The 54,659-nt window shown below is 67.5% G+C and carries 56 protein-coding genes (2 of these 56 cut by a window edge); 40 read left to right on the top strand and 16 right to left on the bottom strand.

Annotation, left to right across the window (positions count from 1 at the left end; translation table 11 throughout):
• Both I7S92_RS04265 and I7S92_RS04260 read right to left on the bottom strand, forming a co-directional pair.
• Positions 1 to 852, bottom strand: the 5' portion of a protein-coding gene (locus I7S92_RS04265) for a sugar-transfer associated ATP-grasp domain-containing protein (RefSeq protein WP_197642238.1). Its footprint begins 303 nt before the window's first position; the window shows 852 of its 1,155 coding nt (coding positions 1–852); it begins with the start codon at positions 850 to 852; the stop codon falls past the left edge of the window.
• A gap of 3 nt (positions 853 to 855) precedes the next feature.
• Positions 856 to 2,133 (bottom strand): 4-aminobutyrate--2-oxoglutarate transaminase, encoded by a 1,278-nt coding sequence (locus tag I7S92_RS04260; protein ID WP_197642237.1) that lies wholly within the window; start codon positions 2,131 to 2,133, stop codon positions 856 to 858.
• A gap of 145 nt (positions 2,134 to 2,278) precedes the next feature.
• Between I7S92_RS04260 and dprA the strand changes: the two genes are divergently transcribed.
• The 8 genes from dprA to I7S92_RS04225 all read left to right on the top strand — a co-directional run bounded on the left by dprA (position 2,279) and on the right by I7S92_RS04225 (position 11,837).
• Positions 2,279 to 3,433: a DNA-processing protein DprA gene (gene dprA / locus I7S92_RS04255; RefSeq protein WP_197642236.1), complete on the top strand. Its 1,155-nt coding sequence runs from the start codon at positions 2,279 to 2,281 to the stop codon at positions 3,431 to 3,433.
• 135 nt (positions 3,434 to 3,568) lie between these two features.
• The gene (topA, locus tag I7S92_RS04250) at positions 3,569 to 6,166 is read left to right on the top strand and encodes a type I DNA topoisomerase (protein WP_197642235.1); all 2,598 of its coding nucleotides are present in this window, start codon (positions 3,569 to 3,571) and stop codon (positions 6,164 to 6,166) included.
• A 359-nt stretch (positions 6,167 to 6,525) separates the two neighbouring features.
• Positions 6,526 to 8,058, top strand: a complete 1,533-nt coding sequence (locus I7S92_RS04245) for an acyl-CoA carboxylase subunit beta (protein WP_197642234.1) — start codon at positions 6,526 to 6,528, stop codon at positions 8,056 to 8,058.
• 4 nt (positions 8,059 to 8,062) lie between these two features.
• Positions 8,063 to 8,461 (top strand): DUF6497 family protein, encoded by a 399-nt coding sequence (locus I7S92_RS04240; protein WP_197642233.1) that lies wholly within the window; start codon positions 8,063 to 8,065, stop codon positions 8,459 to 8,461.
• A gap of 208 nt (positions 8,462 to 8,669) precedes the next feature.
• Positions 8,670 to 8,801: a hypothetical protein gene (locus I7S92_RS23315; RefSeq protein WP_277922945.1), complete on the top strand. Its 132-nt coding sequence runs from the start codon at positions 8,670 to 8,672 to the stop codon at positions 8,799 to 8,801.
• A 174-nt stretch (positions 8,802 to 8,975) separates the two neighbouring features.
• Entirely contained in the window at positions 8,976 to 9,374 is a 399-nt protein-coding gene (locus I7S92_RS04235) for a hypothetical protein (RefSeq protein WP_197642232.1), read from the top strand.
• 145 nt (positions 9,375 to 9,519) lie between these two features.
• Positions 9,520 to 9,738 carry a hypothetical protein gene (locus tag I7S92_RS04230; protein WP_197642231.1) on the top strand — a complete coding sequence of 73 codons (219 nt, stop codon included), beginning with the start codon at positions 9,520 to 9,522 and terminating at the stop codon, positions 9,736 to 9,738.
• Between the two features lie 95 nt (positions 9,739 to 9,833).
• Entirely contained in the window at positions 9,834 to 11,837 is a 2,004-nt protein-coding gene (locus I7S92_RS04225) for an acetyl-CoA carboxylase biotin carboxylase subunit (protein WP_197642230.1), read from the top strand.
• Positions 11,838 to 11,899: 62 nt separating this feature from the next.
• Here the strand turns inward: I7S92_RS04225 and I7S92_RS04220 are convergent, their stop codons facing one another.
• Positions 11,900 to 12,337 (bottom strand): DUF4174 domain-containing protein, encoded by a 438-nt coding sequence (locus tag I7S92_RS04220; RefSeq protein ID WP_197642229.1) that lies wholly within the window; start codon positions 12,335 to 12,337, stop codon positions 11,900 to 11,902.
• Positions 12,338 to 12,402: 65 nt separating this feature from the next.
• Here I7S92_RS04220 and scpA point away from each other — a divergent pair, with 65 nt between their 5' ends.
• The gene (gene scpA, locus I7S92_RS04215) at positions 12,403 to 14,532 is read left to right on the top strand and encodes a methylmalonyl-CoA mutase (protein WP_197642228.1); all 2,130 of its coding nucleotides are present in this window, start codon (positions 12,403 to 12,405) and stop codon (positions 14,530 to 14,532) included.
• Positions 14,533 to 14,675: 143 nt separating this feature from the next.
• Entirely contained in the window at positions 14,676 to 14,864 is a 189-nt protein-coding gene (locus I7S92_RS04210) for a hypothetical protein (RefSeq protein WP_197642227.1), read from the top strand.
• 15 nt (positions 14,865 to 14,879) lie between these two features.
• Here I7S92_RS04210 and I7S92_RS04205 read toward each other — a convergent pair whose 3' ends face one another.
• The 9 genes from I7S92_RS04205 to I7S92_RS04165 form a co-directional block, all read right to left on the bottom strand.
• Positions 14,880 to 15,269 carry a hypothetical protein gene (locus I7S92_RS04205; protein ID WP_197642226.1) on the bottom strand — a complete coding sequence of 130 codons (390 nt, stop codon included), beginning with the start codon at positions 15,267 to 15,269 and terminating at the stop codon, positions 14,880 to 14,882.
• Between the two features lie 31 nt (positions 15,270 to 15,300).
• The gene (locus I7S92_RS04200) at positions 15,301 to 16,347 is read right to left on the bottom strand and encodes an endonuclease/exonuclease/phosphatase family protein (RefSeq protein ID WP_197642225.1); all 1,047 of its coding nucleotides are present in this window, start codon (positions 16,345 to 16,347) and stop codon (positions 15,301 to 15,303) included.
• The gene (locus I7S92_RS04195; protein ID WP_197642224.1) at positions 16,344 to 17,057 is read right to left on the bottom strand and encodes a molecular chaperone DjiA; all 714 of its coding nucleotides are present in this window, start codon (positions 17,055 to 17,057) and stop codon (positions 16,344 to 16,346) included. Before I7S92_RS04195 ends, I7S92_RS04200 begins: the two co-directional genes overlap by 4 nt.
• A 31-nt stretch (positions 17,058 to 17,088) precedes the next feature.
• Complete coding sequence (locus I7S92_RS04190; protein WP_197642223.1) at positions 17,089 to 17,571, bottom strand: GNAT family N-acetyltransferase; 483 nt, start codon at positions 17,569 to 17,571, stop codon at positions 17,089 to 17,091.
• Positions 17,568 to 18,173, bottom strand: a complete 606-nt coding sequence (locus I7S92_RS04185; protein ID WP_197642222.1) for a VOC family protein — start codon at positions 18,171 to 18,173, stop codon at positions 17,568 to 17,570. The genes I7S92_RS04190 and I7S92_RS04185 overlap by 4 nt, the downstream gene beginning before the upstream one ends.
• On the bottom strand, positions 18,173 to 19,726 hold the full coding sequence (locus I7S92_RS04180; protein WP_197642221.1) for a Ppx/GppA family phosphatase: 1,554 nt from the start codon (positions 19,724 to 19,726) through the stop codon (positions 18,173 to 18,175). Before I7S92_RS04180 ends, I7S92_RS04185 begins: the two co-directional genes overlap by 1 nt.
• 147 nt (positions 19,727 to 19,873) lie before the next feature.
• On the bottom strand, positions 19,874 to 22,078 hold the full coding sequence (locus I7S92_RS04175) for an RNA degradosome polyphosphate kinase (RefSeq protein ID WP_197642220.1): 2,205 nt from the start codon (positions 22,076 to 22,078) through the stop codon (positions 19,874 to 19,876).
• Positions 22,079 to 22,124: 46 nt separating this feature from the next.
• Positions 22,125 to 22,748 carry a P-loop NTPase family protein gene (locus I7S92_RS04170; protein WP_206760998.1) on the bottom strand — a complete coding sequence of 208 codons (624 nt, stop codon included), beginning with the start codon at positions 22,746 to 22,748 and terminating at the stop codon, positions 22,125 to 22,127.
• A gap of 38 nt (positions 22,749 to 22,786) precedes the next feature.
• Complete coding sequence (locus I7S92_RS04165; RefSeq protein WP_197642218.1) at positions 22,787 to 23,929, bottom strand: AI-2E family transporter; 1,143 nt, start codon at positions 23,927 to 23,929, stop codon at positions 22,787 to 22,789.
• Positions 23,930 to 24,209: 280 nt separating this feature from the next.
• Here I7S92_RS04165 and I7S92_RS04160 point away from each other — a divergent pair, with 280 nt between their 5' ends.
• From I7S92_RS04160 to I7S92_RS04150, 3 genes are read left to right on the top strand one after another with little or no spacing between them, the layout of a single operon-like run.
• The gene (locus I7S92_RS04160) at positions 24,210 to 24,476 is read left to right on the top strand and encodes a PepSY domain-containing protein (protein ID WP_197642217.1); all 267 of its coding nucleotides are present in this window, start codon (positions 24,210 to 24,212) and stop codon (positions 24,474 to 24,476) included.
• Positions 24,477 to 24,478: 2 nt separating this feature from the next.
• Positions 24,479 to 25,117, top strand: coding sequence for a cytochrome b/b6 domain-containing protein (locus I7S92_RS04155; RefSeq protein WP_197642216.1), 639 nt, complete (start codon positions 24,479 to 24,481; stop codon positions 25,115 to 25,117).
• Positions 25,114 to 25,638, top strand: a complete 525-nt coding sequence (locus I7S92_RS04150; protein WP_197642215.1) for a helix-turn-helix transcriptional regulator — start codon at positions 25,114 to 25,116, stop codon at positions 25,636 to 25,638. The genes I7S92_RS04155 and I7S92_RS04150 overlap by 4 nt, the downstream gene beginning before the upstream one ends.
• 44 nt (positions 25,639 to 25,682) lie before the next feature.
• On the opposite strand, the gene trhA is transcribed toward I7S92_RS04150, so the two are convergent.
• From trhA to glmU, 4 genes are all read right to left on the bottom strand, one after another.
• The gene (gene trhA, locus I7S92_RS04145) at positions 25,683 to 26,345 is read right to left on the bottom strand and encodes a PAQR family membrane homeostasis protein TrhA (RefSeq protein ID WP_197642214.1); all 663 of its coding nucleotides are present in this window, start codon (positions 26,343 to 26,345) and stop codon (positions 25,683 to 25,685) included.
• 116 nt (positions 26,346 to 26,461) lie between these two features.
• The gene (gene proS / locus I7S92_RS04140) at positions 26,462 to 27,802 is read right to left on the bottom strand and encodes a proline--tRNA ligase (protein WP_197642213.1); all 1,341 of its coding nucleotides are present in this window, start codon (positions 27,800 to 27,802) and stop codon (positions 26,462 to 26,464) included.
• A gap of 93 nt (positions 27,803 to 27,895) precedes the next feature.
• Positions 27,896 to 29,713: a glutamine--fructose-6-phosphate transaminase (isomerizing) gene (gene glmS / locus I7S92_RS04135; RefSeq protein ID WP_197642212.1), complete on the bottom strand. Its 1,818-nt coding sequence runs from the start codon at positions 29,711 to 29,713 to the stop codon at positions 27,896 to 27,898.
• The gene (gene glmU, locus I7S92_RS04130; RefSeq protein WP_197642211.1) at positions 29,713 to 31,068 is read right to left on the bottom strand and encodes a bifunctional UDP-N-acetylglucosamine diphosphorylase/glucosamine-1-phosphate N-acetyltransferase GlmU; all 1,356 of its coding nucleotides are present in this window, start codon (positions 31,066 to 31,068) and stop codon (positions 29,713 to 29,715) included. The genes glmS and glmU overlap by 1 nt, the downstream gene beginning before the upstream one ends.
• 93 nt (positions 31,069 to 31,161) lie before the next feature.
• Between glmU and I7S92_RS04125 the strand changes: the two genes are divergently transcribed.
• From I7S92_RS04125 to I7S92_RS03995, 27 genes are all read left to right on the top strand, one after another.
• Positions 31,162 to 31,812, top strand: coding sequence for an HAD family hydrolase (locus tag I7S92_RS04125; protein WP_197642210.1), 651 nt, complete (start codon positions 31,162 to 31,164; stop codon positions 31,810 to 31,812).
• A gap of 222 nt (positions 31,813 to 32,034) precedes the next feature.
• The gene (locus tag I7S92_RS04120; protein WP_197642209.1) at positions 32,035 to 33,270 is read left to right on the top strand and encodes a TCR/Tet family MFS transporter; all 1,236 of its coding nucleotides are present in this window, start codon (positions 32,035 to 32,037) and stop codon (positions 33,268 to 33,270) included.
• Entirely contained in the window at positions 33,267 to 34,499 is a 1,233-nt protein-coding gene (locus I7S92_RS04115; RefSeq protein WP_197642208.1) for a DegT/DnrJ/EryC1/StrS family aminotransferase, read from the top strand. Before I7S92_RS04120 ends, I7S92_RS04115 begins: the two co-directional genes overlap by 4 nt.
• The gene (locus I7S92_RS04110; RefSeq protein WP_197642207.1) at positions 34,500 to 35,012 is read left to right on the top strand and encodes a thermonuclease family protein; all 513 of its coding nucleotides are present in this window, start codon (positions 34,500 to 34,502) and stop codon (positions 35,010 to 35,012) included.
• A complete protein-coding gene (locus I7S92_RS04105) occupies positions 35,012 to 35,803 on the top strand; it encodes an MBL fold metallo-hydrolase (protein WP_197642206.1) in 792 nt (263 codons plus the stop codon). The genes I7S92_RS04110 and I7S92_RS04105 overlap by 1 nt, the downstream gene beginning before the upstream one ends.
• Positions 35,804 to 36,294: 491 nt before the next feature.
• The gene (locus I7S92_RS04100) at positions 36,295 to 36,660 is read left to right on the top strand and encodes an NADH-quinone oxidoreductase subunit A (protein WP_197642205.1); all 366 of its coding nucleotides are present in this window, start codon (positions 36,295 to 36,297) and stop codon (positions 36,658 to 36,660) included.
• Positions 36,651 to 37,184 (top strand): NuoB/complex I 20 kDa subunit family protein, encoded by a 534-nt coding sequence (locus tag I7S92_RS04095; protein ID WP_197642204.1) that lies wholly within the window; start codon positions 36,651 to 36,653, stop codon positions 37,182 to 37,184. Before I7S92_RS04100 ends, I7S92_RS04095 begins: the two co-directional genes overlap by 10 nt.
• A gap of 4 nt (positions 37,185 to 37,188) precedes the next feature.
• On the top strand, positions 37,189 to 37,794 hold the full coding sequence (locus tag I7S92_RS04090; RefSeq protein WP_197642203.1) for an NADH-quinone oxidoreductase subunit C: 606 nt from the start codon (positions 37,189 to 37,191) through the stop codon (positions 37,792 to 37,794).
• A 31-nt stretch (positions 37,795 to 37,825) separates the two neighbouring features.
• Positions 37,826 to 39,061 carry an NADH-quinone oxidoreductase subunit D gene (locus tag I7S92_RS04085; RefSeq protein ID WP_197642202.1) on the top strand — a complete coding sequence of 412 codons (1,236 nt, stop codon included), beginning with the start codon at positions 37,826 to 37,828 and terminating at the stop codon, positions 39,059 to 39,061.
• Entirely contained in the window at positions 39,061 to 39,219 is a 159-nt protein-coding gene (locus tag I7S92_RS04080; protein WP_197642201.1) for a hypothetical protein, read from the top strand. The genes I7S92_RS04085 and I7S92_RS04080 overlap by 1 nt, the downstream gene beginning before the upstream one ends.
• A 3-nt stretch (positions 39,220 to 39,222) precedes the next feature.
• On the top strand, positions 39,223 to 40,398 hold the full coding sequence (locus tag I7S92_RS04075) for an NADH-quinone oxidoreductase subunit E (protein ID WP_197642200.1): 1,176 nt from the start codon (positions 39,223 to 39,225) through the stop codon (positions 40,396 to 40,398).
• A gap of 12 nt (positions 40,399 to 40,410) precedes the next feature.
• A complete protein-coding gene (locus I7S92_RS04070) occupies positions 40,411 to 40,638 on the top strand; it encodes a DUF5337 domain-containing protein (protein ID WP_197642199.1) in 228 nt (75 codons plus the stop codon).
• 10 nt (positions 40,639 to 40,648) lie between these two features.
• A complete protein-coding gene (gene nuoF, locus I7S92_RS04065; RefSeq protein ID WP_197642198.1) occupies positions 40,649 to 41,944 on the top strand; it encodes an NADH-quinone oxidoreductase subunit NuoF in 1,296 nt (431 codons plus the stop codon).
• 5 nt (positions 41,945 to 41,949) lie between these two features.
• Positions 41,950 to 42,192, top strand: coding sequence for a hypothetical protein (locus tag I7S92_RS04060; RefSeq protein ID WP_197642197.1), 243 nt, complete (start codon positions 41,950 to 41,952; stop codon positions 42,190 to 42,192).
• Positions 42,193 to 42,299: 107 nt separating this feature from the next.
• Positions 42,300 to 42,704 carry a DUF5333 domain-containing protein gene (locus I7S92_RS04055; RefSeq protein WP_197642196.1) on the top strand — a complete coding sequence of 135 codons (405 nt, stop codon included), beginning with the start codon at positions 42,300 to 42,302 and terminating at the stop codon, positions 42,702 to 42,704.
• A 78-nt stretch (positions 42,705 to 42,782) separates the two neighbouring features.
• Positions 42,783 to 44,816, top strand: coding sequence for an NADH-quinone oxidoreductase subunit NuoG (nuoG, locus tag I7S92_RS04050; protein WP_197642195.1), 2,034 nt, complete (start codon positions 42,783 to 42,785; stop codon positions 44,814 to 44,816).
• 2 nt (positions 44,817 to 44,818) lie between these two features.
• A complete protein-coding gene (locus I7S92_RS04045; RefSeq protein ID WP_197642194.1) occupies positions 44,819 to 45,223 on the top strand; it encodes a YNQ4 family lipoprotein in 405 nt (134 codons plus the stop codon).
• A gap of 15 nt (positions 45,224 to 45,238) precedes the next feature.
• Positions 45,239 to 46,276, top strand: a complete 1,038-nt coding sequence (gene nuoH / locus I7S92_RS04040) for an NADH-quinone oxidoreductase subunit NuoH (RefSeq protein WP_197642193.1) — start codon at positions 45,239 to 45,241, stop codon at positions 46,274 to 46,276.
• A gap of 2 nt (positions 46,277 to 46,278) precedes the next feature.
• Positions 46,279 to 46,773, top strand: coding sequence for an NADH-quinone oxidoreductase subunit NuoI (nuoI, locus tag I7S92_RS04035; RefSeq protein WP_197642192.1), 495 nt, complete (start codon positions 46,279 to 46,281; stop codon positions 46,771 to 46,773).
• On the top strand, positions 46,773 to 47,186 hold the full coding sequence (locus I7S92_RS04030; RefSeq protein WP_197642191.1) for a carboxymuconolactone decarboxylase family protein: 414 nt from the start codon (positions 46,773 to 46,775) through the stop codon (positions 47,184 to 47,186). Before nuoI ends, I7S92_RS04030 begins: the two co-directional genes overlap by 1 nt.
• Positions 47,183 to 47,791, top strand: a complete 609-nt coding sequence (locus I7S92_RS04025) for an NADH-quinone oxidoreductase subunit J (protein ID WP_197642190.1) — start codon at positions 47,183 to 47,185, stop codon at positions 47,789 to 47,791. Before I7S92_RS04030 ends, I7S92_RS04025 begins: the two co-directional genes overlap by 4 nt.
• Before the next feature lie 2 nt (positions 47,792 to 47,793).
• Positions 47,794 to 48,324, top strand: coding sequence for a hypothetical protein (locus I7S92_RS04020; RefSeq protein ID WP_197642189.1), 531 nt, complete (start codon positions 47,794 to 47,796; stop codon positions 48,322 to 48,324).
• 83 nt (positions 48,325 to 48,407) lie between these two features.
• Complete coding sequence (gene nuoK / locus I7S92_RS04015; RefSeq protein WP_197642188.1) at positions 48,408 to 48,713, top strand: NADH-quinone oxidoreductase subunit NuoK; 306 nt, start codon at positions 48,408 to 48,410, stop codon at positions 48,711 to 48,713.
• Positions 48,714 to 48,718: 5 nt separating this feature from the next.
• Entirely contained in the window at positions 48,719 to 50,983 is a 2,265-nt protein-coding gene (gene nuoL, locus I7S92_RS04010; protein ID WP_197642187.1) for an NADH-quinone oxidoreductase subunit L, read from the top strand.
• A gap of 12 nt (positions 50,984 to 50,995) precedes the next feature.
• Positions 50,996 to 52,534, top strand: coding sequence for an NADH-quinone oxidoreductase subunit M (locus I7S92_RS04005; protein WP_197642186.1), 1,539 nt, complete (start codon positions 50,996 to 50,998; stop codon positions 52,532 to 52,534).
• Between the two features lie 11 nt (positions 52,535 to 52,545).
• A complete protein-coding gene (nuoN, locus tag I7S92_RS04000) occupies positions 52,546 to 53,982 on the top strand; it encodes an NADH-quinone oxidoreductase subunit NuoN (protein WP_197642185.1) in 1,437 nt (478 codons plus the stop codon).
• On the top strand, positions 53,972 to 54,659 hold the 5' portion of the coding sequence (locus I7S92_RS03995; protein ID WP_197642184.1) for a biotin--[acetyl-CoA-carboxylase] ligase. Its footprint extends 68 nt past the window's final position; 688 of the gene's 756 nt are visible here — the first part of the coding sequence; its start codon is at positions 53,972 to 53,974; its stop codon lies beyond the right edge, outside the window. Before nuoN ends, I7S92_RS03995 begins: the two co-directional genes overlap by 11 nt.

Raw genomic sequence — 54,659 nt, 5'->3', positions numbered from 1 at the left:
CAGCGGGTCGCGCAGGTTGCGCAGCCTGGCGATCCGGCCGGTTTCCAGCTCGATCAGCCCCCAGATCCGCAGGTCGAGGGCGTCGCCGTCATGCATCGCCGTCCGCGCGGGCAGGCGGATCACGGCATACCAGGGTTCGATCCCGCGCTCGGTCCAGAGGGTCACGATCCGCACCGAGGCCATGGCCTGCCCGGTGTGGCTGCGGATCGAACCGGCGCATTGGTAGAAATCCTGGAACAGATAGCCCGCGCCCCAGTCCTGCGCGATCTCGGCCGCCAGCGCCCGCACCGGCGCGGTTGCCCCGGTCAGGAAGCGCAGGGTGCCGGGCGCAGCCAGCCCCGCGATCACGGCCGCGCCCCGGGCAAAGCTCTCGGCGCGCGGCTTGCCGAAGGTGGGCAGGTTGGCCGCGTCGGAGAGAAAGCCCTCCAATGCGGCCGGGCTTTCCAGCACCTTAAGCCCCGGCAATTCGGGCAGCGCCGCCGCGCCCGGCGGTTGCCAGACCGCGCGGCTGCGCGAGACCGGCAGGCCACGCGCCAGAAGCAGCGTCTCGGTCGCCAGCTTGTCGTTCATCACCGCCTCGGCCAGCCCCCGGTCGGGCATCAGGAACGAGGCGTTGAACTCCCGCTTGCGGTGGTTCGGCAGGAAACCCCTGAGGAAGGCCCGCCCGCGATCCTTCCGCCACAGGGCATAGGTGAAATATTCCTCGGGCCGGACGCCGCTGCGGGACAGGGCAAGCCAGAGGAGATGAAGCGCCTGGCGCCAGGGGGACGGTCCGCCCCTCGCCGCCAGATCATTGATCGCTGCCATGGTGTCATGGCCGCCCGCCCTGGCCGTCTCGCCAAGGTATTTCATCCATCACCCCTGGCGGGCAGCGGCGACCGAGGCCTCGAGAATCTCCATCGCCTCGGCGAAATGCGCGTCGGGAATGGTGATCGGGGCCAGGAAGCGCACGACGTTGCCGTAGACGCCGCAGGTCAGCAGGATCAGCCCGCGCTTCTGCGCCTCAAGCCGGACCCGGCCGGTGAAGCCCGCGTCGGGCTCCTTGGTGGCGGCATTGCCGAACTCGACCGCGACCATGAAGCCGGGGCCGCGGATGTCGATGATTTCCGGCGTCGTGGCGCGCAGCGCCTCGAGCCGCTGCTTCAGCCGGCTGCCCAGCTCGTTCGCGCGGGCGCAGAGGTCTTCCTCCTCGATCACGTCCAACACGGCATTGGCCGCCGCGATGCCCAGCGGGTTGCCCGCATAGGTCCCGCCCAGCCCGCCGGGATTGGCGGCATCCATCAACTCGGCCCGCCCGGTGACGGCGGCCAGCGGCAGCCCCCCGGCAAGGCCCTTGGCCATGGTGGTCAGGTCCGCCGCGACGCCATGCATCTCCATCGCGAAGAGGTTGCCGGTCCGGGCAAAGCCGGTCTGCACCTCATCCGCGATCATCACGATGCCATGCTTGTCGCAAAGCGCGCGGATCGCCTTCACCAGATCGGTGGGCGCCGGGTAGAAGCCGCCCTCGCCCTGCACGGGCTCGAAGATGATCGCGGCGACGCGGGCCGGGTCGAGGTCGGCCTTGAACAGCTTCTCGATCCCCGCCATCGCGTCCTTGGTCGAGATGCCGTGCGGCTCCATCGGGAAGGGGACGTGGAAGACGTCGGGCATCATCGCGCCGAAGCCCTTCTTGTAGGGCTCGACCTTGCCGGTGAGGCTCATCCCCATGAAGGTCCGGCCGTGGAAGCCGCCGCCGAAGGCGATGACGGCGTTGCGGCCCGTGGCGATGCGGGCGATCTTGATGGCGTTCTCGCAGGCTTCGGCGCCGGTGGTGACGAAGATCGTCTTCTTCCTGAAGTCGCCCGGCACCTTCTCGTTCAGGCGCTCGGCCAGGCGGATGTAGTTCTCGTAGGGCATCACCTGGTGGCAGGTATGGGTGAACTTCGACATCTGGTTCGCCACTGCGGCCATCACCTTCGGATGGCAGTGCCCGGTGTTCACCACCGCGATCCCGGCGGCGAAGTCGATGTAGCGGTTGCCCTCGATATCCCAGATTTCCGAGTTCAAAGCCCGGTCGGCGTAGATCTGGGTCATCATCCCCACCCCGCGCGAGATCGCTTCGTCGCGGCGCTTGGCTACTTCGGCATTCAGCATGGTCTTGCTCCCTGTGCGGCCCCGCCCGGAGCCCTCGGCGCATTTGATCAAAAAACCGCTCCGGGTTCAATGCCGATCAGTGTGATTCAACAATCGTTAACCTTCCCGGTGCAATCTGCGACTCGCGAACGAGGCGAGGCGCCGGATGGACGGGCAGATTTCCAACCCCACACACCCCACACCCCCCAGGACGGAGGATGACCGGCTGGGCCGGCTCCGCCTCGTTCGCTCCCGCCGCGTGGGGGCGGTCACCTTCCACCGGCTGATGGCCGAACATGGCACGGCCCGCGCCGCGCTGGCGGCCCTGCCGGGCATCGCGCTGGCTGCCGGGGTCGAAAACTACGAAATCTGTCCCCTGGGCGTGGTTCAGGCCGAGGCGAAACAGGGCCGCGCGCTCGGCGCCCGGCTTCTGGTGCATGGCGAGGCCGGTTATCCCGCCGCGCTGACGGACCTGCCGGACGCGCCCCCGGTCCTCTGGGCGCTTGGCGACCTGGCGCTTCTCGACCGCCCTTCGGTCGCGATGGTCGGCGCGCGCAATGCCTCGTCGCTGGGCCTGCGCATGGCGCGCCGCCTGGGGCAGGGCCTTTCCGAGGCCGGATTCACAGTGGTTTCGGGCCTTGCGCGCGGCATCGACGCCGCCGCGCATGAGGCGGCACTCGAGGGCGAGGGGCGCACGATCGCCGTCATGGCCGGCGGGATCGACGTGATCTATCCGCCCGAGAATGCCGCGCTGGCCGCCCGGATCGCCGCGCTGGGCTGCCGGATCAGCGAGCATCCCCCCGGCCTTGTCCCCCAGGCCCGGCATTTCCCGCTGCGCAACCGCATCGTCGCAGGACTTGGCCGCGCCGTGGTGGTGGTCGAGGCGGCGGCCAGATCCGGCAGCCTGATCACCGCGAAAGCCGCGCTGGACTATGGGCGCGAGGTGATGGCGGTCCCCGGCCACCCCTTCGATGCCCGCGCCTCGGGCTGCAACATGCTGATCCGCGACGGCGCGCTTCTGGTCCGCGGCCCGGCCGATGTGGCAGAGGCGCTGGGGGCCCCCACTCTGGCCGAGCCGGACCTGCGCCTGCCGGTCCAGCCGCCGCTTCCCGGCCCCCAGGCCCCGCGGCGCCCGCTGAAGGATGTGGCGCTCCTCCATTCGATGATCCTTTCGCGCCTCGGGCCCAGCCCCCTGGCCGAGGATCAACTGGTGCGTGACCTGAAGCTCAGCCCCGCCGAACTCGCGCCCGAACTTCTCAACCTCGAGCTGGATGGCCGCATCGCGCGCCAGCCGGGCGGCCTGCTCTCGCGGATCGACTGACGGGTCCGGGAGTCCACGCCGAAAATGGGTCTGGCCGAAGTGTGACCGCGACAATCCGCGCCGCCGGTTGACATTGCCGCCGCTTCTCCCACATGTTGCCGCGCCATTCGCAAGGCCGTCGGAGTTCGGGAAATCATGCCAGTCGTAGTCGTCGAATCCCCGGCCAAGGCCAAGACGATCAACAAATATCTCGGCCCGGACTTCACCGTGCTGGCTTCCTACGGCCATGTCCGCGACCTGCCCGCCAAGGACGGCTCCGTCGATCCCGAGCACGGGTTCGAGATGCTTTGGGAAGTCGCGCCCGAGTCGAAGAAGCATATCCGCGCCATAGCCGAGGCGCTGAAATCCGACGACACGCTGATCCTCGCCACCGACCCCGACCGCGAGGGCGAGGCGATCAGCTGGCATTTGAAGGAAGCCCTGCAAAGCTCGCTGAAGAAAGGGAAGAACGTCGCTCGTGTGACCTTCAATGCGATCACGAAGGATGCCGTGACCAAGGCGATGAAGGAACCACGCGAGGTCGACCAGGCGCTCGTCGAAGCCTACCTCGCCCGCCGCGCCCTGGACTATCTGGTGGGCTTCACCCTCTCGCCGGTGCTCTGGCGCAAGCTCCCCGGCGCCAAGTCGGCCGGCCGCGTGCAATCGGTCTGCCTGCGGCTCATCGTCGAGCGGGAAATGGAGATCGAGGCTTTCAAGGCCCAGGAATACTGGACGGTGAAAGCCGTCTTCCGCACCCCCCGCGGCCAGGAGTTCGAGGCCGGGATGGTCACGCTCGGCGGCAGGAAGCTCGCGAAATTCGACATCCCCACCGCCACGGCGGCCGAACTGGCGGTGCAGGCAGCAAAACACCGCGATTTCAAGGTGGCGGCGGTAGAATCGAAGCCCGCGACCCGCAACCCCTGGCCGCCCTTCATGACCTCCACCCTCCAGCAGGAGGCCAGCCGCAAATACGGCATGGGCGCGAAACAGTGCATGAACGCCGCGCAGCGCCTCTATGAGGCGGGGTATATCACCTACATGCGGACCGACGGCATCGACATGGCCCCTGAGGCCGTGATGGCCGCGCGCGACGAGATCAAGCGCCGCTTCGGGGCCGAGTACGTTCCGGAGTCTCCCCGCATGTACAAGAACAAGGCCAAGAATGCCCAGGAAGCGCATGAATGCATCCGGCCGACGGACATGGGCCTGGGGCCGGAGAAGATCCGTGTCGAGGACGACCAGCGCAAGCTCTACGACCTGATCTGGAAGCGGACGATCTCCTCCCAGATGGCCGCCGCGCGGCTGGAGCGGACGGCGGTCGACGTCGTCTCGCCGGATGGGGAAGTGGGCTTCCGGGCCAACGGGCAGGTGGTGCTGTTCGATGGCTACCTCAAGGTCTACGACCAGGGCCGCGACGACGAGGATGACGAGGAAGGTCGCCTGCCGCAGGTCATGCAGGGCGAGGCTCTGGCCAAGGGCGCGATTACGCCGGACCAGCATTTCACCCAGCCGCCGCCGCGCTATACCGAGGCGACCTTGGTCAAGCGGATGGAGGAATTGGGGATCGGCCGCCCCTCGACCTATGCCTCGATCCTGACCACGATCGTCGACCGCGAATATGTGCGAAAGGACAAGAACCGCCTCTTCCCCGAGGACAAGGGGCGGCTGGTGACGGCTTTCCTGGCGAACTTCTTCAAGCGGTATGTGGAATATGATTTCACCGCCGACCTCGAGGCTGAACTGGACGACGTCTCGGCCGGGGACCGCGATTACAAGGACGTGCTGGCCCGCTTCTGGCGCGACTTCTCGGCCGCGATTGCCGAGACGGCGGACCTCAGGATCGGCGAGGTGCTGGAAAAGCTGGACGAGTTCCTCGCCCCCCACCTCTACCCGCCCCGCGCCGATGGCGGCGACCCGCGCGCCTGCCCGACCTGCGGGACGGGGCGGCTGCACCTGAAGACGGCGCGCTCGGGCGGGGCCTTCATCGGCTGCGGCAACTATCCGGAGTGCCGCTATACAAGGCCCTTGGCGGGAGACGCGGAGAGCGTCGCCTCGGACGGGCGGGTGCTGGGGCAGGACGAGAACGGGCTGGAGATCAGCCTGCGGGCGGGGCGGTTCGGGCCCTACGTCCAGCGGGGCGAGGCGAGCGAGGCGCAGCCGAAACCGGACCGGGCTAGCCTGCCGAAGGGCTGGACGCCGGACAGCCTGACCCTGGAGCGGGCGCTGGCGCTCCTGTCGCTGCCGCGCGAGGTGGGGATGCACCCGGAGGACGGCGTGCTGGTCGAGGCCGGGATCGGGCGGTTCGGGCCCTATGTGAAGCATGGCCCGGTCTATGCGAACCTGCCGGAGGTCGAGGAGGTCTTCTCGATCGGGATGAACCGGGCGGTCGAGGTGCTGGCCCAGAAGGCGGCGCGGGGGCGGGGCCGGGGGGCGGCGGTGGGGCCGCTCAAGGTGCTGGGGGCGCATCCCGACGGGGGCGAGGTCCAGGTGATGCCGGGGAAATACGGGCCCTATGTGAAGTGGGAAAAGGTCAACGCGACCCTGCCGAAGGGGGTGGAACCGGAGGCGGTCACACTGGAGGAGGCACTGGTCCTGATCGCCGAGAAGGCGGGGAAGTCGGGGGCGAAGAAGAAGGCTCCGGCAAAGAAGGCGGCGGCTCCGAAGAAGGCCCCGGCGAAGAAGGCTGCGGCGGGCGAGAAGAAGGCCCCGGCGAAAAAGGCCGCCCCGAAGAAGAAGGCTGCGGCGGGGGAGTGAGTGTCCACGCGTGGACAGAGTTGCGGAACCAGCGGAATCAATGGGTTGGCTGCGGGCATTAACCTGGGGTTAAGGTTTCGGCCGTGCCGCCTGCGTTTGTGCGGACCCCATCGCCAAAGCCACGGTGCGACGGTCGCGGCGGCGACCTGACGGAGGCCGCTGACCGCAGGGGGCTTACGATCCGGAGGGGCTTTGTCGTGCGGCAGGGCTGTGGATGCGACTGCGGGCAAAGCGGATCAATTCGCAACTTTGCGATTTGATGCGACATCCTTCAAATCGCTTTGCAAATTTTCGCATTCGCGCTTTCGCAATGCCCGGCCTCATGTAGATTGGCGCTGCCATCGGGCCGGGGGGAAGAGATGAAGGATATCCTTGACGAGTTGGAAGCGCGGCGCGCCGTGGCCCGTGCGGGCGGCGGCGAGAAGCGGGTCGCGGCGCAGCATGCCAAGGGCAAGCTGACCGCGCGCGAGCGGATCGAGCTTCTGCTGGACGAAGGCTCGTTCGAGGAATTCGACATGTTCGTCGCCCATCGCTGCAACGACTTCGGCATGGACGGCGAGCGGCCGCCGGGTGATGGGGTGGTCACCGGCTGGGGCACCGTCAATGGCCGCATGGTCTATGTCTTTGCCCAGGATTTCACGGTCTTCGGCGGCTCGGTCTCGGAGACGCATGGCGCGAAGATCTGCAAGATCATGGACATGGCGATCCAGAACGGCGCGCCGGTGATCGGGATCAACGATTCGGGCGGGGCGCGGATCCAGGAGGGCGTGGGATCGCTCGCGGCCTATGGCGAGGTTTTCCAGCGCAACGTGCTGGCCTCCGGCGTGGTGCCGCAGATTTCCCTGATCATGGGGCCCTGTGCGGGCGGCGCGGTCTATTCCCCGGCGATGACCGACTTCATCTTCATGGTGAAGGATTCGAGCTACATGTTCGTGACCGGCCCGGATGTGGTCAAGACGGTGACCAACGAGCAGGTTACCGCCGAGGAACTGGGCGGGGCGGGGACGCATACCAAGAAGTCCAGCGTCGCCGACGGGGCCTATGAGAACGACGTCGAGGCGCTGGCCGAGACGCGACGGCTGATCGACTTCCTGCCGCTCAACAATCGCGAGAAGGCGCCGGTGCGGCCCTTCTTCGACGATCCGGCCCGCGTCGAGATGAGTCTCGACAGCCTGGTCCCGGACAACCCGAACCAGCCCTACGACATGAAGGAACTGATCCTGAAGATCGCCGACGAGGGCGATTTCTTCGAGCTGCAGAAGGATTTCGCGGCCAACATCATCACCGGATTCATCCGGATCGAGGGGCAGTCGGTCGGCGTGGTGGCGAACCAGCCGATGGTGCTGGCAGGGTGCCTGGATATCGACAGCAGCCGCAAGGCCGCGCGGTTCGTGCGCTTCTGCGACGCGTTCGAGATCCCGCTCTTGACGCTGGTGGACGTGCCGGGCTTCCTGCCGGGGACGGGGCAGGAATATGGCGGCGTGATCAAGCACGGCGCGAAGCTTCTGTTCGCCTATGCCGAGGCGACGGTGCCCAAGGTCACGGTGCTGACCCGCAAGACCTATGGCGGGGCCTATGTGGTCATGTCGTCGAAGCACCTGCGCGGCGATTTCAACTATGCCTGGCCCACGGCCGAGGTCGCGGTGATGGGCGCCAAGGGTGCGGTCGAGATCCTGTATCGGTCCGAACTGGGCGAGCCCGAGAAGATCGCGCAGCGCGTGAAGGACTACGAGGATCGCTTCGCCAACCCCTTCGTGGCGGCGGAAAAGGGCTTCATCGACGAGGTGATCATGCCCCATTCCACCCGCCGCCGGGTGGCCCGCGCCTTCGCCGCCTTGCGGACGAAGAAGCTGGCCAACCCGTGGAAGAAGCACGACAATATCCCGCTGTAAGCCCATGGCCCGCCGCACTTTCCCCCTGCTTGCGCTGCCGGTCCTGGCGGTGCTCTCCGCCTGCCGGGAGGACGGCGAGGGGATTCCGGTCCCCTCGGGGCGCGCGCTGTCGCTGATCGAGGTGGTGACCAACGCGCCGGGGACCGAGGGCGCGGCGGCGCGCTTCCGCTTCCTTGCGCCGGGCCTGATCCCGGACGAGGCCGAGGCGGCGGCGGTGGATATGCAGGCGCTCTGCGACGACTATGCGCTGCCGCGGACCGAGGGGATGGTGCCTGCGCCGCAGCACATCATCATCTCGTTTTCCGGCGAAAACCTGCCTTTCGGCCAGACCGCGCCGGATGTGGTGCAGTTCTTCGAGAGCTATGCGATCGGCACGGGCACCTGCATCTGGGAGCAATTCTGATGCGGGCGCAAAATCTTGTAATTCCTGCTGGTCTTGCCCACGGGGCTGATGTAGGAACGCCACAGGCCGGGAACTTGGTTCGGCTGGCGTGTCATTCCTCTACCCGTTCGGGTATGGTGCCGCCAGGCCGCGCCAAATCGGCCGAAGTCAACAAACTGATGCCGGGTGCAGATCGCCCTCGTGCATCTCAAAAAGGATGGAGTAGAGGATGTCGAAGAGCGGACGTATCGTTCTGGTCGTTGCCATGTTTGCCGCTATGGCTGCTTGCGCGAAGAAAGAAGAAGTCGCAGTGGTCGAGCCGGTCACCGTCGAGCCGACCTACACCGGCAAGTACAAGTGACTTTCCGGAGCGGGCCCGTCGGCATCCGCTGACCGGGCCTGCTCGCCCCCGGGTCCCCGACCCGCGCGCCGGCTGGCGCACCTCCCCCGACATCGCCGCACCATTGCGCCTATGGGCGACCGCTTCGCTTTCGACTATCCGTGCCGCTGCAATCGCAGACAGGAGTGAAGTCAGATGCTGAAGCACCGCGGTTTTCCTGGCCGGATGCCGGGAACGGATTTCCAGTTCACCATCCGCCGTGCCAATGTGAAGGAAGGCGCGACCCGGCTGATCCGGCGTGAGCGGTTCAAGGACCGCAAGAACCTGGACCGGGCGGCCGACAGCGCCTTCATGGCGGCACTCTGGCAGTATTTCGGCGAGGAACCTTTCGAACGTGGCAATCTGGACGCGGGGCGGCTGTCGTGGCTGTTCGGGCGCGAGGTGGTGGCGGTCGAGGATCCGTTCGATCCCTGCTCGTACGAGGCGCTGCTGAAGATCGACGCGAAGCGGGCCGAGGCGGCTTTCCCCGAGGTCTTTGCCCCGGACGCCCCCGCCGCGCTGGACGACGACTGGGACGAGGACGACGAGGCGTGATGGTCCGGGGTCCATTCCAGGCGCGGCTTGTCCCGGCGGGGCGGTCTTTTGCCGACGGTGCCGGATGGGCCAGAAACCGCTTTGCATTCCGTGGCGTTGCGGTAGAATCCCGCGCAACAACAACACGCAAACGAGGCAGTTCCACATGCGCAAGTCCCTTGTCCTTTTCGCCATGCTCTCCATGCCGCTGGCCGGCTGCATGCAGGATCCCGCATCGCGCGGTCTTGCCGGCGCCGCTGCGGGCGCCTTGGTCGCCGATGCCCTGGACGAGAACATGGTCGCGGGCGCGGCCCTTGGCGGTCTGGCCGGCGTCGCAACCTGCGGCATCGAACTGGGCCTGCCGCCCTGCAACTCGGGCTACTGATCTAGCCGCCTCCGGGCGGGCACACCAACCACGCAGGACCATCCGGGCCGACCGCCCGGGTGGTCCTTTGCTTTTCGCGTCTCAAGGGGGAGCCGATGTTTGACAAGATCCTGATCGCCAACCGGGGCGAGATCGCCTGCCGCGTGATCAAGACCGCGCGCAGGATGGGGATCAAGACGGTGGCGGTCTATTCCGACGCCGACCGCAATGCGCTGCATGTGCGGATGGCTGACGAGGCGGTGCATATCGGCCCTTCGCCCGCGGCGCAGTCCTACATCGTGATCGACCGGATCATGGAGGCCATCCGCCAGACCGGCGCGCAGGCGGTGCATCCGGGCTATGGTTTCCTGTCGGAGAACCGCAACTTCGCCGCTGCGCTGGAGGTGGAGGGGGTGGTGTTCATCGGCCCGCCCAGCCCGGCCATCGAGGCGATGGGGGACAAGATCACCTCGAAGAAGATCGCGATGGAGGCGGGCGTTTCGACGGTGCCGGGCTACATGGGCCTGATCGCCGACGCCGAGGAGGCGGTCAGGATCAGCCGCGAGATCGGCTATCCGGTGATGATCAAGGCCAGTGCCGGCGGCGGCGGCAAGGGGATGCGGATCGCATGGACCGATGCCGAGGCGGCGGAGGGGTTCCAGTCCTCGAAGAACGAGGCGGCGGCGAGTTTCGGCGACGACCGCATCTTCATCGAGAAGTTCGTCACCCAGCCGCGCCATATCGAGATCCAGGTGCTGGCCGACAAGCACGGCAACTGCGTCTACCTGCATGAGCGGGAATGCAGCATCCAGCGCCGGAACCAGAAGGTGATCGAGGAGGCGCCCTCGCCCTTCCTGGACGAGGCGACGCGCAAGGCGATGGGCGAACAGGCCTGCGCGCTGGCCAAGGCGGTGGGCTATACCAGCGCGGGCACGGTGGAGTTCATCGTCGACGGCAGCCGCAACTTCTATTTCCTTGAAATGAATACCCGGCTGCAGGTGGAACACCCGGTGACGGAGCTGATCACCGGCGTCGATCTGGTGGAGCAGATGATCCGTGTCGCCGCCGGTCAGCCGCTGCCGTTCCGGCAGGAGGATCTGAAGATCCACGGCTGGGCGATGGAAAGCCGGCTGTACGCCGAGGACCCGTATCGCAACTTCCTGCCCTCGATCGGCCGGCTCACCCGCTACCGGCCGCCGGTCGAGGGCAAGACCGAGCGCGGCGGGATCGTGCGCAACGATACCGGCGTCTACGAGGGCGGCGAGATCAGCATGTTCTACGACCCGATGATCGCCAAGCTCTGCACCTGGGGCCCGACGCGGGCGGACGCCATCGAGGAGATGCGGCTGGCGCTGGACACGTTCGAGGTCGAAGGCATCGGCCACAACCTGCCCTTCGTCGGCGCGGTGATGGACCATCCGCGCTTCGTTTCGGGCAATATCACCACGGCCTTCATCGCCGAGGAATATCCCGAGGGCTTCCAGGGGGCCAGGCTGGACCAGCCCACCCTGCGCCGGGTTGCGGCGGCGGCGGCGGCGATGAACCGGGTGGCGGAGATCCGGCGCACCCGGATCTCCGGCACGATGGACAACCATACGCGCCGGGTCGGCGACGACTGGGTGGTGACGGCGCAGGGCGTGTCCTTCCCGGTCAAGGTGGCGGCCGATCCCGAAGGCTCCACGGTGGTCTTCGACGACGGGACCGAGCTGCGCGTGACCAGCGACTGGACGCCGGGCCAGCCGCTTGCCCGGCTGCATGTCGGCGACGAGCCGGTGGTGATCAAGGTGGCGAAGATCCCGATGGGTTTCCGGATGCGCCTGCGCGGGGCCGAGCTGAAGGTGCATGTCCGCACCCCGCGCCAGCATGCCCTGGCCGGGCTGATGCTGGAGAAGGCGCCGCCGGATACGTCGAAATACCTCCTCTGCCCGATGCCGGGGCTGGTGGTGAAGATCAACGTCGGCGTCGGCGACGAGGTGCAGGAGGGCCAGGCGCTGGCGACGGTCGAGGCGATGAAGATGGAGAACATCCTCAAGGCCGAGAAGAAGGGCGTGGTCAAGGCGGTGAAGGCGGCCCCGGGCGCGAGCCTGAAGGTCGATGACGTGATCCTGGAGTTCGAATGATGGCACGACGGCGGAATTCGAACGAATTCCGTGACGATTTCCGTTCGGAAATCGGTTCCGCCTCAGCGCCCGGCCGGATTCCTTTCCAGCATTTCCTGCCGGCGCAGGGGCAGCTTGTCGATGGCATGGGTGATCTCCCGCACGTCCCAGGGCAGGGGCTTGCGGATCACCGGGCGCAGGTCCTTGTCCATGATCACCAGCGAGAAGCCGCGCGGTCGCAATTTCTGGCGCCATTCGCTGCGCGCCTCCGGGTCGGTGTCGGTGACGAGGATCACGTCCCGCTCCTCGAGTTCAGGGTAGGAGCGGGCGAGAAGCTCCATCTGGCGGCTGTAGCTGGGATCGTTGGGGCTGTCGGCGAAGACCACGATGGGCCGTTTCAGATACAGCTGTTCGGCGAAGACCACCTCGGCCGCGGGCAGCGGGCCGAAGGACGGGGCCTCCTGGGCCGGGGCGGCCAGCGGCAGAAGGGCAGCAAATACAGCAATGTGCAGGGGTCGCATGGGGCCTCTCTTTGTCCCCGATATAGGGGCTATGCACGCGATTTCCAAAGGCTTTGGAGTGAGAGATGACGGATGATCTGAAGGCCTGGACGGCCCTGGCATCGAAGGAGCTGAAGGGGGTATCGCCCGACAGCCTGAACTGGCAGACGCTGGAGGGGATCACGGTCAAGCCGTTGTATACGGCGGCGGACGTGACGGGCCTGCCGCAACTGGGGGAACTGCCGGGCGTAGCCCCGTTCACGCGGGGCGTCCGGGCGACGATGTATGCCGGGCGGCCCTGGACGATCCGGCAATATGCCGGCTTCTCGACCGCCGAGGAGTCGAACGCCTTCTACCGCAAGGCGCTGGCGGCGGGGCAGCAGGGCGTCTCGGTCGCCTTCGACCTGGCGACGCACCGGGGCTATGACAGCGACCATCCCCGCGTGGTTGGGGATGTGGGCAAGGCCGGGGTCGCCATCGACAGCGTAGAGGACATGAAGATCCTGTTCGACGGGATCCCGCTGGAAAAGATCAGCGTTTCCATGACGATGAACGGGGCGGTCATTCCGATCCTCGCGAGTTTCATCGTGGCCGGCGAGGAGCAGGGGGTGCCGCGCTCGGCCCTGTCGGGGACGATCCAGAACGACATCCTGAAGGAATTCATGGTGCGGAACACCTATGTCTATCCGCCCGAGCCTTCGATGCGGATCGTGGCCGACATCATCGAATACACGTCCGCCGAGATGCCGAAGTTCAACTCGATCTCGATTTCCGGCTATCACATGCAGGAGGCCGGGGCGAACCTGGTGCAGGAACTGGCCTTTACCCTGGCGGACGGCAAGGAGTATGTGAAGACTGCCGTGGCGCGGGGGATGGACGTCGACGACTTCGCCGGGCGGCTGTCGTTCTTCTTCGCCATCGGGATGAATTTCTTCATGGAGGTTGCCAAGCTGCGCGCCGCGCGGATGCTCTGGCACCGGATCATGGACGGGTTCGGGGCGAAGAAGACCTCGAGCCTGATGCTGCGGACGCATTGCCAGACCTCGGGCGTCAGCTTGCAGGAACAGGATCCCTACAACAACGTGATCCGCACCGCCTATGAGGCGATGGCGGCGGTGCTGGGGGGGACGCAGAGCCTGCACACCAACGCGCTGGACGAGGCGATCGCCCTGCCGACCGAATTCGCGGCGCGGATCGCGCGGAACACGCAACTGGTGTTGCAGGAGGAGACCGGGATCACCCATGTCGTCGATCCGCTGGCGGGGTCCTATTATGTGGAGAGCCTGACCAACGAACTGGCCGAGGCGGCCTGGAAGCTGATCGAGGAGGTCGAGGCGATGGGCGGCATGACCAAGGCGGTGGCCTCGGGGATGCCGAAGCTTCGGATCGAGGAAAGCGCGGCCAGGCGGCAGGCGATGATCGACCGCGGCGAGGAGGTGATCGTCGGCGTCAACAAGTACCGCAAGGCCAAGGAAGACCCGATCGACATTCTGGACATCGACAACATGGCGGTGCGCGAGGCGCAGGTCGCGCGGCTGAAGTCGGTGCGAGCCGGCCGGGACGAGGGCCGGTGCCGGGCGGCGCTGGCGGAAGTGACGCGGCGGGCGGGCGAAGGCGGCAACCTTCTGGAAGCGGCGGTGGAGGCAGCCCGGGCACGGGCCTCGGTCGGGGAGATTTCTGACGCGATGGAAAAGGTGTTCGGGCGGCATCGGGCCGAGGTGAAGACGCTGGCCGGGGTCTATGGCGCGGCCTATGAGGGCGACCAGGGCTTCCAGCAGATCCAGAAGGATGTGGAGGCCTTTGCCGAGGCCGAGGGGCGGCGGCCGCGGATGCTGGTCGTCAAGATGGGGCAGGACGGGCACGACCGGGGGGCGAAGGTGATCGCCACGGCCTTTGCCGACATCGGCTTCGACGTCGATGTGGGGCCGCTGTTCCAGACGCCCGAGGAGGCGGCGCAGGATGCGATCGACAACGACGTGCATGTGATCGGGATTTCTTCGCAGGCCGCCGGGCACAAGACGCTGGCCCCGAAGCTGATCGAGGTGCTGAACGCGCGCGGCGCGGGGGATATCCTGGTGATCTGCGGCGGGGTGATCCCGCAGCAGGACTATGATTTCCTGAAGGCGGCCGGGGTCAAGGCGATCTTCGGGCCCGGCACCAACATCCCGGCGGCGGCGAAGGAGATCCTGGACCTGATCCGCGCGGCGCGGGTCTAGCGGGCAGTAGACGCGGGCGGGGAAATGTTGCAGCGTCACCAGAAATCCACAAAGCCCCGCTGCATGAGGATTCCACCGCCGCCGAGCTTTTCTGGCCGGGGGCGACGCTGGACTTCGATCGGATCGACCTTGGTTCCAACGTCGTGCAACTGGCCGACGCGGTCGCGGGCTGGACGCCGGAGATGGCCGCAAGGAACCATCGGCAGGCGCTGACCCGGCTGGACTGGCGCTGGCGCTTTGCCGCCCTGGCCGAGCGTCTGGGTTTCCGGACCCCGGCGCTGGAACGGGAGATGGCCGGTCTGAAGGCGGCAATCGCCAGGGCCGCGGCCTGAGGCATCAGGCGTCCGCTAAAGCTCGATCTCGCCGTTGGGGCCGGGGAGGGGTTCGGTCGGCGTCACCAGGGGGGCGTTGCGGCGGATCAGGATGTCCCCGTTCGGCAGCATCACCGGCGCGTCGTAATTGCTGAAATCGTCGATCAGGGCAATGAGCTGGCGCAGTTTCGGCCCGACCTCGGCCCCGAAGGCCTCGATCGCGGGGCCGATCTGGTCCATCGCCTGGTCCATATCGTCGAGCGCGGGCTGCATCTCGGACAGAAGGCCGCGCAGGACCAGCTTCGCGCCTTCCTCGATCAGGCTGAAACCATCCTCCTCGGGCGTCGGGGCGGGCGAGGCGTCCTGCGCGAAGGCGGGCGCGGTGGCGAGGGCGGCGAGAAGGAGGGGGGGCAGGGCAAGTCTCATGCCGGCAATATGCGCGCCCGGGGCCTGCATTTCAAATCACATCCGGCAGATCGACCGTCACCGGGAAATGGTCCGAGGCCTGCAGCACGGCCTCGCGCAGTTCGGGGACCGAGGCCACGCCGGGGTCGTTGAACGGATGCCAGATCCGCCAGTCCGGGCCGCGCGCGGCAAGGTCGGACGAGACCATGACGAAATCGAGAAGCGCCTCGAAATAGCATTTCCGGGGCGCCATGTAGAAGCGCGCGGTGCTGGGCGCCAGGCCGACGCGGCTTTGCAGGGCCAGGGCGGCATGGGGATCGGTGAGGCGGAACTTCGGATCCTGCGTGGTGCCGAGCACGATCTCGACCCCGGAATGGCCGAAAAGCTTTTCGAATTCGTCGATGCCGGGGCCGTCGTTGAAATCGCCCATCACCACCAGGCTCTCCCCCGCCGTGAGATGGCTTTCCACCCGCTGCCGGATCCAGAGGCACTGCGCCAGTTGCTTGCGGCGGTTCTCGATCGAGAGCCGCATCTGCGCCTCGCGGCCGATGGCGCCATAGGGGTTCTTCGACTTGGCATGGACCCCGATCAGCCGCAGTTCCGCCCCGCCCGAGGTGGTCAGCCGCAACTCCAGCGGCGGTTTCGAGAAGCGGATGGTCTCGGAGATGTTGTCGGCGTCGAGGTCGTAGCGGAAGGTGGTGTCGAAGCGCGGAGCGTCGTGCGAGCCATGGCTGTTCGACGGCGCGCCCTTCGGGTCGTGCTGGACGGTCAGCCGGTCGGGATCGTAGAGGAAGGCGATTTCCTGCTCGGTCTCGGAGGGAAAGCCGATCAGCGCCTTGCGGGCGCGCAGGCCATAGGCCTGGGCGAAGTTCTCCAGCGCGCGGGTGGTGGAACGCTTGCCGTTGGTGTCCGGGGCCTCGATGACGACGATTCCGTCGGCGTTCAGCGCGTTGAATACGATTCCCAGCGCGCCAAGCTGTTCGGCCCGGCTGGTCTTGTAGCGGGCCGAGGGTTCGCCATCCTCGAGCAGGCGGCCGCGGTCGTCGAAGAGCGCGTTGAACCATTCGACATTGTAGGTGGCGAGGCGCAGGCCGGTCATGCGGCCTCCTTCGCCGAGATCTCGCGCCAGGCCTCGTTGATCAGCTGCAGGCGGCGTTCGGCCAGTTTCATCGCCTCGGGCGGGACGCCGCGGGATTGCATGACGTCGGGATGGGTATCGCGCACCAGCTCGCGCCAGGCCTTGCGCGCCTGCTCCTTGCTGGCGTGGCGCGGCAGGCCGAGGACGTCATAGGGATCGCGCGGCGCGCCTTCGACCAGACGCGAGCGGACGATGCGGAAGCAGGCGTCGTCCAGGCCGAATTCGTCGGCGACATGGGCCAGGAAGGCATCCTCGCCGTCGTGATAGGAGCCGTCGGCCACGGCGATCTGGAACAGGGCCTCCAGTATGTCGACGAGGACATGGTGGTCGTCGGCGCAGATCCTGTGGCCGTCGGGATTGAACAGCCGCGCGATCTTGCGCGCATAGGCGTCGAAGCCAGCCACGTCCTGCCGGGCAAGGTTGTAGACGCGCGCGGCGTGTTCCTCCTCGCCCGCGGGGAAGGAGAAGATGCGGCGGAAGGCGGTGACCTCGTCGCGGGTCACGGTGCCGTCGGCCTTGGCCATTTTGGCGCCGAGGGCGAGGACGGCGATGGTGAAGCCGACCGATCGCTCGGGTGCCGGGGCGCCGCGCAGGCGGTCGAAGACGACGGAGAGCGGCTCTCCCTTGGCGAGGGCGGCAAGGGCGTCGGCGATGCGGGTCCAGATCGACATGGGGCCAGTCTATCCGGCGGCGCGGCGCTTGTCAGAGGAATTTCTGCATCAGCACAAGGTCCATGAACCGGCCGAACTTGCGCCCGGCCTCGCGGATGCGGGCGATCTCGGCAAAACCGATGCGGGCGTGGAAGGCGATGCCTTCGGGGTTCTCGGCCGAGACGCCGGCGATCAGCTGATGCGCCCCGGCGGCGCGGGCATGGTCCTGGACCGCCTGCATCAGCGCGCGGCCGGTGCCCTGGCCGCGTGCCTGTGGCGCAAGGATGACCGAATGTTCCATGCAGGTCGCATAGCCCGGCCCGCCGCGGAACTGGGCGTAGCTGGCAAAGCCGAGGAGTTCCGGCCCGAGGGCGACGAAGGTGGCATGTCCCAGGGCGTCGCGGTCGGCGATCAGCTTCGCGACCTCTGCCGGGGTCTTTTCGGAAGGGTTGAAGGTGACGGCCGTGTCGCGGATCCAGGGGTTCCAGAGGGCGGCGATGGCGGCGGCGTCCCCGGCCGTGGCGCGGCGGATCATGGCAGAGCCACCGGCCCGCCGGGCGTGTCGATCACGGCGGCGAGGCCGGGCGGGCCGACGGCGAAGTGGAGGCGGGGGTCGTCCAGCCGCAGGCGGGCGCAGAGGGCAGGGGCCTCGGGATGGGTCACGGTCAGGCGGTTCAGCCGCAGGCCGCGGTCGGGCAGGGCGGCGGCGGGGTGGAGGCTTCCATGCCACTGGATGAGCGCGGGGCAGGTTCCGTCGAAGGGCAGGCGGCCATCCTCCGGGACGGCCATCTGCCAGCGGTAGTCGCCCCGCGCCAGCGCCATGGGCGCGCCCCAGCCGGGCGGGCCTGCGGCCAGCGCGGCCTCCATGTCGTCGGTGGCGATGATCCAGGTCGTCAGCCGGGGCGGGCCGGCGAAGCGGTCGAGGTCGAACCAGCGTGGCCGGCCGGGGGCGGGGGCGAGGGGGTCCACGGCGATGACCTCGAGATAGAGGTCGCCCAGCGACAGCAGCCGGTTGTGCGTTCCCATCGCGGGATGCTGGCCGCCCCCCGCCATGGTCACGCCAAGCGCCGCCTCGATCCGGGCCACGCCTTCCTCCAGGCTGCGGGCCGAAACGGCAAGATGATCCAGCCGCAGCATCAGCGCGCCTCGGTCAGGGTGGTGACGCGGGTTCCGGCCTTCAGCGACACGGCGAGCGACTGGAAGCGCGCGCGCGCGACCTCGCCGAACAGGGCCTCGCCGGCCGGGGTCAGCTCCAGTTCGAGAAGGCGTTTCTTCGGCTGCCAGCTCAGCCGCCCGGCCCGGGCCGGATCGCCGATCGAGAACATCGCGCCGAAGCGCATCGCCTTGCCCAGCACCTCGGCCGCCTGGACCTGGTCTTCGGCCAGGAGGCGGAACATCGGCTCCAGCCGCGAGCCGGAGCGGCTGTTCTTGTAGCGGTGCAGCAACGCGAGGCCGAGAAACACCCTTCCGGCATGGTCCAGCCCGCCGAGGTTGGCGCGCGTCACGTTGTCGAAACAGGCCTCGGCGCGGAAATCGGGATGCGCACGCCAGGTGGTGTCGTGCAGGAGGCAGGCCGCCTTGACCAGCCGCAGCCGGTCCACCGTCGCGCCGGAGAAGAGCGGCAGCAGGAAATCGTAAAGCTTGCGGCCGAAGCCAGGGATGCGGGCCTGGCCCTTCTCGGCCATGCGGGCGGCCTCGATCAGCGGGTCGCGGGCGCGGAGCTTTTCCGGCATGTGCTCGTAAAGCGTGCCCTCGCGGATGCCATAGGCCGAGACGTCGATCTCGGTGGGCTTGAACACGGCGAGGATCTCGCGCAGCACCTCGCAGGCGAGGGGGACAAGCTCCATCCGCTCCTGGCTGGTGCCGGTGCGGCCGCGCAGGGCGGCAAGATCGGCGGCGGCCAGCCAGTCCAGCGTGTCGCCAAGCCCTTGCGGCGTCATGCGGTATTCGTGCAGGACCGTCAGCGGGTAGTTCCGCCGCTCCATGTCCAGCCGCGCGATCACCCGCCAGCTGCCGCCGACCAGATAGATCCGCTCGCCGGTGGATTTCAGGCTGGTCCGGGCCGCTTTCAGCAGTTTGGCGACATGCGCCCGGCGCGCCTTGGGGTCGGAGATCTGCTGCAGGCGGAAGGGGCCGAGCGGGGTCGAGACGCGCTTGCCGACCCGGCCCTCGCCGATGCGGGCCAGTTCCATCGAGTTGCCGCCGATGTCGCAGACGATGCCCTGGGCCTCGGGCCAGCCGAGAAGCACGCCCTGGGCGGACAGCCGGGCCTCCTCGTCGCCATCGACGACATGCAGCTTGAGGCCGGTCTCGCGCAGGACCTCGGCCTGGAATTCGGGGCCGTCCTCGGCCTCGCGCGTGGCGGCGGTGGCGACGACGGTGAGGGGCTGGACCTGCATCCCCTCGGCCAGAAGCGCGAAGCGGCGCAGCGCGGAAAGCGCGCGGGCGCGGCCCTGGGGATTGAGGCGGCCGGTTTCGGCCAGGCTCTTGCCGAGGCCGCACATGATCTTTTCGTTGTAGAAATAGGCCGGGCTGCGCGCGGCGCCGTCGAAGACCACCAGGCGGACCGAGTTCGAGCCGACGTCGATCACGCCGACGCGCGAGAGGGCGCGGGCGGAAGGATCGTCGAACAGGGGCTTGCCGAAGGGGCCGTCATCGTCGTCCTCGGTCAAGGGCGCGTTGTCAGCCATGTCAGAATCCCCCGGGTCTTGCCGGCGGATAGTGCCGGTCCCCCGGCGCGGGGTCAACGGTTCGGCCGCCGTTTCCTTCGCAGGAAACGGGACGGAGTTTCTGAAAACTCCGGCAAAATTCCGGTGCCGGAATTTTTCGCCCCGTCCCTATCGTGCCGCGCTGGCCCCCGCCGTCTCGTCGTCGCGCGCCATGATCAAGCGCGGCGCATCCTTCGCCCCGGCGGTGCCCCGGCCGGAAAGCGAGGGGTTTTCCATGAAGAACTGGTGGCAGGAGAAGAGCCTTGCCCCCTCGGGGCCGAGGTCGCGGGAATAGGTTCCGTCGGGTGCAAGGATCCAGCTTTGCGCCTCGTCCGCCAGGTTCGCGGCCATGATCTGGCTGAGGATCTGGTTCTTGACCGTGGGGTTCATCGCCTCGACCAGGGTTTCCACCCGGCGCGAGAGGTTGCGGCCCATCCAGTCGGCCGAGGAGAAGAACACCCGGGCCTTCCTCGCGGGCAGGCCGTGGCCGTTGCCGAAGCAGACGATGCGGGAATGTTCCAGGAAACGGCCGACGATCGACTTGACGCGGATGTTCTCGGACAGGCCCTTCACGCCGGGGCGCAGGCCGCAGATGCCGCGCACGACGAGGCTGATCTTCACCCCGGCCTGGGAGGCGGCATAGAGCGCGTCGATCACGTCGGCCTCGATGATCGAGTTCATCTTGGCCCAGATCTCGGCCGGTCGTCCGGCGCGGGCATGTTCGGCCTCGGCCGCGATCAGTTCCAGAAGCCGCGGCTTCAGCGTGATCGGGCTGATCGCCAGGTTCTCCAGCCCCTCGGGCTGAACGTAGCCGGAGAGGTAGTTGAACACCTTGGTCGCATCGCGGCCGAGCGCGCCGTCGCAGGTGAAGAACGAAAGATCGGTGTAGATGCGCGCGGTGATCGGGTGGTAGTTGCCGGTGCCGTAATGGGTGTAGGTGACCAGATGGTCGCCTTCGCGCCGGACGACCGTGCTGATCTTGGCATGGGTCTTGTAGTTGACGAAACCGTAGACGACATGCGCCCCCGCCCGTTCCAGCCGCCGCGACTGGCGGATGTTCGCCGCCTCGTCGAACCGCGCCTTCAGTTCCACCAGCGCGGTGACCGATTTTCCCGCCTCGGCCGCTTCGCAGAGCGCGGTGACGACCGGGCTGTCCCAGGAGGTGCGGTAGAGCGTCTGCTTGATCGCCAGCACGTTCGGATCCCGCGCCGCCTGCTCCAGGAAGCGGATCACCATGTCGAAGGTCTCGTAGGGATGATGCAGCAGCATGTCCTTCTGCCGGATCGCCGCGAACATGTCGCCTTCGTGGTCCTGCACCCGTTCGGGGACCCGGGGCGTGAAGGGCGGCCACATCAGGTCCTTGCGCGAGGAGAGGAGCAGTTCCTTCAGGTCGGCGACGCCAAGGAGGCCCTTGACCTCGACCACCTCGTCCTCGGAGACGGCGAGTTCTTCCATGATCAGCGCGCGCAATTCCTCGGGTGCGCCGGCGGAGAGCTTGAGGCGGATCACCTCGCCCCGCCGGCGCCGCTTGAGCGCGGTCTCGAATTCGCGGACCAGGTCCTCGGCCTCGTCCTCGACCTCGAGATCGCTGTCGCGCAGGACGCGAAAGGTGCAATGGCCGCGGTTGCTGTAGCCGGGAAACAGCATCCCCAGATGCAGCAGCAGGAGTTCCTCGAGCGGGAGGAAGCGGTTCTCGCCCTCCTTGCCCGGCAGGGGCACGAAGCGGGTGATCTGCTGCGGGATCGGCAGAAGCGCCTTGAGCGGGCGGCGGTCGGTGATGCGTTCGAGTTCCAGCGCCAGCGAGAAGCCGGTGTTGGGGATGAAGGGGAAGGGGTGGGCCGGGTCGATGGCGAGCGGCGAGAGGACCGGGAAGACGTTGTTCAGGAAATGCGCTTCCAGGTGCTTCAGGTCGCGGGCGGTCAGTTTGCCGCGCTGGACAAGGGTGATCCCCTCGGCCTCCATCTCCTTGCGCAGGCGGTTGAACGTGGTCTGCTGCGTCTGCATCAGGCGGCGGGCGTCGGCGTTGATCAGCTGCAGTTGCTCGGCCGGGCTGCGGCCGTCCTCGGAGAGGGTGGCGTTGCCGGTGCGCACCAGCGCGCGCAGGCCCGCGACGCGGACGGTGTAGAATTCGTCCAGGTTGGTGGCGGAGATCGACAGGAAGCGCAGCCGCTCCAGAAGCGGCACGGCGGGGTTCGCGGCCTCTTCCAGGACGCGCCAGTTAAAGGCCAGCCAGGAAAGCTCGCGGTTGAAGAAGCGGCCGGGGCCGGCGGTCTCGGCAAAGGACAGCTCGGCCGGGGCGGGGAACGGGGAACGCAGGAAATCGGACTGGGTCATGGGGGAGGGGATTAGGCCGGCATCGTGACGGAACGGTGACAGTGTTTCACCCCGGCGGCAGGCTGTCCAGCACCTCGGCCGCAAGGGCGCGGGTGATCGGGCGCCCCCCGGCGAGCGCGGCGGCGTCCAGCGCCGCGACCAGCGCCCGCGCCGCCCCGATCGAGCGTGGCATCCGGCTGACGAGGTAGGGGATCAGGTTCGCCGGCACCGCCACCTGGCGGTCGGCGAAGAGCTTGACCAGCACCGCCGACAGAAGCGCGTCGTCGGGCGCATCCAGCCGGGCAATCGGTGCGGCCTGCAACCGGCTGATCAGGTCCGGCAGCCGCAGGCCCCAGTCGCGCGGCGGGCGCTGGGCGGTCATGAGGAGGCTTGCCCCCTGGGTCACCAGGTTGTGCAGGTGGAATAGCTCGGCCTCGGCCCCGTCCAGCCGGTCGGCATCCTCGACCGCGACGGGGGTGGCGGCGAGGTCGGTGGGATCAAGCGTCCGCAGCGCGGCGGCGGGAAGGATCAGGGCGCCCGCCATCTCGGCCCAGACCCGGGCGAGATGGGTCTTGCCCGATCCCTCGGGCCCGATCAGGAGAAGCTTGCGGCCGGGCCAGTTGCGCCAGTCCTCGACCGTATGCAGCGCAAGCGCGTTCGAGGGGGCGACGAAGAAATCCGCCCGCGTCATCGCTTCGGCGCTGGGCAGGTCGAAGGCAAGCTGGCGGATCACGGGTCCGAATCCGCCTTGGGGTCGGCCTTGGTCGCTGCCTTGCGGCTGCGCCGGGGGGCGGGCGGGGTGTCGGCAGGCCGCGCCAGCCCCTCGGCCCCGCGATAAAGCAGGCTCGCGCGGTATTGCTCGACCGCGAAACGGGTCAGGACGCCGATGGAGGCGGCCACGGGCACGGCGATCAGCATCCCGACGAAGCCGAAGACCGAGCCGAAGGCCGAAAGCGCGAAGAGGAGCCAGACCGGATGCAGGCCCACCGACTTGCCCACCAGCTTGGGCGTCAGGATGTTGCCCTCGATGAACTGGCCGACGGCGAAGATCGCGGCGATGATGCCGATCTGCACCCAGTCGCCCCAGAACTGGACCAGCGCCAGGCCCACCGCCAGCGTGCCGCCGATGATCGAGCCGACATAGGGGATGAAGGTGATCGCCCCGGCGATGGCCCCCACCACCAGGCCGAACTGCAGCCCGGCCGCCATCAGCGCCACCGCATAGAAGGTGCCAAGCGCCAGGCAGACCGAGACCTGGCCCCGGACGAAGCCGGCCAGCACCGTGTCGATCTCGCCGGCAAGGCGGCGGATCGTCGGCGCATGATCGCGCGGCAGCATGGCGTCGATCCGGGCGATCATCTCGTCCCAGTCGAGCAGAAGGTAGAAGGCGACGACCGGCACCACGACGATGAACAGGACGATCGAGATCACCCCCAGCGCCGAGCTCAGCACGCCCTGGGCCAGCTGCGCCGCGCGGGACTGGATCGCAAGCCCGATCTCGGCCAGGGTCTGGCGGATGGTCGAGGTGCTGTCGGCCAGATCGGGGAATCGGTCGAGGAGGAAGCCCTGCAGTCGCTTGGCGATGTCGGGGGTCGCGTCGATCAGCGCGGTAAGCTGGTTGACCAGCGTCGGGATCACCGCAAGCACGAGGAGGATCACCAGCACCAGTGCGACCAGCGAGATCAGCGTGGTCGCCGCGACGCGGGAGAGTCCCGCCCGCTCCAGCCGGTCCGCGAGGGGGTCGAGGAAATAGGCGATCGCCCCGCCCATCAGGAAGGGCAGGAGGATGTCGCCCAGGAACCAGAACAGGACCAGGAACACCAGCGCGGCGACGCCCCAGTAACGGATCTGTTCTCTGATCGGCAGCGCCATCGCGGGTTCCTTCCTGGCTGGCCTCACATATCGCCGCAGTGGCGATGCGGCGCAAGCCTTGCCGGAGGTATGGAATCAGGCCGCAAGACGGGGCGGATTCCCGCCGTCAGCAGCCGCTTACCGGCCGGGACCTAAGCATCGGGGCCATGGACCACCACCGGCGGTTGCGGGCAGGTCCGGCGCAACCGGGGCCCTCGTCCCGGCCCGGCCCTGTCCGCCCCCAGGCGGCGGGACCGACCCCTAACAGCCCGCAGCTGTGGGCGCATCGAAAGGTGACGCAATGACGTCGAAGTTCCTCCTCCCTCTCACCCTGGCTGCCTTCACGCCGCTGGCCGCCCTGGCGATGCCCGCTGTCGGCGACATGGTCGGCACCAACCCCGACGACGCCAAGGCCGCGCTGGAAAAGGCCGGCTGCGTGGTTGACACGTTCGATTCCGAGGACGGCAAGATCGAGGCCAAGTGCAAGGACAGCGCCACCGGCGCCGCCATGGAGGTCTACATCGACCCCGCCACCGGCGCGGTCACCGAGATCAAGACCGGGGATTGATCATGGCCGCCCCCCGGACCGCAACCGCCGAAGCCGTCCCGCCGCCCCGCCTGTGGGACCCGCTTGTCCGCCTGACCCATTGGGGGATCGCCTTCGTGGTCCTTGCCAACGGGCTGGTGAACAAGGGGGGCAGCCTTGTACACGTCTCGCTGGGCTGGGCGGTGATGGCGCTTTTGCTGTCGCGGCTGGTCTGGGGGGTGCTTGGTCCCTATGAGGCGCGGTTCTCCGCCTTCCCGCCGAATCCGGTCGCGGCAGCGCGCCATCTTGGCCAGCTGATCTCGGGCCGGGTCCGGCGTTACCCCTCGCACAACCCGGCCGGGGCGCTGGCGATCTATGCCTTCTGGACGCTGCTGGCCGCCGTGATCGTCACCGGCCTGGTCCTGACCGGCGGAGCGACACCGATGCAGGTGGCTGCCGACAAGGCAGCGGTTGCATCCGGCGACTGGTCTGCTTTGATCCGCGAAGACGAGGGGGACGAGGGCGACTCACCCCTGCGCGAGGTGGCCGAGGAGGCGCACGAGGTGGCATCGAACCTGCTTCTGGTCCTGGCGGCCCTGCATGTCGCAGGCGTCTTCGTCGAGGGCCGCGCCATGCGTCGGAACCTGGTCGCCCCGATGCTGTTTGGCGAAAGGCGCAGATGACGGCCACGATCGAGCCTCGGGCTCCGGATATTCGCAGCGCCGGGCGCCGCCAGACAGCGGCGCTTTCGGCATTCCTGCTGGTGCAGACCCTTGGCACGGTTTTCTTCGTCGGCGATGTGATCGGCGATCTGCGCAAGGACCCGACCTCGGTGCATTTCCTGTTCGAGGCCTTCGTGACCATGGCTCTGGTGCTGGGGATCCTGTTCGGCGCCTTCGCGCTGCGCCGGACGGTGGAACTTTTGCGCGCACAGGAACAGGCGCTGGACGTGGCGCGGGGGGCCCTGTCCGAGGTGATCGACCGGCAGTTCCGCAGCTGGGGGCTGACCCCGGCCGAGCGCGATGTGGCCTTCCTGGCGCTGAAGGGCCTCGACGTGGCCGAGATCGCCGAGCTGCGCGGCGCGGCCCAGGGCACGGTGCGGGCGCAGCTGACCCGGATCTACGCCAAGGCCGGCGTCTCGGGCCGGGCCCAGTTCGCGGCCTATTTCGTCGAGGACCTGCTTGGTCAGGGCGTGGCCGCCTGAACCCCTTGCCGGCAGGGTGGACAATATTGCCCACCTTCCGCCCGTCAGGCCAGCGCCACCGCCACCGCGGCAAAGTGCAGTCCCGCCGCCACGGCGACGAAAAGGTGCCAGATCGCGTTCTGGAACCGCAGCCTTTCCCAGACATAGAAGCCCACGCCGGCGACATAGGTCACCCCGCCCGCCACCAGCAGCCAGAGCGAGAGCGCAGGCAGCGCCGCCGTGACCGGCCCGATCGCGATGATCCCCACCCAGCCCAGCAGCACATAGGCCAGGATCGAGAGCCGGTCATAGCGCCCCGGCAGGACAACCTTGACCAGGATCCCCAGCGCCGCGCCGGTCCAGACCACAAGGCCCAGTCCCCAGGACCAGGCCGCACTTTCCAGATGCGGGATCACCGCCGTATAGGTGCCCGCGATCATCACATAGATCATCGAATGGTCGAAGCGCCTGAGCAGCCATTTCAGCGCGCCGGGCGGCGTCATGTTGTAGGCCAGCGAAAAGCCCCACATCAGGAAGAAGCCGGCCGCATAGACCGCAAGCGCCGCGAAGGTGCCGATCCCGGCCGAGGTCAGCGCGTGAAAGAGGAGGAGCGGGAAGGCGATCACTCCCGCCAGCAGCGCCAGGGCATGCACGATTCCGTCGGCCAGCAACTCGTGCAGCGAGAACTGGCGCTTCTTCAGGCGGTAATGATCGGCGGGCAGGGTCATGGCGTAGGTCTGGCGGGGCGCGGCGTCACGGAAGGATGACTGCCCCTGTGCAGAAATCAACCCGCCTTCGCCCCCGGTGACGCCAGGTCAGCCAGGCCCGGCGGCCCGGCCAGGCCTTACTTGTGGGCCGCGTAGATCTGGGTGATGCGGTCGACGGCGGCTTCGGGGCTCATCTCCTCGCTGGTCCCGCTCCGGCGCGAGGTCAACTCGACCACGCCCTTCTCCAGCCCGCGCGGTCCGACGGTGATCCGCCAGGGCAGGCCGATCAGGTCCATCGTGGCGAACTTCGCCCCCGCGCGTTCGTCCCGGTCGTCGTAGAGCGGTTCCAGCCCGCGGGCGAGCAGCGCCTTCTCCAGCCCGGCGCAGGCGGCATCGGCGGCGGCATCGCCCTGCTTGAGGTTCACGATCCCGACCGGGAAGGGGGTCACCCCCTCGGGCCAGATGATCCCCTTGTCGTCGTGGGAGGCCTCGATGATCGCGCCCAGAAGGCGGCTGACCCCGATCCCGTGGCTGCCCATCTCGACCGGGACCTTGGTGCCCTCCTTGGTCACCACCTCGGCCCCCATCGCCTCGGAATACTTGGTGCCGAAATAGAAGATCTGCCCGACCTCGATGCCGCGGCCGACCTTGCGGTGCGCCTCGGGGACCTGGTTGAACACCGCTTCGTCATGGGTCTCGTCGGTGCGGGCGTAGAGGGTGGTGAACTCCTCGCAGACCTTGGCGACCTGGTCGCGGTCGTCGTAATCGATCTCGCGCTGGCCAAGCTTCAGCCCGGTCACGCGGTCGTCATAGAAGACCTCGCTCTCGCCGGTATTCGCCAGCACCAGGAATTCATGCGTGTTGTCGCCGCCGATCGGACCCGAGGCCGCACGCATCGGGATCGCGGTCAGGCCCATGCGCTCGTAGGTGCGCAGGTAGCTGACCATGTGGCGGTTGTAGGCGTGCAGCGCCGCGTCGCGGTCGACGTCGAAGTTGTAGCCGTCCTTCATCAGGAATTCGCGTCCCCGCATCACGCCGAAGCGCGGCCGCATCTCGTCGCGGAACTTCCACTGGATGTGGTAGAGCGTCAGCGGCAGGTCCTTGTAGCTGTTGACATGGGACCGGAAGATGTCGGTGATCATCTCCTCGTTGGTCGGGCCGTAGAGCATGTCGCGGTCCTGGCGGTCCTTGATCCGCAGCATCTCCTGCCCGTAGTCGTCGTAGCGGCCCGACTCGCGCCAGAGGTCGGCGGGCTGCAGCGTCGGCATCAGCAGCGGGATGTGCCCGGCGCGGATCTGTTCCTGGTGGACGATCTCCTCGATCCGGCGAAGGACGCGGTAGCCGAGCGGCAGCCAGGAATAGATCCCGGCGGCCTGCTGCTTGATCATCCCGGCCCGCAGCATGTAGCGGTGGCTGACGATCTGGGCCTCGGCAGGGTTTTCCTTGAGGACGGGCAGGAAGTAGCGGGACAGACGCATGGCGGGCCTTTGCTGAAGGGTCCCGCGTTTCCTAGCCGGTCGGGGCGGGGCAGGCAAGCGCGAGGGGCAGCTGGCGCAGGCCCCGACCTGAGGTTACTCCACCGTCACCGATTTTGCCAGATTGCGGGGCTGGTCCACGTCGGTGCCCTTGGCGATGGCCGTGTGATAGGCCAGAAGCTGCGCCGGGACGGCGTAGAGGATCGGGGCCCAGAGGGGATCGACGGCGGGAAGGGTCAGGGTCTTCCAGCTGCCTTGGCCCGCGGCCTGGATCCCGGCGGCGTCGGAGAGGAGAAGGACCTTGCCGTTGCGGGCCATGACCTCCTGCATGTTCGAGACGGTCTTGTCGAACAGCGCGTCCTTGGGGGCCAGCACGATGACCGGGACCTGGGCGTCGATCAGGGCGATGGGGCCGTGCTTGAGCTCGCCCGACGCATAACCTTCGGCATGGATGTAGCTGATTTCCTTGAGCTTCAGCGCCCCCTCAAGCGCCAGCGGGAACATGGCGCCCCGGCCGAGGAACAGGATGTCCTGCGCCTTGGCCAGCTCGGCCGCGATGGTGGCGATCGGGTCGGAAAGGCCGAGGGCGGCGTTCAGGATGCCGGGCAGGGCGCGCAGCGACTGGAGCCGCTGGCGCAGGTCCCCGGCGTCGATCCGGCCGCGGTCGGCGGCGGCCTTCAGGGCCATCAGGGCAAGCGTGACAAGCTGGCAGGTGAAAGCCTTGGTCGAGGCGACGCCGACCTCCACCCCCGCCATGATCGGCAGCGCGAGGTCGCTTTCGCGTGCGATCGAGGAGGTGGGGACGTTCACCACGGCGACGACTTTGGCCACCTTCTCGCGGGTGTGGCGGAGTGCGGCGAGCGTGTCGGCGGTCTCGCCCGACTGGCTGACGAAGACGGCCATCGAGGCGGGCGAGAGGACCGGGTCGCGGTAGCGGAACTCGGAGGCGATGTCGATGTCGGCGGGCAACTGGGCAAGCTGCTCGAACCAGTATTTCGCGACGTGGCAGGCATAGGAGGCAGTGCCGCAGGCGACCAGGGTGATCCGGTCTATGGCTTTGAAATCAAGCTCTTCCGGCAGGTGCAGCGTGCCTTCCGGCGAGGTGTAGTGCTTCAGCGCCCCGGCGATGACGACCGGCTGCTCGGCGATCTCCTTGGCCATGAAATGCTTGTAGCCGGCCTTTTCCACCCTTGCGGCGTCGATCTGGATCAGGGCCTCCGCTCGGTTGGCGCGGCGGTTCTCGGCGTCGAAGATCTCGGCCCCGGCGCGGGTGACGACGGCCCAGTCGCCCTCTTCCAGATAGGTGATCCGGTCGGTCATCGGCGCCAGCGCGATGGCGTCGGAGCCGACGAACATCTCGCCCTTGCCCCAGCCGATCGCGAGGGGCGAGCCCTTGCGGGCGGCGATCATCAGGTCGTCCTGGCCGTCGAACAGGAACAGGAGCGCGAAGGCCCCCTGCAGCCGGGACAGCGTGTCGCGCGCGGCCTCGACCGGGGAGGCGCCGTGGTCCATGGCGCGGCGGGTCAGGAGGGCGACGGTCTCGGTGTCGGTCTGGGATTCGGGAGTGTAGCCCTCGGCGGCGAGCTCGTCGCGCAGTTCGCGGAAATTCTCGATGATGCCGTTGTGCACGACCGCGACCCCGCCCGAGCGATGCGGATGGGCGTTGGTCACGGTGGCCGCGCCATGGGTGGCCCAGCGGGTGTGGCCAATGCCGGACTTGCCGGCGAGGGGCTCGTGGACCAGCAGGTCGGAGAGGTTCACCAGCTTGCCCACCGCCCGGCGGCGGTCGAGCTTGCCGCCGTTGACAGTGGCGATGCCGGCCGAGTCGTAGCCGCGATATTCCAGCCGCTTCAGCGCCTCGACCAGCAGGGGGGCGGCTTCATGGTTCCCCAGAACCCCGACAATACCACACATTATGACTGTCCTTTGGCCTTGGCGGCCTTGATGGATTTCAACTTTTCGAACATCCGTGTCGCCAGCCCCGGTCTGGTGACCTGCCGCGCCCGGCCGATGGCGACGGCCTCGGGAGGCACGTCCTCGGTAATGACCGAGCCCGAGCCGGTGAGCGCACCGTCGCCCACGGTCACAGGGGCGACCAGCATCGTGTCCGAGCCGATGAAGGCCCGCTTGCCGATCACGGTGCGGTGCTTCATCACGCCGTCATAGTTGCAGGTCACGGTGCCCGCGCCGATGTTGCTGTGCTCTCCGACATGGGCGTCGCCGAGATAGGTCAGGTGGCCGACCTTCACGCCCTCGTCGAGGATGGCGTTCTTGATCTCGACGAAGTTGCCGACATGGACCTCCTCGGCCAGTTCGGTGCCGGGGCGGAGGCGGGCGAAGGGGCCGACGGTGGCGCCACGGCTGATGTGGCAGCCTTCGAGATGGCAGAAGCCCTTGATCTCGGCGCCGGATTCCACGGTGACGCCGGGACCGAAGAGGACATTCGGCCCGATCACCGCGTCGCGGCCGACCCAGGTGTCGAGGGCGAAGAACACGGTCTCGGGCGCGGTGAGGGTGACGCCGTTCTCCAGCGCCGCGGCGCGGGCGCGGGACTGGAAGGCGGCCTCGGCTTCGGCCAGTTGGGCGCGGGTGTTGACGCCCAGCGTCTCGGCCTCGTCGCAGAGGACCACGCCGGCGGAGAGGCCGCGGGCGCGGGCAAGCTCCACGATGTCGGTCAGGTAGTATTCCTGCGCCGCATTGGCGTTGCCGACTTCGGCCACGAGCGAGAGCAGGGTTGCGGCTTCGGCGCAGATCACGCCGGAGTTGCAGAGGGTTACGGCGCGCTCCTCGGGCGAGGCGTCCTTGAACTCGCGGATGGCGAGAAGCGTGTCGCCTTGCGTCAGGAGACGGCCGTAACGTCCCGGTTCCCTAGCGTGAAAGCCGAGGACGACGACGCCATGGCGCCTGCGCGCCTCCAGCATCGCGCGGAGCGTCTCCTCGCGGATGAGGGGGGTGTCGGCGTACAGCACGATGGCCTCGCCCTCGACCCCATCGAGGAGGGGGGCGGCCTGGGCGACGGCATGGGCGGTGCCGAGCTGGGGGTCCTGAACGACTGTCTCGACCGCTTCGGACCAGTCGCGCGCGGCGGCGGCGACCGCCTCGCCGCCATGGCCTGTGACGGTGACGATGCGCGCGGGATCGAGGCTTTGCGCCGTGGCGAGCGCATGGTGCAGGAGCGGCGCCGCGGCCATCCGGTGCAGGACCTTGGGCAGGTCCGAATTCATCCGCGTGCCCTGACCGGCTGCCAGAACGATCACTGAAACCTGCATTCTGCCCCTTTCCTTATCGTTGCCGCCGTTTTACCCCCATGGCGCAGGGTGGCAAGGGGGCGGGTCCTCACGCCATGTTACAGGATTTCGGGCATGCGCGCGGTGGTATTCGATCTGGACGGGACGCTGGCCGACACCTCGGCCGATCTCCTGGCGGCGGCGAACGCCTGCCTGCCGAGGGCGGTGCTGGGGCCGGAAGATGCGCTGACCGCCTTCCATGGCGGGCGGGCGATGCTGCGGCTGGGCTTCACCCGGCTGGGGCATGACTGGGGCGAGGCGGATGTGGACGCGGCCTATCCGCGGCTGCTGGAGGCCTATGGCGCGGCGATCGCGGTGCATACGCGGCTTTATCCCGGGGCGATGGAGGCGGTCGAGGCGCTGCGCCGCCGGGGCTTCGCGGTCTCGATCTGCACCAACAAGCCCGAGGCTCTGGCCGAGGGCCTGTTGCGGGCGCTGGGCGTGCGGGACGCCTTCGGTGCGCTGGTGGGGGCGGATACGCTGCCGGTGCGCAAGCCCGATGCCGCGCCCTATCGCGCGGCGGTGGAGCGGGCGGGGGGCCTCGTCGGCCGGTCGATGCTGGTGGGCGATACCGAAACCGACGCGAAGACGGGCGTCGCGGCCGGGGTGCCGGTGGCGCTGGTGACCTTCGGGCCGGAGGGGCGCGGGGTGGAACGGTTCGCCCCGGCCGCGCTGCTGGAGCGGTTCGAGGACCTGCCGGGGCTGGCGCAACAGCTGCTGGCGTAGCGCGGGGCGACCAGCGGCGATTTGAGTATTTGCACCAAGAGGAAGCACAATTTTAGTCAAATGCGACCGGACGCGGGTCGATCCTGCGACCCCGGAGCGTCCGGGGACGGGGCGATTTGCGCGATCCTGCCGAGAGGACGCGCAATCCGCCCCACCGGGGGGACGCGCCGCGGATCCTGCGACGGTTTGACAGGGCCCTGCGCCGCTCCTAGGGTCCGCGCCATGAGCCTTGCCGCTGCCCCCCCTGCGCCCCTGAGCCGCCATGCGGTGAGCTTCGTGCTGATCACCGTGTTCCTGGACATGGTGGGCTTCGGATTGATCATGCCGGTCCTGCCCAAGCTGATCGAGGACGTGGGCCATGTCACCATCGACCGGGCGGCGATCATCGGCGGCTGGATGTTCGCGGCCTTCTCCCTTGCGCAGTTCGTCTTCGCGCCGCTGATGGGCAACCTCGCCGACCGTTTCGGACGGCGGCCGCTGCTCTTGCTGGCGATCTTCGGGCTGGGGCTGGACTTCATCCTGATGGCGCTGGCCCCGACGCTGGAATGGCTGTTCGCGGGGCGGATCATCGCGGGGATCTGTGGGTCGAGCTGGATCATCGCCTCGGCCTATATCGCGGATGTGACCGCGCCGGACGACCGGGCCAGGGCCTTCGGCATGATGGGCGCGGCCTTCGGTGTGGGTTTCGTGATCGGCCCGGCCATCGGGGGCCTTCTGGGCGAACTGGGGCCGCGCGTGCCGTTCTGGGTGGCGGCGGGGATCTCGCTGCTGAATTTCGCCTATGGCTGGTTCGTCCTGCCCGAGTCGCTCGCGGCCGCAAGCCGCCGGAGGTTCGAGCTCTGGCGCGCCAATCCCTTCGGTGCCTTCCGGGTCTTCGCGACCTATCGCGGCGTCCTGCCCATGGTCATGGTCCTGGGACTGTTCTTCTTCTCGACCTCGGTCTATCCCGCGATCTGGACTTTCTGGGGCATTGCCAAGTTCGGCTGGTCCGAGGCGATGGTGGGCGGCACGCTGGCGATCTTCGGGCTGATCGCGGGCGGCTTCCAGGGGATGCTGACCGGGCCCGCGACGAAACGCTTCGGCGAGTGGCGGGTGGCGCTGTTCGGCCTGGTCTGCGCCACGCTGGTGGTTCTGGGCTATGGGTTCGTGGGCAGCCTTGGCGCGGTCATCGCGCTGATGATCCTGCACGGGCCCGAGGGCTTTGTGCATCCGCTGTTGACCTCGCTTCTGACGCAGCGGGTGCCCGAGGATGCCCAGGGTGAGTTGCAGGGCGGGATTTCCGCCGTCACCAATGTGGCGATGCTGTTCGGCACGGTGTTCTTCGCCTGGATCTTCGGGCATTTCTGGGCCGGGGAGCGTGTCTGGCGGTCGACCGACGTGGCCTATTGGGTGGCGGCGGGCTTCCTGGCGCTGACCACGCTTCTGTTCCTGATGTTGAAGAGGTCTGAAAAGGCATGAGCGAACGCTTTGGCGGCAGTTTCACCCAGCAGGAGCCGATCCCCGAGGCCGGGATCGATGCGGCGATGGCGGTGCTGCGGCATGGACGGCTGCACCGCTATAATACCGCCGGCGAGGAGATCGCCGAGACCGCGCTGCTGGAGGAGGAGTTCGCCGCCCATGTCGGGGCGAAGTATTGCCTGGCGCTGGCCTCGGGCGGGGCGGCGATGGCCTGCGCTTTGCGGGCGTTGCAGGTGAGACCGGGGGATCCGGTGTTGTCGAACGCCTTCACGCTGGCGCCGGTGCCGGGGGCGATCGCCTCTCTGGGCGCGCGGCCGGTCTTTGTCGAGGTGACCGAGGACCTGACCATCGACCTCGGCCATCTGGAGCGGCAGGCCGTGGCGAGCGGGGCGAAGGTGCTGCTGCTGAGCCACATGCGCGGCCATGTCGGCGACATGGAGGCGATCATGGCGCTCTGCGATCGGCTGGGGCTGCAGGTGGTCGAGGATTGCGCGCATACGATGGGGGCGAAGTGGAAGGGCGTGCCCTCGGGGCGGCATGGCGCCATCGGCTGCTATTCGACCCAGACCTACAAGCACATGAACTCTGGCGAGGGGGGGCTTCTGGTCACCGATGACGCGGAACTGGCGGCGCGGGCGGTGCTTCTGTCGGGGTCCTACATGCTTTATGCCCGCCACCGGGCGGCGCCGGGGCCGGAGGTGTTCGAAGGGCTGCGGCTGGAGGTGCCGAACGTCTCCAGCCGGATGGACAACCTGCGGGCGGCGATCCTGCGGCCGCAGATCGGGATGCTGGACGACCGCCGGGCGCGCTGGCGCGAGCTTTACCAGGCGATGGAGCGGGGACTGGCCGGCGTGGCGGGCGTGCAGCTGATCCCGCGGCCGCAGGTCGAGGATTATGTCGGCTCGAGCTTCCAGTTCCTGCTGCCGGGCTGGGAGCCTGCGCGCGTGGCCGCATTCGTCGCGGCGGCGGCGGCGCGGGGGGTGGAGCTGAAATGGTTCGGCGCGGAGGAGCCGCAGGGCTTTACCAGCCGCTATGCTCATTGGCGCTATGCCGCGCCCGAGCCCTTGCCCGGGACCGACCGGGTGCTGGCCGGGCTGATCGACATGCGCCTGCCCTTGACCTTCCTGCCGGGCGACGTGGACCTGATCGCCCGGATCCTCGCCGAGGAGGTGGCGCGTGCCGCGGAAGCGACGGAGCTGGCCCCGGTCGCCGCGCCGGTGGCGGACTAGATGCGCCTTCTCGGCCCGGCGCGGCGGCCGGGGCCGGTCGTGCGGGGGCTGCGGCGACTGGTCGACCTGCGGCTCTGGCTCAAGCTGGGCCTTGGCGGGGGAGTCCTTCTGCTGGTCCTGCTGCCGATGCTGGCCGACCTGGCCAATGCCGCCCTGAAACGGGTCGAGGGCGCGGACGGCGCGTGCCGGATCCTGCGGGTGATCGACGGCGATACGGTGACGCTGATGTGCCCCGGCGACGGGATGCAGAGCGCGCGGATCCTGGGCTATGACACGCCCGAGAAGTTCTCGCCGCAATGCCTGGCCGAACTGGTGGCGGCCGAGCGGGCAAGCTGGGCGCTTCGCACGCTGATCCAGAAGGCCGGCCGGCTGGCGGTGGTGCGCGAGGGCGTGGACCGCTACGGCCGGCTTCTGGTGCGGCTGGAACTGGACGGGCTCGACGTCGCCCGCGCGATGATCCGGGCCGGCCATGCGCGGCAATATTCCGGCCGGCTGCGCGGGAGCTGGTGCTGATGCGGATCCTGCGCCAGACCGGGCTGACCCTGACCGTGGAACTGGACGCGCTGACGGTGACCATGCTGTCGGACGGCGAGACGCGGATGCCGGCCGATTGCCTGCGCGCGCCTGACGGCTCGGCGCTGGGGGCGGATCCGGTGGCCGGAGAGCTGCGGTTGCCGGTGCGGGCCTTCCTGGTCCGGGGGCCGGGCGGCGCGCTGCTGATCGATGCGGGCGCGGCGGGGGCCTGGCGACCCGGCCTCGGCCGGTTGCCCGAGGCGCTGGCCGAGGCGGGTGTGGGGGCAGGTGAGGTCACGGCGATCGCGCTGACCCATCCGCATGTGGACCATGTCGCGGGTCTGGTGGATGCAGAGGGCGGGGCGGCCTTTCCGAACGCCGCGCGCGTCTTCGTCGCGGTCGAGGACCTGATGGCCGTGCGGGCCGATCCCCGGCTGTTGCCGATCCTGTCCCTGCTGGTGCCGCTGGAACAGGGCGACGGTCCGTTGCCGGGCGTCACCGCGATCGGCGCACCGGGGCATACGGCCGGGCACATGGCCTATCTGGTCGAGGGGCGGCTCATGATCTGGGGCGATCTGGTGCATAATGTCGCAGTGCAGTTCCCCCGGCCCGAGATCGGCTGGAGCCATGACGACGACCCGGCCAGCGCACGTGCCTCGCGGTTGGCGCTGATGGAGCAGGCGGTCGAGGCCGGATGGCTGGTTGCTGGCGCGCATCTGCCGGACCCCGGCATCGGCCGGATCGAGCGGCAGGGCCGGGGCTATGCCTTCCACCCGGTCACCCGGGCCTGACCGGCGGGACCTGAATGGCGCGCCTTGCGGCGTATTCCATATGTCTCGTCGCCGGGCCTCGCCGCCTCATCCTCGGACGTGCCTCCGGCGGATTTGCCCCAATGTGAAAGGCATTTTCCGCTTCATGCCGGAACAAGTATCCGGGGGGTCAGGCGGTGATACCCCCCGCGCCGAGGAGGAGGCGAAGCCCGGCGACGGGACAGGGACTTGCGCGGCAGCGCGCCGCAAGGCGGCAGGGCGGCGCGATTCGGACCCGAGGTGTCGGCGGCGCGGAAAACGGGTGCGGGCCGGTGGCGTTCCGCCGTGGCGGGGCGGGGACAGCCGTCGGACGGCCCGGCCCGGCGCCTCCGATTTTCTCGCCGCGCAAGCATCTGATTCCGCCCTGCCTTCGGTTGACCCCGCCGGGGGGCCGGAGTAAACGGGCGGGTGAGACAGGCGGGCCCGAGACGGCCCGCGAAGCTCGCACGTCGCCAGCTGCAAGGAGCCCACGCGTGGACCTCATCCTCCGAGAGTATCTTCCCATACTCATCCTCCTGGCCGTTGCCGTGGGTCTGGGCCTGGTCCTGATCCTGGCGGCCGCGGTGCTGGCCGTGCGCAATCCCGACCCGGAAAAGGTCAGCGCCTATGAATGCGGCTTCAACGCCTTCGACGATGCGCGGATGAAGTTCGACGTGCGCTTCTACCTGGTGTCGATCCTGTTCATCATCTTCGACCTGGAAGTGGCCTTCCTCTTCCCCTGGGCGGTGGCCTTCGGCGACCTGAGCATGGCCGCCTTCTGGTCGATGATGCTGTTCCTGGCCGTCCTGACCGTCGGTTTCGCCTATGAATGGAAGAAGGGGGCCCTGGAATGGGAGTGATGACCGGCGCCAATACGGCGGGGGCCGACCGCGAGGTCGCCACCCAGGCCCTGAACCGCGAGCTGCAGGACAAGGGCTTCCTGCTCACCTCGACCGAGGACATCATCAACTGGGCGCGGATCGGCAGCCTGCACTGGATGACCTTCGGCCTGGCCTGCTGCGCGGTCGAGATGATGCATACCTCGATGCCGCGCTATGACGTGGAACGCTTCGGGACCGCGCCGCGCGCCTCGCCGCGGCAGTCGGACCTGATGATCGTCGCGGGCACGCTGACCAACAAGATGGCCCCGGCGCTGCGCAAGGTCTATGACCAGATGCCCGAGCCTCGCTATGTGATCAGCATGGGTTCCTGCGCCAATGGCGGGGGTTATTACCACTACAGCTACAGCGTCGTGCGCGGCTGCGACCGGATCGTGCCGGTCGACGTCTACGTCCCGGGCTGCCCGCCCACGGCGGAGGCGCTGCTTTACGGAATCCTGCAGCTGCAGCGGAAGATCCGCCGCACCGGCACTTTGGTGAGGTGATCCCATGTCCGAAGCCCTGCGCGAACTGGCCGGGATCATCGAGCTGAAGCAGCCGGACGCGGTGCAGTCCAGCGCCGTCGCCCTGGGTGAGCTGACGCTGGTGGTCAACCTGGCGAACCTGAAGGCCCTGGTCGAATTCCTGCGCGACGATGCGGCCTGCCGTTTCTCGACGCTGGTGGACATCACCGCCATCGACAACCCCGAGCGTCCGGCGCGGTTCGACGTGGTCTATCACTTCCTGTCGATGTACCGGAACCAGCGCATCCGGCTGAAGGTCGCGGTGCGCGAGGAGGAGATGGTCCCCTCGCTGGTCGACCTGCACCCGAGCGCGAACTGGTTCGAGCGCGAGGTCTTCGACATGTTCGGGATCCTGTTCTCGGGCCATCCGGACCTGCGCCGCATCCTGACCGACTACGGTTTCCGCGGCTATCCTCTGCGCAAGGACTTTCCGACCACGGGCTATACCGAGGTCCGCTATGACGAGGCGCTGAAGCGCGTGGTCTACGAGCCGGTGAAGCTGGTACAGGAATACCGGCAATTCGACTTCATGTCCCCCTGGGAGGGCGCGGAATACATCCTTCCGGGCGACCAGAAGGCGGAGGGCAAGTGATGATGGCCCGCGACCACATGGGAGCTATCTGATGGACGGCGATATCCGGCGCAACACCTATGACGACGGCTCGAGCGATTTCGAGACCGGCGAGCAGCGCATCCGCAACTTCAACATCAACTTCGGCCCGCAGCACCCGGCGGCGCACGGCGTTCTGCGCCTGGTGCTGGAGCTGGACGGCGAGATCGTCGAACGCTGCGACCCGCATATCGGCCTCTTGCACCGCGGCACCGAGAAGCTGATGGAAAGCAGGACCTACCTGCAGAACCTGCCCTATTTCGACCGGCTGGACTATGTGGCGCCGATGAACCAGGAACATGCCTGGTGCCTGGCGATCGAGCGGCTGACCGGGGTGCAGGTGCCGCGCCGGGCCAGCCTGATCCGGGTGCTCTACTCGGAAATCGGCCGCGTCCTGAACCACCTTCTCAACGTCACCACGCAGGCGATGGACGTGGGCGCGCTGACCCCGCCGCTCTGGGGTTTCGAGGAACGCGAGAAGCTGATGGTCTTCTACGAGCGGGCCTGCGGGGCGCGGCTGCACGCGGCCTATTTCCGGCCCGGCGGCGTGCACCAGGACCTGACGCCCGAGCTGATCGACGACATCGACGCCTGGGCGGATCATTTCCCCAAGGTGCTGGACGACATCGACACCCTGCTGACCGAAAACCGCATCTTCAAGCAGCGCAATGCCGATATCGGCATCGTCCGCGAGGAAGACATCCAGAAATGGGGCTATTCGGGGGTCATGGTGCGCGGGTCGGGCCTGGCCTGGGACCTGCGGCGCGCCCAGCCCTATGAGTGTTACGACGAGTTCGACTTCAAGATTCCGGTTGGCAAGAACGGCGACTGCTTCGACCGCTATCTCTGCCGCATGGCCGAGATGCGGGAATCGACCAGCATCATCCGCCAGGCCTGCGCCAAGCTGCGGGTCGAGAAGGGCGACGTGCTGGCGCGCGGCAAGATCACGCCGCCGAAGCGGGGCGAGATGAAGACCTCGATGGAGGCGCTCATCCACCACTTCAAGCTTTACACCGAGGGTTTCCACGTCCCGGCCGGCGAGGTCTATGCCGCCGTCGAGGCGCCCAAGGGCGAGTTCGGGGTCTATCTGGTCGCCGATGGCACCAACAAGCCCTACCGCGCCAAGATCCGGGCTCCGGGCTTCCTGCATCTTCAGTCGATGGACTGGATCTGCAAGGGCCACCAGCTGGCCGACGTCAGCGCGATCATCGGCACGATGGATGTCGTGTTCGGGGAGATCGACCGCTGATGCCCGACGTGACGATCAACCTCTGGACCCTGATCCTCGGCGCGGCCTCGGGCCTTGCCGGGGTGCTGGGGGCACGGGCGGGGAATCGTTACATCATGGGCGCCATCTTCGGCAGTGTCACTGCCGCAATCCTGACCATCGCCAGGGGATATATCTGAGCCATGCTCCGCCGCCTTCACGCCGTCCAGCCCGAAAGCTTTGCCTTCACTCCGGCGAATCTCGAATGGGCCAAGGGCCAGATCACCAAATACCCCGAGGGCCGTCAGGCCAGCGCGATCATCCCGCTTCTGTGGCGCGCGCAGGAGCAGGAGGGCTGGCTTTCCCGTCCCGCGATCGAGCATGTCGCGACCATGCTGGGGATGGCCTATATCCGCGCGCTGGAAGTGGCGACCTTCTACTTCATGTTCCAGCTCGCCCCGGTGGGCAAGGTCGCACATATCCAGATCTGCGGCACCACCTCCTGCATGATCTGCGGCGCCGAGGATCTGGTTGCGGTCTGCAAGGAGCTGATCTCGGCCACGCCGCATACGCTGTCGGCCGACGGAAAGTTCTCCTGGGAAGAGGTCGAGTGCCTGGGGGCCTGCGCCAATGCGCCGATGGCGCAGATCGGCAAGGATTACTATGAGGACCTGACGGCCGAGAAGCTGCGCGATCTGATCGCGCGCTTCACCAGGGGCGAGGTGCCGGTGCCCGGGCCGCAGAACGGGCGCTATGCGTCCGAGCCGCTGGCCGGGCTGACCTCGCTGGCCGACCATGCGGCGGGGCGGGCCAGGCTGAACGCCAGCGCCGAGCGGGCGGTGGCGATCGGCGACACGATCAAGCGGATCGACGGAACCGAAGTGCCGCTGACCACGCCCTGGCTGGGCCGGGCCGAGGCGGTGAAGCCCGCGCGCGGCAAGGCGGCCGAGGCGAGGCCCGGCGCGGGCGTCGCCGCCGATGCGACCGGCGCGACCGTGCAGGAGGCCCCGGCGACCTCGAAGGGCAAGCCCGTGACCGAGGGAAACGCCCCGAACGCGACCCCGGCCGCCACGCCCGGGGCGCGGGTCCCGGCGGGTGAGGACACGCGGCCGGCCGGGCTGAGCGCGCCGCGCGAGGGCAAGGCGGACGACCTGAAGCTGATCCTCGGGATCGGCCCGAAACTGGAAGCCTTGTGCCACAGCCTCGGCTTCTTCCACTTCGACCAGATCGCGGGCTGGACCACGAACGAGATCGCCTGGGTGGATGTGAACCTCGAGGGCTTCAAGGGCCGCGTGACCCGCGACAACTGGGTGGCGCAGGCGAAGATCCTGGCGGCGGGCGGCTCGGTCGCCGATGCCGAAGCCGCCGCGAAGAAATGAGCCGGTAGGCCCATGCCGCAGCCGCTCCCCAGCCCCGCCGACCTTGCCCGCGCCCGGAAGGCGCGGCTGGTCGGCATCGTCCTGGGCGGGACGATGATCCTGTGGCTGGGGGCGCAGTGGCTGGGCGGACGCATGGGCTGGGAGACGCGTTTCGTCTTCCTTTTCGACCTGGCCGCCATTGCCGCATTCCTGTGGGCCTTGGTGGTGACGTATCAGATCTGGCGGATGCGCCGGGGTTAGGAAGGCAGAGATGCTCAAGGATCAGGACCGCATTTTCACCAACCTCTACGGGATGCATGAGCGCAGCCTGAAGGGTGCCATGAAGCGCGGGCATTGGGACGGCACGGCCGAGATCATCAAGCGCGGCCGCGACACGATCATCGAGCAGGTCAAGGCGAGCGGATTGCGCGGCCGGGGCGGCGCGGGCTTCCCGACCGGGCTCAAGTGGTCGTTCATGCCGAAGCAGTCGGACGGGCGGCCCTCCTATCTGGTGATCAACGCCGACGAATCCGAGCCTGGGACGTGCAAGGACCGCGAGATTATGCGGCACGATCCGCATACGCTGATCGAAGGCGCGCTGATCGCCTCTTTCGCGATGGGGGCCAACACCTGCTACATCTACCTGCGCGGCGAATACATCCGCGAGCGCGAGGCTTTGCAGGCCGCCATCGACGAATGTTACGACGCGGGGCTCCTGGGCAAGAACGCGGCCAAGTCGGGCTGGGACTTCGACCTCTACCTGCACCACGGGGCAGGGGCCTATATCTGCGGCGAGGAAACCGCACTTCTGGAAAGCCTGGAAGGCAAGAAGGGCATGCCCCGGATGAAGCCGCCGTTCCCGGCGGGTTCGGGGCTTTACGGCTGCCCGACCACGGTGAACAACGTGGAATCCATCGCGGTGGTCCCGACCATCCTGCGCCGGGGGCCGGAATGGTTCGCCTCCTTCGGGCGGCCGAACAACGCGGGGACCAAGCTCTTCGGCATCTCGGGCCATGTGGTGAATCCCTGCGTGGTCGAGGAGGCGATGTCGATCCCGCTGAAGGAACTCTTGGACCGCCATTGCGGCGGCGTGCGCGGCGGGTGGAAGAACCTGAAGGCGGTGATCCCCGGCGGGTCCTCGGTGCCCCTGCTGACCCAGGCGCAATGCGACGACGCGATCATGGATTTCGACTGGCTGCGCGAGCAGCGCTCGGGCCTGGGCACCGCGGCGGTGATCGTGATGGACCAGTCGACCGACGTGATCAAGGCGATCTGGCGGCTGTCCAAGTTCTACAAGCACGAGAGCTGCGGCCAGTGCACCCCCTGCCGCGAGGGAACCGGCTGGATGATGCGGGTCATGGACCGGCTGGTCCGCGGCGAGGCGGAGGTCGAGGAGATCGACATGCTTCTGTCCGTCACGAAGCAGGTCGAGGGCCACACGATCTGCGCGCTCGGCGATGCGGCGGCCTGGCCGATCCAAGGCCTGATCCGCGCCTTCCGCGACGAGATCGAGGACCGGATCAAGGCCAAGCGCACCGGGCGCGTCAGCGCGGTCGCGGCGGAGTGATGCGGATGGCGCTGGCCCTTTCGGTGACGCTTGTGCAAGCGGCCTGCGTGGCGACGGCTCCGGCCGTTTCCGTGGTGCAGGGTCCGGTGCGCGTCACGAATGGCGGCCAGCCGTTCCAGATGTGGGAGGGCGCGCTGGCCCGCAAGGCGGCGGATGCGCAATGCGGGGCAGGGGGCGTCAAGGTCTCGATCTACGACCGTTACGACCGGGCGACCGGCGCATGGGTCTATCCCGAGGGCTGCGCATGACGAATGGCGTCACCTTCGGTCACAAGGCGCTGATGACGGCGGTCTGTCATGGCATATCAAGGCGGTTCGGCCCCATCTCCGGGCTACATGCAGCCAAGGAGGCCCTGATGCGCCCGTTCGTTCTGACCCTGACCCTGACCGCAGCCCTTGCCGCGCCCGCCTTTGCGCTGGTGCCGATCAACGAAGAGCCGGTGATCGGCGAAAAGCTCCTGCAGGGTTTCATCGGCGATGCGATTGCCGACAATTGCCCGACGATGCAGGCCCGCAAGCTGCGCGCCCTGGGCGAGTTGAACAAGCTGCGCGATTACGCGCTGGCGCAGGGCTATCCCTCGGACGTGGTGCGCGAGTTCGTCACCTCGAAGGAGGAGAAGGCGAAGTTCAAGGCGAAGGCCGCCGACTGGCTGAAGGCCAAGGGGGCCGAGCCGGGCAAGCCGGAGGCCTATTGCCGGATCGGCGAAGAGGAAATCGCCAGGCAGAGCCTGATCGGCTCTCTCCTGAGGTCGACGCGATGAGCGCCGGGCAAGAGACATATCACGGATGCGCGGCGGTGGTCCTTCACCGCTGCGGGCAAGGGGCGGCGGAGTAGGGCCATGACCAACCTCAAGAAGATCAACATCGACGGTATCGAGGTCGAGGTCGATGGCGCGATGACCATCATCCAGGCGGCCGAGACCGCCGGGGTGGAGATCCCGCGCTTCTGCTACCACGAGCGCCTGTCGATCGCGGGCAACTGCCGGATGTGCCTGGTCGAGGTGGTGGGCGGCCCGCCGAAGCCCGCGGCCTCTTGCGCGATGCAGGTGCGCGACCTGCGGCCGGGCCCGAATGGCGAGGCTCCGGTCGTCAAGACCAAGTCGCCGATGGTGAAGAAGGCCCGCGAGGGGGTGATGGAGTTCCTGCTCATCAACCACCCGCTCGACTGCCCGATCTGCGACCAGGGCGGCGAGTGCGACCTGCAGGACCAGGCGATGGCCTATGGCGTGGACTTCTCCCGCTACCGCGAGCCGAAGCGGGCGTCCGAGGACCTGAACCTCGGGCCGCTGATCAAGACCGCGATGACGCGCTGCATCTCCTGCACCCGCTGCGTGCGCTTCACCACCGAGGTCGCGGGCATCACCCAGATGGGCCAGACGGGCCGCGGCGAGGACAGCGAGATCACCAGCTATCTGAACATGACGCTGGATTCGAATCTGCAGGGCAACATCATCGACCTTTGCCCGGTCGGCGCCCTGACCTCCAAGCCCTATGCCTTCACCGCCCGGCCCTGGGAACTGACCAAGACCGAGACCGTGGACGTGATGGACGCGCTGGGGGCCTCGATCCGGGTTGACACCAAGGGCCGCGAGGTCATGCGCATCCTGCCGCGCAACCATGACGGCGTGAACGAGGAATGGATCAGCGACAAGACGCGTTTCGTCTGGGACGGGCTGCGCCGGCAGCGGCTGGACACGCCCTATATCCGCGAGAACGGCAAGCTGCGGAAGGCGGGCTGGGGCGAGGCGCTGACGAAGGCGGCCGAGGCGATGAAGGGCAGGAAGGTCGCGGCGCTGGTCGGCGATCTGGCCCCGGTCGAGGCCGTGTTCTCCCTCAAGCAGCTGGTCGAGGGGCTGGGCGGCAAGATCGAATGCCGCACCGATGGCGCGAAGCTGATCGCCGGCAACCGTTCGGGCTATGCCGGCACGGCGCGGATCGAGGATATCGACACGGCGGGCGGCATCCTCCTGATCGGGACCAATCCCCGGATCGAGGCCCCGGTGCTGAACGCCCGGATCCGCAAGGCCTGGACCAATGGCGCGGTCGTGGGCCTGATCGGCCAGGCGGCGGACCTGACCTATGAATATCACCACATCGGCACCGACCGGGTGGCGCTGGCGGACCATGTGAAAACGGCCGAGACCGCGCCGCCGGATGCCAAGCCGGGCGTGGTGATCGTCGGCCAGGGCGCGATCAACGAGGCGGATGGCGAGGCGGTCTTGGCCCATGCCATGCGCATCGCGGAAGCGCGCGGCGCGAAGCTTCTGATCCTGCATACGGCCGCGTCGCGCGTCGGCGCGATGGATGTGGGCGCGGTGACCGAGGGCGGGCTGTCCATGGCGGTCGAAGGCGCTCAGGTGATCTACAACCTGGGCGCGGATGAGGTCGAGATCATCCGCGATGGCGCGGATGCGCCCTTCGTGATCTATCAGGGCAGCCATGGCGACCGTGGCGCGAACCGGGCCGACATCATCCTGCCGGGCGCCGCCTGGACCGAGGAGAACGGGCTGTTCGTCAACACCGAGGGCCGCCCGCAACTGGCGTTCCGCGCCGGCTTTGCCCCCGGCGAGGCCAAGGAGAACTGGGCCATCCTGCGCGCGCTTTCGGCCGAGCTTGGGGCGACGCTGCCCTGGGATTCGCTGGCTGCCCTTCGGGCCGCGCTGGTGAAGGCGCATCCGGTGCTGGGCCGGGTGGATGAAGTGGCGGAGAACCCGTTGCAACCGATCGAGATGAAGCATCTGGGCAAGGCGAATTTCCGCAATGCGATCAAGGATTTCTATCTGACGAACCCGATCGCCCGGGCCTCCTCGGTGATGGCCGAGCTGTCGGCCATGGCCAAGGCGCGGGCCGCCACCGCGCTGGCGGCGGAGTGACCATGCAGCAGCCGCTGACCCTTCTGGCGACCCTGGGCACCGCGACCGCGGCGCTGGGGGCTTGCGCGCCACAGGCAGAGGTGTCAGAGGATCGCGGCCAGCCGGTCCATGCGGGGATCCAGACGATCCTCCTGGACGACGACATGGTCGGCGTCGGCGTCGCATTGCGCGGCGCGGCCGACCGCGCCGACGTCGAGGCCCATGGCCGCTGTGCGGCAGCGCAATATGCGCTGGATCGGGGCTACGGGTTCGCGCGGCATGTGCGGACCATCGTGAGGAAGGACGGGCAGTCATGGTACGGGGATGCGGTCTACCTCATCTCGGCCGGGCGGCCCGGGGGCCTGCACACCATCGACGCCGGACGGGCGGTGACGGAATGTGCCGGGCTTGGAATACCGACGGTTTGAGGATGAGGGACTGACATGGACGGGTTCTTTGCCACGGGGTTCGGAACGGCGGTGCTGATCGCGGCGCAAAGCCTTCTGATCGTGGGCTTCGTGATGATCAGCCTTCTCTTCCTGGTCTATGGCGACCGGAAGATCTGGGCCGCCGTGCAGATGCGGCGCGGTCCGAACGTGGTGGGGCCCTTCGGCCTGCTGCAATCGGTGGCCGACGCGCTGAAATATGTCGTCAAGGAAATCGTGATCCCCGCCGGGGTGGACCGGCCGGTCTTCTTCCTCGCGCCGATGCTGAGCTTCATCCTGGCGATCCTCGCCTGGGCGGTGATCCCCTTCGATGACGGCTGGGTGCTGGCCAACATCAACGTCGCGATCCTGTTCGTCCTCGCCGTGTCCTCGCTCGAGGTCTACGGCGTGATCATGGGCGGCTGGGCCTCGAACTCGAAATACGCCTTCCTCGGCTCGCTTCGTTCGGCGGCGCAGATGATCTCCTACGAGGTGTCGCTGGGCCTGATCATCATCGGGGTGATCATCTCGACCGGGGGGATGAGCTTCTCCTCGATCGTGGCGGCGCAGGATGGGAACTGGGGCCTCTTCAACTGGTACTGGCTGCCGCATTTCCCGATGGTCTTCCTGTTCTTCATCAGCACCCTGGCCGAGACCAACCGCCCGCCCTTCGACCTGCCGGAAGCGGAATCGGAACTGGTGGCCGGGTTCATGGTGGAATATTCCTCGACCCTCTACCTCTTGTTCATGGCCGGCGAATACATCGCGATCTTCCTGATGTGCGCGCTGATCAGCCTGCTGTTCTTCGGCGGCTGGCTCTCGCCGATCCCCGGCCTGCCCGATGGCTGGTGGTGGATGGTCGGCAAGATGTGGGTCTTCTTCTTCATGTTCGCCATGGTGAAGGCCATCGTCCCCCGCTACCGCTATGACCAGCTGATGCGGATCGGCTGGAAGGTCTTCCTGCCGCTGTCGCTTGCCTGGGTGGTGATCGTGGCGTTCCTCGCGAAATTCGAAGTGCTGGGCGGCTTCTGGGCCCGCTACACGATTGGAGGCTGATGATGGCCAATATCGACTGGTCCCGGGCCACGAAATACTTCCTGCTCTGGGATTTCCTCCTGGGCTTCAAGGTGGGGTTCAAGTATTTCTTCGCGCCGAAATCGACGGTGAACTACCCGCACGAGAAGGGGCCGCTGTCGCCCCGCTTCCGGGGTGAGCACGCGCTGCGCCGCTATCCGAACGGCGAGGAACGCTGCATCGCCTGCAAGCTGTGCGAGGCGGTCTGCCCGGCGCAGGCGATCACCATCGACGCCGAACCGCGCGAGGACGGCAGCCGCCGCACCACGCGCTACGACATCGACATGACCAAATGCATCTACTGCGGCTTCTGCCAGGAAGCCTGCCCGGTCGATGCCATCGTCGAAGGCCCTAACTTCGAATTCTCGACCGAGACCCGCGAGGAACTGTTCTACACCAAGGAGAAACTCCTGGAGAACGGCGAACGCTGGGAGGCCGAGATCGCCCGCAACCTCGAACTCGACGCCCCTTACCGCTGATGACCGAAGACCTCGCCAAGATGTTCGCCGCGATGATGGAGCAGGGCCAGAAGATGGCCCAGGCCTTCATGCCGGGCATGGAGAACTTCGACGCGAAGGCGATGGAAAAGTTCTTTCCGACGATGCCGAAGGAACTCCTGGAGATGTGGTTCGGCAAGACCTTCAACCCCGAGGGGCTGGACGCGCGGACCCGCTTCCTGGTCACCATCGCGGCGCTGACCGTGCTGGGGCCGGTGGGCGAGCCGCAATTGCGGATGACGATCAGGAACGGCCTTGCGGCCGGGGCCACCAAGCGCGAGATCGCGGAAGTGATCTGGCAGATGTCCATGTTCGGCGGGTTGCCCGCCATGCAGAAGGCGCTGGAAATCGCCCAGTCCGTCTTCGCCGAGACCCCTGAGGAGAAAGACGCATGACCGTCTTCAGCTTTGCCTTCTACCTCTTCGCCGTGATCACGGTGACGGCCGGCCTGATGGTCACCCTGTCGCGCAACCCGGTGCATTCGGTGCTCTGGCTGATCCTGACCTTCCTGTCGACCTCGGGCCTCTTCGTGCTTCTGGGGGCGGAGTTCGTGGCGATGCTCCTCGTCATCGTCTATGTCGGCGCGGTGGCGGTGCTGTTCCTCTTCGTGGTGATGATGCTCGACATCGACTTCGCCGCGCTGAAGGGGGAACTCGCGCGCTACATGCCGCTGGGGCTGCTGATCGGCGTCGTCCTTCTGATGCAGATCGCCATCGGCATCGGCGTCTGGACCGTGGCCGATGGGGCCGAGGGGCTGCGCCAGGCGGTGGCGCCGACCGAGATCGAGAATACCCGGGCGCTGGGGATGCTGCTCTACGACAGGTATTTCCTGCTGTTCCAGCTTGCCGGCCTGATCCTGCTGGTCGCGATGATCGGCGCGATCCTCCTGACGCTGCGCCACCGCAGGGACGTCAAGCGGCAGAACGTGCTGGCCCAGATGTGGCGCGACCCGGCCAAGGCGATGGAACTGAAGGACGTGAAGCCGGGGCAGGGGTTGTAATCATGCGCGCCGCTCTGCTCCCATTCATTGCGCTAAGCGCCTGTATCGCCGGGGAGGACGTCGGCGGCGTACCGGTGATTAGCGACACGAGTGCCGTAGCGGATGCTGGTCCTGTCAATGAAGGCAATGGAGTCGTCGGACTTGTTTCGGGCGGAATGACCGACACAGGCGCACAGCAGTGGCAGTATACTCAACTGGAATGCGCGACAGGGTCCTATGTTGTCATCAGCACCTATGATGAAATGGGCGTATCGGAACGGAGAGCATTCCGGCTGGCCAGATACGTCAAAGATCAGCGCAACGCAGGTACGACCGCCAGCCTGGAAACGTTCTTCAAGGCGTCCGCGAAAGCAGGAATGAGGCCACTGCAAAACCAGTTCCACAAGGGATGGGCAGACGAGAGCGGCTGCAAGAAGTTCTATCCGAGTGTCAAGCGAAACTGGCCGGAAATGACTGATGCAGAGAAGGCGCAGCTTGAAACTCAAAGGTCGCTGATTGCCTCTGTGGTGGGTGTGACCGTAACAAAACAATGACCGGTGCGCTGTAGCGCACCCTACGAAATCGGCCTTCGGGCCTGCGAAAGTTCGGGCCACAAGAGCCCAAGAGGGACCAGAAGATGATCGGACTTGAACATTACCTGACGGTGGCCGCGGCCCTCTTCGTCATCGGGATCTTCGGGATATTCCTCAACCGGAAGAACGTGATCGTCATCCTGATGTCGATCGAGCTGATGCTGCTGGCGGTGAACATCAACCTCGTCGCCTTCTCCTCCTATTCCGGCGATCTGGTGGGGCAGGTCTTCACCATGTTCGTCCTGACCGTGGCGGCAGCTGAAGCCGCCATCGGCCTCGCCATCCTGGTCGTGTTCTTCCGCAACCGCGGCACGATCGAGGTGGAAGACGTGAACGTGATGAAAGGCTGACCCAGATGGCATCGATCATCCTCTTTGCTCCGCTGATCGGGGCGATCATCTGTGGCTTCGGCTGGCGTCTGATCGGCGAGAGGGCAGGGCAGGTGATCACCACCTCGCTGGTCTTCCTGGCCGCCGCGCTGAGCTGGTACATCTTCCTGACCTTTGACGGGGAGACGCAGCAGATCACCATCCTGCGCTGGATCGAATCCGGAACCCTGGGCAGCGAATGGGCGATCCGCCTGGACCGGCTGACCGCGATCATGCTGGTCGTGGTGAACTCGGTCTCCGCCCTGGTCCATCTCTACAGCTTCGGCTACATGGCGCATGACGAGAACTGGCACGAGGGCGAGCATTACAAGGCCCGCTTCTTCGCCTATCTGTCGTTCTTCACCTTCGCCATGCTGACGCTGGTCACCTCGGACAACCTGGTGCAGATGTTCTTCGGCTGGGAGGGCGTGGGTGTCGCCTCCTACCTGCTGATCGGCTTCTACTACCGCAAGCCCTCGGCCAATGCGGCGGCGATCAAGGCTTTCGTGGTCAACCGCGTCGGCGACTTCGGCTTTGCGCTGGGGATCATGGGCCTGTTCTTCCTGACCGACTCGATCCGCTTCGTAGACGTCTTCGCCGCCGCCCCGAGCCTGGCAGAGACCAATCTCACCTTCCTCTGGACCGAGTGGAATGCTGCCAACCTGATCGGCGTGCTCCTGTTCATCGGCGCGATGGGGAAATCGGCGCAGCTCTTCCTGCACACCTGGCTGCCGGACGCGATGGAGGGCCCGACGCCGGTCTCCGCCCTGATCCACGCCGCGACCATGGTGACGGCGGGGGTGTTCCTGGTCTGCCGGATGTCGCCGCTTTATGAATACGCGCCGCAGGCGACCGCCTTCATCACCGTGCTGGGCGCGATGACCGCCTTCGTCGCGGCGACGATCGGCCTCGTGCAGAACGACATCAAGCGCGTCATCGCCTATTCGACCATGTCGCAGCTCGGCTACATGTTCGTGGCCGCCGGTGTGGGCGTCTATTCGGTGGCGATGTTCCACCTCTTCACCCATGCCTTCTTCAAGGCGATGCTGTTCCTGGGCGCCGGATCGGTGATCCACGCGACCCACCATGAGCAGGACATGCGCTACTACGGCGGGTTGCGGAAGCAGATCCCGATGACCTTCTGGGCCATGCTGATCGGCACGCTCGCCATCACCGGCGTGGGCATCCCGCTGACGCATTACGGCTTCGCCGGGTTCCTGTCGAAGGACGCTGTGATCGAAAGCGCCTGGGTGGGCTCCTCCTTCGCCTTCTGGCTCCTGGTCGTGGCCGCCTGCTTCACCAGCTTCTACTCCTGGCGGCTGATGTTCCTGACCTTCTTCGGCACCAGCCGCGCAAACGGTCACGAGGCGCATGGGCACGATGCCCATGGCCATGACGCCCACCACCACGAGCCGCACGAAAGCCCGATGGTCATGCTGATCCCGCTTGGGGTTCTGGCCCTCGGCGCGATCTTCTCGGGGATGCTGTGGTACAAGGTCTTCTTCGGCGACGAGGCTGCGGTGCGTGGGTGGTTCGGCATGGAGGCCGCCGCCCATGGCGAAGCGCATGGCGAGACCGCCGCCGCGCATGGCACCGAGGCCGCCCCGGCGGAAACTGCCCCGGCCGAAACCGTAGCGACCGAAGCCGCCCCGGCCGAAGCCGTTGCGACGGATGCCCAGGCCGAGACGACCCTGTCCGGCGAGTTCCAGGCCGACGTCAGCGCCGCCCCCAAGGGCGCGCTGGTGATGCTGCCCTTCACGCCTGAAGAACAGGCCGTGGTCGACACCCGCCTCGACGCCGAGAAGGCGGCCGCGGCAGAGCATGCGCCGACCACGATCATCAATGCGGCGCATGTGGTGCCGACCTGGGTCAAGCTCTCGCCCTTCGTCGCCATGCTGATCGGCTTTGCGATGGCCTGGCTCTTCTACATCCGCGACCCGAGCCTGCCGCGCCGCCTGGCCGCGCAGCAGCGCCCGCTCTACCTGTTCCTCTTGAACAAGTGGTACTTCGACGAGCTTTATGACGTGGTCTTCGTCCGCCCGGCGAAATGGATCGGCGGCTTCCTGTGGAAGCGCGGCGACGGCGACGTGATCGACGGCTCGCTCAACGGGGTGGCGATGGGGATCATCCCCTTCTTCACCCGCCTCGCAGGCCGCGCGCAGTCCGGCTATCTGTTCCACTACGCCTTCGCGATGGTGCTGGGGATCGTGATCCTCGTCACCTGGATGACGCTCTTCGGCGGCGCGAAGTAAGGGGCGCGCATAATGGAAAACCAGCTTCTCTCCATCATCACCTTCCTGCCCCTGGTCGCGGCGGTCATCCTTGCGCTGTTCATGCGCGGCGACGATGCGGCGGCGAAGAACGGGGCCCGGTGGCTTGCGCTCTTCACCACCACCGCGACCTTCGTGATCTCGCTCTTCGTCCTCTTCCGCTTCGATCCGTCGAACACCGGCTTCCAGTTCGTCGAGGAACGGCAATGGATCCTGGGCCTGAGCTACCGGATGGGCGTGGACGGGATCTCGGTCCTGTTCGTGATGCTGACCACCTTCCTGATGCCGATCACCATCGCGGCCTGCTGGAGCGTCGAGACCCGCGTCAAGGAATACATGATCGCCTTCCTGGTGTTGGAGACGCTGATGCTCGGCGTGTTCTGCGCGCTGGACCTGGTGCTGTTCTACCTGTTCTTCGAGGCCGGGCTGATCCCGATGTTCCTGATCATCGGCATCTGGGGCGGCAAGGATCGGATCTACGCATCCTTCAAGTTCTTCCTCTACACCTTCCTCGGCTCGGTCCTGATGCTGGTCGCGATGATCGCGATGTACATGGACGCGGGCACGACAAACATGGTGCAGCTTCTGACGCATGACTTCGGGTCCGAGACCTTCAGCCTTCTCGGCTTCCAGGTCGTGGGCGGGCTGCAGACGATGCTGTTCCTGGCCTTCTTCGCCAGCTTCGCGGTGAAGATGCCGATGTGGCCGGTCCATACCTGGCTGCCCGACGCCCACGTGCAGGCCCCGACCGCCGGGTCGGTGGTGCTGGCGGCGATCCTGCTGAAGATGGGCGGCTACGGCTTCCTGCGCTTCTCGTTGCCGATGTTCCCGGTGGCCTCGGACCTCCTCAGCCCCCTGGTCTTCTGGCTCTCGGCCATCGCCATCGTCTACACCAGCCTTGTGGCGCTGGCGCAGTCGGACATGAAGAAGCTGATCGCCTATTCGTCCGTCGCCCACATGGGTTACGTCACCATGGGCATCTTCGCGGCGAATCAGCAGGGCGTCGACGGCGCGATCTTCCAGATGCTGAGCCACGGCTTCATCTCCGGCGCACTCTTCCTTTGCGTCGGCGTGATCTACGACCGGATGCACACCCGCGAGATCGACGCCTATGGCGGCCTGGTGAACCGGATGCCCGCCTATGCGCTGGTGTTCATGTTCTTCACCATGGCCAACGTCGGCCTGCCCGGCACCTCGGGCTTCGTGGGCGAGTTCCTGACCCTGGTCGGCATCTTCCAGGTCAACACCTGGGTCGCCGCCTTCGCCACCACCGGCGTGATCCTCTCGGCCTCCTATGCGCTCTGGCTTTACCGCCGGGTCGTCTTCGGCGACCTGATCAAGGAGGCGCTGAAGACGATCACCGACATGGACCGGCGCGAGAAGGCGATCTTCGCGCCGCTGATCGCGATGACCCTGATCCTCGGCGTCTATCCCAGCCTTGTGACCGACATCATCGGGCCTTCGGTTTCGGCCCTGGTTACCGACTACCACGCCGCTCTGCCCGCTGACGGGGCCGAGCTGGCCATGCACTGAGGACGCCCGCGATGAACTCTGCAGATTTCCAGATCCTTCTGCCCGAGATCCTGCTGGCGGGCTATGCCATGGCCGCGCTGATGGTCGCGGTCTACACCGGCAAGGACCGGCTTGCGCCGATGCTGATGTGGGCGACCTCGGGCCTGTTCGTGGCGCTGGCGCTGTACATCGGGGCCAGCGGCGAGGGTGCGCGCGCCGCGTTCGGCGGGCTGGTCTCCGACGACCCCTTCGCCCGTTTCGCCAAGGTCACCGTCCTGCTGTCCGCCGCCGCCGTGCTGGCGATGAGCCAGGACTACATGGGCCGGCGCGGGATCCTGCGCTTTGAATATCCGATCCTCGTGACCCTTTCGGTGGTGGGGATGATGGTCATGGTCTCGGCCGCCGACCTGATCACGCTCTACATGGGGCTCGAGCTGCAGTCCCTGTCGCTTTACGTCCTGGCCGCGATGCGGCGCGACAGCGGCAAATCCGCGGAAGCGGGGCTGAAGTATTTCGTGCTGGGCTCGCTCTCCTCGGGCCTGCTGCTTTACGGTGCCTCGCTGGTCTATGGCTATGCCGGCACCACCCAGTTCGCCGGCATCCTGTCGACGCTGCAGGACGGCGTGCCGCTGGGGCTTCTGTTCGGGCTGGTGTTCATGCTTTCGGGCCTGGCCTTCAAGGTCTCGGCCGCGCCTTTCCACATGTGGACCCCGGACGTCTACGAGGGCTCGCCCACTCCGGTGACGGCCTTCTTCGCCACCGCGCCCAAGGTCGCCGCCATCGCGCTGATCGCGCGGCTGGTGCAGGACGCCTTCGGCGGCATCCCCGGCCAGTGGGGCCAGGTGCTGGCGGGGCTCTCGGTCGCCTCGATGTTCCTTGGCGCCGTGGCGGGGATCGGGCAGCGCGACTTCAAGCGGCTGATGGCCTATTCCTCGATCGCCCACATGGGCTATGCGATGATCGGTCTTGCGGTCGGCACCGCCTATGGCGTGCAGGCGGCGCTGATCTACATGGTGATCTATGTCACCATGAACATCGGCACCTTCGCCTTCATCCTGTCGATGGAGCGGGACGGCCGTCCGGTCGCCGACATCAACGGGCTGAACCAGTTCGCGAAGAAGGAACCGCTGAAGGCGCTGGCCATGCTGGTCCTGCTGTTCAGCCTTGCCGGCGTGCCGCCGATGGTGGGCTTCTTCGGCAAGTTCTACGTGCTGAAGGCCGCCGTGGATGCCGGCATGGTCTGGCTTGCCGTCGCCGGGGCCGTGGCCAGCGTGATCGGCGCCTTCTACTATCTGCGCATCGTCTACTACATGTACTTCGGCGCCGAGCAGGATCCGATCGACAGCCGCATGGCCCCGGTGCAATGGGCGATGCTGGTGGGCGTTGCCGCGATCATGGTCGTCGGCATCGTGAACCTGTTCGGGGTCGAGCCCGCCGCGGCTGTCGCGGCCGAAGCTCTTGTCCGCTGAGGCAGGCACCGGGGCGGGGCGGCATATCGCCCTGCCCGAAATCGACAGCACCAATGCCGAAGGCTTCCGCCGCGCCCCGGCGCTGGACGGCCCGACCTGGATCGTCGCCGGGCTGCAGACCGCCGGGCGCGGCCGCCGTGCCCGACCCTGGGTCAGCCCGCGCGGCAATTTCCACGGCACCCTCGTCCTGAAACCGTCCGGGCCGCCCGAGCAGGTGGCGCTGCGGTCCTTCGCCGCCGCGTTGGCGCTGCGGGATGCGCTGGTGCAGCTGACCGGCCTTCCCGCCAGCTTCGCGCTGAAATGGCCGAACGATGTGCTCTGCAACGGCGGCAAGCTGGCCGGCATCCTGCTGGAAAGCCAGGGGCTGGGCGGGCCCGATCCGGTCCTCTGCATCGGCATTGGCGTCAACCTGATCGCCGCCCCCGATCCCGCCCTTGTCGAGCCGGGCGCGGTGCCGCCGGTCTCGCTGCTGCAGGAAACCGGCCTGCGCATCACGCCCGAAGGCTTCCTCGTCGCCCTCGCCCCCGCCTATGCCCGCTGGGAGGCCCGCTTCACCGCCGGGGGTTTCGCCCCCCTGCGCGCCGAATGGCTTGCCCATGCGGCCCGGCTGGGCGAGGTGATCCGCGCCCGCACCGGGGCCGAGACCCGCGAGGGCCGGTTCGAGAGCATCGACGCCA

Source organism: Tabrizicola soli, from assembly GCF_015999335.1.
Taxonomy (GTDB): Bacteria; Pseudomonadota; Alphaproteobacteria; order Rhodobacterales; family Rhodobacteraceae; genus Tabrizicola; species Tabrizicola soli.
This window is presented reverse-complemented; position numbering and strand designations above follow the sequence as displayed.

What these genes read in the sequence shown, in the direction of transcription:
- I7S92_RS04075 (WP_197642200.1), top strand. Translation starts at nt 39,223, where the DNA reads ATGCTCCGCCGCCTTCACGCCGTCCAGCCCGAAAGCTTTGCCTTCACT.
- I7S92_RS04020 (WP_197642189.1), top strand. Translation starts at nt 47,794, where the DNA reads ATGCGCGCCGCTCTGCTCCCATTCATTGCGCTAAGCGCCTGTATCGCC.
- I7S92_RS04165 (WP_197642218.1), bottom strand. Translation starts at nt 23,929, where the DNA reads ATGGCGCTGCCGATCAGAGAACAGATCCGTTACTGGGGCGTCGCCGCG.
- I7S92_RS04070 (WP_197642199.1), top strand. Translation starts at nt 40,411, where the DNA reads ATGCCGCAGCCGCTCCCCAGCCCCGCCGACCTTGCCCGCGCCCGGAAG.
- I7S92_RS04200 (WP_197642225.1), bottom strand. Translation starts at nt 16,347, where the DNA reads ATGACCGGCCTGCGCCTCGCCACCTACAATGTCGAATGGTTCAACGCG.
- I7S92_RS04095 (WP_197642204.1), top strand. Translation starts at nt 36,651, where the DNA reads ATGGGAGTGATGACCGGCGCCAATACGGCGGGGGCCGACCGCGAGGTC.
- I7S92_RS04090 (WP_197642203.1), top strand. Translation starts at nt 37,189, where the DNA reads ATGTCCGAAGCCCTGCGCGAACTGGCCGGGATCATCGAGCTGAAGCAG.
- I7S92_RS23315 (WP_277922945.1), top strand. Translation starts at nt 8,670, where the DNA reads ATGTCGAAGAGCGGACGTATCGTTCTGGTCGTTGCCATGTTTGCCGCT.
- nuoK (WP_197642188.1), top strand. Translation starts at nt 48,408, where the DNA reads ATGATCGGACTTGAACATTACCTGACGGTGGCCGCGGCCCTCTTCGTC.
- I7S92_RS04110 (WP_197642207.1), top strand. Translation starts at nt 34,500, where the DNA reads ATGCGCCTTCTCGGCCCGGCGCGGCGGCCGGGGCCGGTCGTGCGGGGG.
- I7S92_RS04025 (WP_197642190.1), top strand. Translation starts at nt 47,183, where the DNA reads ATGACCGTCTTCAGCTTTGCCTTCTACCTCTTCGCCGTGATCACGGTG.
- I7S92_RS04240 (WP_197642233.1), top strand. Translation starts at nt 8,063, where the DNA reads ATGGCCCGCCGCACTTTCCCCCTGCTTGCGCTGCCGGTCCTGGCGGTG.
- I7S92_RS04160 (WP_197642217.1), top strand. Translation starts at nt 24,210, where the DNA reads ATGACGTCGAAGTTCCTCCTCCCTCTCACCCTGGCTGCCTTCACGCCG.
- glmS (WP_197642212.1), bottom strand. Translation starts at nt 29,713, where the DNA reads ATGTGTGGTATTGTCGGGGTTCTGGGGAACCATGAAGCCGCCCCCCTG.
- I7S92_RS04170 (WP_206760998.1), bottom strand. Translation starts at nt 22,748, where the DNA reads ATGACGCGGGCGGATTTCTTCGTCGCCCCCTCGAACGCGCTTGCGCTG.
- I7S92_RS04185 (WP_197642222.1), bottom strand. Translation starts at nt 18,173, where the DNA reads ATGCTGCGGCTGGATCATCTTGCCGTTTCGGCCCGCAGCCTGGAGGAA.
- I7S92_RS04190 (WP_197642223.1), bottom strand. Translation starts at nt 17,571, where the DNA reads ATGATCCGCCGCGCCACGGCCGGGGACGCCGCCGCCATCGCCGCCCTC.
- I7S92_RS04235 (WP_197642232.1), top strand. Translation starts at nt 8,976, where the DNA reads ATGCTGAAGCACCGCGGTTTTCCTGGCCGGATGCCGGGAACGGATTTC.
- I7S92_RS04230 (WP_197642231.1), top strand. Translation starts at nt 9,520, where the DNA reads ATGCGCAAGTCCCTTGTCCTTTTCGCCATGCTCTCCATGCCGCTGGCC.
- nuoH (WP_197642193.1), top strand. Translation starts at nt 45,239, where the DNA reads ATGGACGGGTTCTTTGCCACGGGGTTCGGAACGGCGGTGCTGATCGCG.
- nuoN (WP_197642185.1), top strand. Translation starts at nt 52,546, where the DNA reads ATGAACTCTGCAGATTTCCAGATCCTTCTGCCCGAGATCCTGCTGGCG.
- I7S92_RS04085 (WP_197642202.1), top strand. Translation starts at nt 37,826, where the DNA reads ATGGACGGCGATATCCGGCGCAACACCTATGACGACGGCTCGAGCGAT.
- nuoL (WP_197642187.1), top strand. Translation starts at nt 48,719, where the DNA reads ATGGCATCGATCATCCTCTTTGCTCCGCTGATCGGGGCGATCATCTGT.
- I7S92_RS04225 (WP_197642230.1), top strand. Translation starts at nt 9,834, where the DNA reads ATGTTTGACAAGATCCTGATCGCCAACCGGGGCGAGATCGCCTGCCGC.
- I7S92_RS04195 (WP_197642224.1), bottom strand. Translation starts at nt 17,057, where the DNA reads ATGTCGATCTGGACCCGCATCGCCGACGCCCTTGCCGCCCTCGCCAAG.
- I7S92_RS04055 (WP_197642196.1), top strand. Translation starts at nt 42,300, where the DNA reads ATGCGCCCGTTCGTTCTGACCCTGACCCTGACCGCAGCCCTTGCCGCG.
- I7S92_RS04245 (WP_197642234.1), top strand. Translation starts at nt 6,526, where the DNA reads ATGAAGGATATCCTTGACGAGTTGGAAGCGCGGCGCGCCGTGGCCCGT.
- I7S92_RS04080 (WP_197642201.1), top strand. Translation starts at nt 39,061, where the DNA reads ATGCCCGACGTGACGATCAACCTCTGGACCCTGATCCTCGGCGCGGCC.
- I7S92_RS04120 (WP_197642209.1), top strand. Translation starts at nt 32,035, where the DNA reads ATGAGCCTTGCCGCTGCCCCCCCTGCGCCCCTGAGCCGCCATGCGGTG.
- glmU (WP_197642211.1), bottom strand. Translation starts at nt 31,068, where the DNA reads ATGCAGGTTTCAGTGATCGTTCTGGCAGCCGGTCAGGGCACGCGGATG.
- topA (WP_197642235.1), top strand. Translation starts at nt 3,569, where the DNA reads ATGCCAGTCGTAGTCGTCGAATCCCCGGCCAAGGCCAAGACGATCAAC.
- scpA (WP_197642228.1), top strand. Translation starts at nt 12,403, where the DNA reads ATGACGGATGATCTGAAGGCCTGGACGGCCCTGGCATCGAAGGAGCTG.
- trhA (WP_197642214.1), bottom strand. Translation starts at nt 26,345, where the DNA reads ATGACCCTGCCCGCCGATCATTACCGCCTGAAGAAGCGCCAGTTCTCG.
- I7S92_RS04180 (WP_197642221.1), bottom strand. Translation starts at nt 19,726, where the DNA reads ATGGCTGACAACGCGCCCTTGACCGAGGACGACGATGACGGCCCCTTC.
- I7S92_RS04175 (WP_197642220.1), bottom strand. Translation starts at nt 22,078, where the DNA reads ATGACCCAGTCCGATTTCCTGCGTTCCCCGTTCCCCGCCCCGGCCGAG.
- I7S92_RS04155 (WP_197642216.1), top strand. Translation starts at nt 24,479, where the DNA reads ATGGCCGCCCCCCGGACCGCAACCGCCGAAGCCGTCCCGCCGCCCCGC.
- nuoI (WP_197642192.1), top strand. Translation starts at nt 46,279, where the DNA reads ATGGCCAATATCGACTGGTCCCGGGCCACGAAATACTTCCTGCTCTGG.
- I7S92_RS04105 (WP_197642206.1), top strand. Translation starts at nt 35,012, where the DNA reads ATGCGGATCCTGCGCCAGACCGGGCTGACCCTGACCGTGGAACTGGAC.
- dprA (WP_197642236.1), top strand. Translation starts at nt 2,279, where the DNA reads ATGGACGGGCAGATTTCCAACCCCACACACCCCACACCCCCCAGGACG.
- I7S92_RS04150 (WP_197642215.1), top strand. Translation starts at nt 25,114, where the DNA reads ATGACGGCCACGATCGAGCCTCGGGCTCCGGATATTCGCAGCGCCGGG.
- nuoG (WP_197642195.1), top strand. Translation starts at nt 42,783, where the DNA reads ATGACCAACCTCAAGAAGATCAACATCGACGGTATCGAGGTCGAGGTC.
- I7S92_RS04220 (WP_197642229.1), bottom strand. Translation starts at nt 12,337, where the DNA reads ATGCGACCCCTGCACATTGCTGTATTTGCTGCCCTTCTGCCGCTGGCC.
- proS (WP_197642213.1), bottom strand. Translation starts at nt 27,802, where the DNA reads ATGCGTCTGTCCCGCTACTTCCTGCCCGTCCTCAAGGAAAACCCTGCC.
- I7S92_RS04045 (WP_197642194.1), top strand. Translation starts at nt 44,819, where the DNA reads ATGCAGCAGCCGCTGACCCTTCTGGCGACCCTGGGCACCGCGACCGCG.
- I7S92_RS04005 (WP_197642186.1), top strand. Translation starts at nt 50,996, where the DNA reads ATGGAAAACCAGCTTCTCTCCATCATCACCTTCCTGCCCCTGGTCGCG.
- I7S92_RS04030 (WP_197642191.1), top strand. Translation starts at nt 46,773, where the DNA reads ATGACCGAAGACCTCGCCAAGATGTTCGCCGCGATGATGGAGCAGGGC.
- I7S92_RS04060 (WP_197642197.1), top strand. Translation starts at nt 41,950, where the DNA reads ATGGCGCTGGCCCTTTCGGTGACGCTTGTGCAAGCGGCCTGCGTGGCG.
- I7S92_RS04260 (WP_197642237.1), bottom strand. Translation starts at nt 2,133, where the DNA reads ATGCTGAATGCCGAAGTAGCCAAGCGCCGCGACGAAGCGATCTCGCGC.
- I7S92_RS04125 (WP_197642210.1), top strand. Translation starts at nt 31,162, where the DNA reads ATGCGCGCGGTGGTATTCGATCTGGACGGGACGCTGGCCGACACCTCG.
- I7S92_RS04205 (WP_197642226.1), bottom strand. Translation starts at nt 15,269, where the DNA reads ATGAGACTTGCCCTGCCCCCCCTCCTTCTCGCCGCCCTCGCCACCGCG.
- nuoF (WP_197642198.1), top strand. Translation starts at nt 40,649, where the DNA reads ATGCTCAAGGATCAGGACCGCATTTTCACCAACCTCTACGGGATGCAT.
- I7S92_RS04115 (WP_197642208.1), top strand. Translation starts at nt 33,267, where the DNA reads ATGAGCGAACGCTTTGGCGGCAGTTTCACCCAGCAGGAGCCGATCCCC.